Here is a 57358-nt window from a genome sequence, read left to right on the forward strand (position 1 = left end):
CGAACCTCTGGTGTGCCAGTTGTCCCGCCAGGGGCATGGCTGGTTGGCTACGTTCGGTAGGGATAACCGCTGAAAGCATCTAAGCGGGAAGCCTTCCTTGAGATGAGTTCTCCCTCCCACCTTTGGGTGGGGTAAGGCCCCCGGTTGATGATCGGGTTGATAGGCTGGAGATGGAAGCGCGGTAACGTGTGGAGTCGACCGGTACTAATAGGCCGAGTGGCTTGACCACACAATACGTTCAAAACATATCGCAGTTGCTGTGTGGTGTTCGCGTCCCTGTGTGGTTCTCGGAAAACAAACGGGAACCCGCGTGTTTGTTTGATAATTGAATTTCGAGCCTGGTCTCGAACGTTGGGTTTGCCCACCTTTTGTTGGGGTGGTGCGTTGAGCGTTCGGTGGTTTTGGCGAGGGGGAAACACCCGGTCCCATCCCGAACCCGGAAGTTAAGCCTCTCAGCGCCGATGGTACTGCACGGGAGACTGTGTGGGAGAGTAGGACGCCGCCGGACTCATATTGATGGGAGGGCCCCGCCGTTACCGGCGGGGCCCTTTCTCATTTCACCGGTTTTTTGTGCGGCTCAGATCTCGTCGCCCGACAGGACGGTGGTCGCGTCCACGATCCGGTACGCGTAGCCCTGTTCGGCGAGGAAGCGTTGCCGGTGGGCGGCGTAGTCCTGGTCCAGGGTGTCGCGGGCGACGACGGCGTAGAAGCGGGCCCCCTGGCCGGACGCCTTGGGCCGCAGCAGCCGTCCGAGACGCTGGGCCTCCTCCTGCCGGGAACCGTAGGCGCCGGACACCTGGACGGCGACCGTGGCCTCGGGAAGGTCGATGGAGAAGTTCGCGACCTTGGAGACCACCAGGACGTTCAGCTCACCGGAGCGGAACGCGTCGAAGAGCCGTTCGCGTTCGCGGATACGGGTCTCCCCCTTGATGACGGGGGCGTCCAGCAGCGCGCCGAGTTCGTCGAGCTGGTCGATGTACTGGCCGATGACGAGGGTCTGTTCGCCGCGGTGCCGGTCGACGAGGGCCTGCACGAGTTTGGTCTTGGTGTCGGTGGTGGCGCAGAAGCGGTAGCGCTCCTCGGGCTCGGCGGTCGCGTAGGCGAGGCGCTCGGAGTCGGTGAGGGTGACGCGGACCTCGACGCAGTCGGCCGGGGCGATCCAGCCCTGCGTCTCCATGTCCTTCCAGGGCGCGTCGTAGCGTTTGGGGCCGATGAGGGAGAAGACGTCCCCCTCGCGCCCGTCCTCGCGGACGAGGGTGGCGGTGAGGCCGAGGCGGCGGCGGGCCTGGAGGTCGGCGGTCATCCGGAAGATGGGGGCGGGCAGCAGGTGCACCTCGTCGTAGACGACCAGGCCCCAGTCGCGGGCGTCGAAGAGTTCGAGGTGGGCGTAGGCGCCCTTCCGGCGGGTGGTCATGATCTGGTAGGTGGCGATCGTGACCGGGCGGATCTCCTTCTTCGTGCCGGTGTACTCGCCGATCTCGTCCTCGGTGAGGGAGGTGCGGCGGAGGAGTTCCTGTTTCCACTGGTGGGCGGAGACGGTGTTGGTGACGAGGATCAGCGTGGTCGCCTCGGCGCGCGCCATGGCGGTGGCGCCGACGATGGTCTTGCCGGCGCCGCAGGGCAGGACGACGACGCCGGAGCCGCCGTGCCAGAACGCGTCGGCGGCGTCGCGCTGGTAGGAGCGCAGTTCCCAGCCGTCCTCGACGAGGGAGATCGGGTGTGCCTCGCCGTCGACGTATCCGGCGAGGTCCTCGGCGGGCCAGCCGAGCTTGAGCAGGGCCTGTTTGAGGGCGCCGCGCTCGCTCGGGTGGACGAGGACGGCGTCCGCGCCGATCCGGTCGCCGATCATGCCCTTGATCTTCTTGGCGCGCAGCACCTCCTCCAGGACGGCGTGGTCGGACGAGGACAGCACGAGCCCGGATGTCGGGTGCTTCTCCAGCCGCAGCCGCCCGTACCGCGCCATGGTGTCGGCGACGTCCACGAGAAGGGCGTGCGGGACGGGGTAGCGGGAGTAGCGCAGGAGGGTGTCGACGACCTGTTCGGCGTCGTGGCCCGCGGCGCGGGCGTTCCAGAGGGCGAGCGGTGTCACGCGGTAGGTGTGGACGTGCTCGGGTGCCCGTTCGAGTTCGGCGAACGGCGCGATCTCCTTGCGGCACGCGTCGGCCTGCTCGTGGTCGACCTCAAGCAGGAGGGTCTTGTCGGACTGGACGATGAGCGGACCGTCGGACACGTGGAAGCAGCCCCCCGTCAGGGATGGTGGTGGATTCCTTGCCCCGCCGCTGCACGCTACCCGAGGCGTGCGGGCGCGGCGGCCTCTTCCTCAACTGGCGCCGCCCGGGGAATCTTCCCGGACGGTCTGTCCGACCTGCGCGTTCGGGCCTCGGCCGGTGGGGTCAGACGCCGGTCGTGCCGCTGTAGTCGGGTTCGCTGTTGAGCTCCAGCAGGAGGTAGAGGATCGCGAAGACGATCCCGAGGACGATGGCCGCGACGAACATGATCCAGCTCCACATCGTCAGCTTGCGCGCCGACTCGGGGTCGGTCTGGACGCGTCCCATCGCGATCGCGGCGAGGACGACGCCGGGGATGGCGAGGATGTTGCAGCAGAGCGCGACCCCGATGATGTTGCAGATCAGCGCCGCGATGGTGGAGCCGTCCCTGGTCTGCCCGTAGGGCACGCCGGGGGGACCGTAGCCCTGCGGCCCGTAACCGTAGCCGTAGCCGGGCGGGGGCTGGCCGTAAGGGTCGCCGGACGGTCCGTAACCGCCGCCGTCCCAGCCGCCCGTCCCGCCGTAGGGGTCCTCCCAGCCAGGCGGCGGATTTCCTCCGTAGCCGCTCACAGGCGGCCTCCCCTCATTCTCCGTTCGGTGGCCGATGCCGAGTCGAGGGTGGCACGTTACCGGTCCGGTACGTCACTCCGTTTGACACTCGGGGTGATTCGCCGGTTCCGTCCGACCGAAGCCGGCCGAGCCCCGGGCCCCGGTGTCAGGTGGCGGGGTCGTCCAGTTCGGAGACGCCGGTGATGCGGTGCAGCGCGAACCGGTGCACGGCGGCGCGGGTGGCGTCGAAGCCGGTGAGGAAGCCGCCCTCGACGCGGACGGGTTCCACGATGCGGCTGGAGGCCTGGCCCTGCTGGTCGAGGTAGCCGATCCAGACGCGGCCGCCGCGTTCGACGGCGGCGCGGAGCCGCTCGATGGTCGCCATGGCGGGGGAGCGCGGCGGGTCGCCGGCGGGGGCGTCCGCGCGGAGCCTGGCCTGTTCGGCGCCGTGCCGGGACGCCTCGTCGCCCGCGCGCAGGGCCCGCACCGCCGCGGAGATCATCGTGTCGTCCGCCGTCTCGCCGGGGCGGACCCGGACGATCTCGGCGGTGGGCGGCGGGTCGGAGCGCTGCGCGTCCGGCCGGGTCACGATCACGCCGCCGCCCGGGGACTCGGCGACCGGCGCGAGGCCCATCGCGCGGAAGGCGTCGAGCAGTTCGGCGCGGTGCAGGCTCGACGCGAGGACGGTCGGCGCGAGCCGGTGCAGGCGCAGCGGGTCGGAGCGGCGGTCGGCGAGGATCTCGTCGAGCGTGGCGGGCGAGTCCGTCCGGACGTAGGAGGACAGGGACCCGACGCGCAGGTGCCCGTGGCGGCGCGCGACGTCGTCGATCAGGTAGGTCAGCGGCTGCGGCAGCGGCGTCGCGGAGTGGCGGGTGAGCAGGCCGGTGACGTCGGCGGCGGTGCGGCCCGCGTCCAGCGCCCGGCGGAGGGACTCGGCCGTGAAGCGGTACACGGTCGCGCCGCCGGTGGACTCCACGTCGGCGGCGAGCGCCAGTTCCCGGGCGAGCTCGGTGACCAGCGGGCCCGGCGCGATCGCGGTCAGGTCGGCCTGGATGACGATCTTGTCGACGGGCGCGGGGAGGTACTTCTCCAGGACGGGTTCGGGGTCGTCGCCGTTCAGCAGGTCGCGGGCGAAGGGGGCCAGCTCGCCGAACCCGGTGAGGCCGAGGACGGCGGCCTCGCGCAGCGTCCAGCCGAGGAGGCGATCCCGGGTGGGGCCGCCCCGGCGCGGACGCAGCCACGCCACCCGGACGCGCAGCGCGTCGGCGTCGACGACCACGCCACGGTCGGCGCCCGCGAGCACCTCCAGCGTCGTCCGGCGGACGGACGGGGCGCTGCCGCGCACCATCGCCTCGCTCAGCGCGTTGATCAGCCGGTCGCGGTCGTCGCGCTCCCCGGCGAGCCCGGCGGCGCGGTCGGACTTCAGCCAGCCGCGCGCGAGCTCGGTCCAGCGGCCGGGGGTGTCGCGCATCAGCCACAGGTCGTAGGCGGGGGTCGGCAGCCACTCGCCGTCCAGGTCGCCGCTGCGGGTGAGCAGGCCCGCCGCGTAGGCGACCTCGGCGAGCAGCGCGGCCTTCCACTCCGGGACGTCCAGCAGCGTCGCGGCCGCGCGCAGGTCGCGGACGGCGAGGCCGCCGCTGCGCAGGACGGGCGGCGGGTCGAGCCCCCAGCGCTCCAGCAGCTCCTCGGTGAGCCGGACGGCGTTGAACGCCTCGCCCGCTGCGGCCCGGACCACCATGTCCTCGCGGCGCGGGCCCGGCTGCGGCCCGCCGGGGGCCGGGCCCAGCGGCGGCGGTGTGGCGGACAGGTCCTGGAAGAGGCGTCCGCCGCGCAGGTGCAGGGCGATCTCGCGGGGGAGGGTGACCGTGCGGTCGTCCTCGGCGGCGAGCAGGCCGCGGGCGAGGAGCGCCTCGATCGGGGTGGTCGCGGTGCCGATCCGGACGGGGCGGCGCGCGTCGGCGACGCGTCCGACCGGCGGCCCCCACATGAGCTGCTCGAGCGCGGCGCGGGCGTCCGGACCGGCGTCCTCGATCAGCGCGCCGGGGTCCGCGAGCAGCTCGGCGAGGCGGCGCAGGAGCCGGTGGGAGTCGGCGAACCCGCGCGGCGCCGCACCCTCCAGGTCGGTGACCAGCGCGCCGAGCCGCTCTGCCGGGTAGCCCGCGAAGACCTCCTGGACGGGCGGCCCGAGTCCCGCCGGGTGGGGCAGGCCCTGCCGGACGCCCGGCGCGGTGGCCAGGGGGCCCTCGCCCCAGACCAGCCCGTGGCGGCGGAGCGTGCCGAGCGCCGCCTCGACCTCGTCGGGGGCGGCCTCCAGCGCGGCGGCCAGCGCGCCGGCCTCCACCGGCGCTGGCAGGACGAGCAGCGCCTCCAGCAGCGCGAGGTGGAAGCGGTCGAGCCGGTCCAGCGCCCGGGAGATCGCGGCGGGGGTGGCGGCGCGGGCGGCGAGCGCGGTCAGGTCGGCGGGGACGGGCGCCAGGAGTTCCGGGCGCGCGGACAGCAGCGCGCGAAGGTCGTCGTCCCCTCGCGCGCGCAGCCAGTCCGCGTAGGTCTCCATGCGTTCCCCAACCTTAGGTGCCGTACGGCCCCGGGTGTCGTGCGGCGTGGTCACGGGACGCCGATACCGGGCCCCATCAGCGTAGGAGCACGAACAGGGTGGGTGTCCCGTTCGTCCGTCCGAGGGGAGGAATGTGTCTTCAGGACGCTGGTGTGCGCGCCACGGTCACCAGCCCGAGCCCGAGCCGCGCCCAGCTCCGCACGAACCGCTTCTCGTCGACGCGCGCCGGCGGCTCGTACATCGACTCGGTCGCGAGCCAGTAGTTGACGACCGCGCCGCCGAGGACGGCCGCGACCGCGGGCCAGTCCTCGTCGGCGTCCGCGAGCTCCGGCTGCGCCGCCAGCCAGGCGGCGATGCCGTCGTAGAGGGGGTTGACGATGCCCTCGCGCATCTCCGCGACCAGGTTCGGGAACCGGTCGAGGTCGCGGAACAGCACCCGGATCAGGTCCTGCTCCTCGCGCATCTTCGCCAGCCCGGCCTGGCACGTCATCCGCAGCCGGGTCTCCAGCGGGCGGTCGGCGAACGCGGTCGCGTGCGCCAGCGCCTCGCCGACCTGGCGCCGCGTCCGCTCGATGTGCTCGCGGACGGCGGCGGTGAGCACCTCCTCCTTGGACCGGAAGTGCCGGTAGAGGCCGCCCGCGCCCGGGGAGAGCCCCGCGGCGGCCTCGATCTCGGCGACCGAGGTGGCCGCGTAACCCCGGTCGGCGAACAGCCGCAGCGACTCGACCACGATCCGCTCGCGGGTAGATGTCGTCATGGTGATGAATTCCTCCGCGAGAACAGTAGGGCATCGTCGACCTGCGGGTCCCTGGCCGCCGCCCGGCACGCCCGAATCCCTGATCTGTCTCGCTCCGGGCCAGGGGCGACTAGAGTTCTGTGCTCTGCGCCCCGTAGCCGAAGGGGCGTCGCCGGAAGGGTCGACGGATGTTCGTTTCTCCACGGAAGGCGGGCCCCGGGGTCTTCCTCCCCGAGGAGTTCGTGGTCCCCACGCTCGTCGCCGGGGCGCGCTTCCAGATCCGCCCGATCACGGTGTCGGACGTGGTCAAGGACTACGGTGCGGTGATCGGCAGCCTGGACCGGCTGGCCGGGCGGTTCGGCCCCGAGTGGGGATGGCCGGACGGCGAGTTCACCTTCGAGCAGGCGCTCATCGACGTCGCCTGGCTCCAGAAGGAGGGCCAGCTCAGGCGGTCCTTCAGCTACGTCGTGATCACGCCGGACGGGGAGCGCCAGCTCGGCCGCATCCACGTCGCCCCGTCCGACACCCCGGACGCCGACGCGGTGGTCGTGTTCTGGGTGCGCGCCGACGAGGAGAACTCCACGCTGGAGAAGGACCTGGACGTGTTCGTCCGCGAATGGGTCACGACGGCATGGCCCTTCGAGACCGTCCGTTTCCCGGGACGCGAGGGCGACTGACCTGCTGCGGCCGGGTGACGGTTTCCTGACCTCCGGGATGGGGTGCCCGTTCCGGCGGCTCCGCGGCGGGGTCAGCCGAGGCGGCGGACGACGGCGACGGCGACCCGGCCGGCGACCAGGTAGACCAGGCCCGCGAGCCCGTAGTTGACCGCGATCCCCACCTTGGCGTTCGACGGCTGGAAGACGTCCTTGAACTCCCAGGCCAGGGTGTGCGCGCGGGCCCCCACCCAGCGGACGATCTCGTTGCCGGTGTTGGCCTCGAACGCCACGAACACGATGTGGAAGGCGAGGACCGCCACGACGACCGTCGTGGCGAGCGCGACGGCGGTCGCGACGAGGTCCACGGCGCGCCGCCGGACGGCGGCCCCCCGAATCCTGAACCGCGGGCGCCGCGCGGACGGCTCGCGTTCGCCGGACGGGGTGCGTCGTCCCTCGGACCGCGCGGGCTCCTCGGAGGACGCGCGCGCGAGAGGCGGCCGGGGCTCGACGAACGTCGCGCGTCCTCCGCCCGACGACGACGTGGCGTGCCCGGACGTCTCGGCGCGGCCGGGCGTCTCGGCGTAGCTGGGCGTCTCGACGGGGTCGGCGGCCTCGTCGCGGCCGGCGAGCTCGACGAGGTCGGTGAGGTCGGGCGGCTCGGTGCGGCCGGCGGGCTCGGCGGGCTCGGTCGGGGCGGGCGGCTCGGCGGGGGCGGGCGATGGTTCGGGGGCGGGGCGTGGTTCGGTCATGGGGCTCTCCTGGACGGGGCCGGACGGGCCGCCCTTGGGTCTGCGGTGGGGCGTTCCAGCCCTCTGTTTTCCCTGGTCAGGCGGTTTGTGGGTGACGGGTCGGGTATATCGGCGATACGGGTGGCCGTCCTCGCCGATCGGGCAGGCCAGTTCCGGTCGGCGGGAGACAGGGCGGCACCTGCGTGAGAAGGTCCCCGCGCTCTCCTACTCGGATCCCGTCGCATCGCCACTACCGGGAGGGCGCGGGTTCTCGCGCCCCGGCGGCGTCCGGTGCGGGTGCCTGGCCTATCCACCATGACCGACCTTTACCCTGTGTGGCGTGCCGGACCTCTCCTCCTCGCGAATCCGCTCCACCTCCCAGAACGGCGGTGGCGTGCCCGCCGTCGGCTTCGACCTCGACCTGACGCTGGCCGACACCCGCGCCGGCATCAGCGCCGTGTACGCGGCGCTCGCCGCCGAGACCGGCGTCCCCATCGACACCGCGCAGGTCGTCCGGCGGATCGGGCCGCCGCTGGAGGTCGAACTCGCGTACTGGTTCCCGCCCGGCGACGTCCCCGCGATGGCGGCACGCTACCGGGCGATCTACGCCGATGTCGCGGTTCCGGCGACCGTGGTCATGCCGGGCGCGGTCGCGGCGCTGGAGGCGGTGCGGGCGCGCGGCGGGCGGATCATCGTCGTGTCCGGCAAGAACCAGGCCGACACCGAGCGGACCGTCCGGTACCTCGGTCTTGAGGTGGACGCCGTGGTCGGCGGCCTGTTCGGCGCGGACAAGGGCGTCGCGCTGCGCGAGCACGGCGCGCGCGCCTACATCGGCGACCACACCGGCGACGTGGACGCGGCGCGGGCCGCCTCGGCGGTGGCGGTGGCGGTCGCGACGGGTTCGTTCGACTCCGACGCTCTCGTCGCCTACGGGGCCGACGTCGTCCTGCCGGACCTGCGGCCCTTCCCCGGCTGGCTCGACGGGTTCCGGCTCGGCTGATCCACCGGCGGATATTCGTGTTCACCGGGTCGTGGCGAGGCACTAATCTTGGGGCCAATTCATGACGATTACTAGACGAGGTCTCCGGTGCCGACTGGCAAGGTCAAGTGGTACGACCCCGACAAGGGTTTCGGCTTCCTCACCCGCGACGACGGCGGTGAGGTCTTCGTGCACTCCTCGGCCCTGCCGGGCGGGGTGACGACGCTCAAGCCGGGCCAGCGCATCGAGTTCGGGGTGGTCGAGGGGCGGCGCGGGCAGCAGGCGCTGTCGGTGCGGGTCCTGGACACCCTGCCCTCGGTCGAGAAGACCATCGCCAAGCAGCGGCGCAAGAAACCCGACGAGATGGTGCTGATCACCGAGGACCTGATCAAGCTGCTGGACGGGATCTCCACCACCTACCGGCGGGGCAAGCACCCGGCCCCGGCGGAGGCGAAGAAGATCGCGACGGTGCTCCGGGCGGTCGCCGACGACCTGCACCCCTGATCCCTGCCCCCCCGGGGTCCGCGCTCAGGTGCGGACCTCCGGGGGGTGCGCGCCGTCCAGCGGCGGGTGCCCGGGGTGGCGTTCGCGGCGGCGGCCCTCGGCGCGGCGCGACACCAGCAGCGCGAACGCCAGCGCGAGCGCGGCGGCGACGACGGCCATCGCGACCCGGCCGTCCGCGATGATCGACATGCCGAGGCCGAGCATGCCGCCGATCACCCAGGCGAGCTGGTGCAGGGTCTCGGAGACCGCGAACGTGGACGAGCGCATCTCCTCGCCGATCTCCCGCTGCACCACCGCGTCCATCGACAGCTTGCCGAGGACCTGGCCGAGACCGGCCGCCAGCGCCACCGCGAGCGCCGCCCACAGGCCGAAGAACGCGGCGGAGACGGCCGTGACGACGGTGACGGCGGCGAGCGTCGCCGAGACGATCAGCCGGGGCGCGCGGGCCTTCATGTAGGCGCCGAGCGCCGTCCCGGCGAGGCCGCCCGCGCCCGCGAACGCCGCCAGCAGCCCCAGCGCGACGTTGTGGGAGATGGGGTCGAACCGCTCCTGGCGCAGCAGGAACGCCAGGTAGAGGATCAGGAAGCCAGAGAACGCGCGCAGGACGGAGTTCGCCAGCATCGCCTCGACGACGGCCGGGCCGAGGCGCGGGAACACCCGCCACTGCGGGCGCGGCGCGGCCGGCTCGCCGGTGTCGTGCTCGGGTGCGGCTTCGTCCTCAGGACGGCCGGCCGCCCGTTCCGCCGCCAGCTCGGTCTCGGGGGTGTCGACGTGGCCGGGCAGGCGCATCGTGAACACGACGCCGAGCATGAAGACCAGCGTCGCGATGCGCAGCGTCCAGTCGGCCCCGGCGAGCGCGGTGATCCCGGCGGCGACCGGCGCGGTGATGGTGGCGGCGATCAGTCCGGTGAACGAGGCGCGGGCGTTGGCGGTCACGAGCGTGATCTGGTCGGGCAGGACGCGGGGCGTCACCGCCGCCCGCAGCACCCCGAACGCCTTGGACAGCACCAGCACGCCGAACGCGGCGGGCAGGAACGTGACCTCGTCGCTGTGCAGGACGGCGCCCGCCATCGCCCAGCACAGCAGGCCGCGGATGACGAACGAGCTGGCGATCGCGTACCGGCGGACGTGCCGCGTCCGGTCGAGCGCGGGCCCGATCAGCGGCGCGACGAGCGCGAACGGCGCCATCGTCACCAGCAGGTACAGGGCGACCTGGCCGCGCGCCTGGTGGACGTCCAGCCCGAAGAACAGCGACCCGGCGAGCGCGACCGCGACCAGCGCGTCGCCCGCGGAGTTGAGCGCCGCCGCCTCGACCAGGCTGCCGAGGCCGCTGCGCCCGGCGCCGTGGGCGTGCGTGACGCGACGGGTCAGGCCGCCGGTCCGTGCCGCCGCCGAGCGCACGCCGCGCAGCGCCCGCGCCGCGCCGCCGGCACCGGCGCGCGCCGACCGCCCGATCGGGTGGGACCGGTCTCCCATTGCGGCTTGATCTCCCCAATGTGCTCGTCCGCAGGCACGGTGCCCGCGGTCCTCGTCGAGATGGGCCGTCGGAGTGGCTCAATTGAGGGTACGTTCCCTTCCTCGCGCCCGGCTCACCTCCGTCTGTACGGGCGCGGCGAACCGCGCAGCCGGTGCTTACGGATGCCGTTCGGGCCGGTCACGGACCGTGTCGTGCTCGGCCACGTCCCGGGATGCGCGAGAATTGGGGTGTGAGCCCACTGCGCCAGACCAGCCCCGCGCGATCCGCCGCCGCGCGCACCGCCGCCGGGCCCGCCCGCCGCGCCCGGACCCCCGCCGTCGACGCCGCGTGCGCCGAGGCCGTGGACCTCGCCCGCGAGGCCGCCGAGGAGACCGCCCATCCGGCGCCGGTCGGCGAGCATCTCGGCCTGCGGTCCGAGGGCGACCGCGTGGTCACGCACTCCTTCGAGTCGCTCGACCCGGCCTACCGGGGCTGGCGCTGGGCGGTCACCGTGACCCGCGCGTCCCGTGCCAAGGCCGTGACGGTGAGCGAGTGCGTCCTGGTGCCCGGCGACGACGCGCTGCTCGCGCCGCCGTGGGTGCCGTGGCTGGAGCGGCTGCGCCCGGGCGACCTCGGCCCCGGCGACCTGCTGCCGACCGCGCCGGACGACGTCCGGCTCGTCCCCGGGTACACCGAGGTCGACGAGTCGGTCGAGCGGGAGTCGGGCTGGGAGCTCGGCCTCGGCCGCGTGCGGGTGCTGTCGCGGGAGGGCCGCGACGAGGCCGCCGCGCGCTGGTACGACGGCGTCGCCGGGCCGCGCGCCTCGATCGCGGCGTCCGCGCCCGCGCAGTGCTCCACCTGCGGCTTCTTCGTGGCGCTGGCCGGAGGCCTGCGGCAGATGTTCGGCGTGTGCGCCAACGAGTACGCGCCCGACGACGGCCGCGTCGTCTCGGCCGACCACGGCTGCGGCGCCCACTCCGAGGCGGTGTCGATCCCGGCGGCGTCCGAGCACGGGCCGCCGATCATCGACGAGCTGGGCTACGACGTCGTCCCGGCGGGCGCCCCGGCGGCCGAGGAGGCCGAGATCCAGGACGAAGAGGCCCTCGGCCACAGCTGACCTGACGAAGCCCCGGGTTGTGTCCGTGCGGCCCCGCATCCCCGGCGGGCGGGCAACGCTCTCGCGTGTCGGCTGAGGCGGCTGTGAACAGGCCCTAGGATCTGGGCTTTCTGCGGGGGAGGGAGGGTCCGGTGGGCGACGGGCCGGATCTGTTCGGTGCGCGGGGGCTGCGGGAGCGGGTGCTGCGGGCCTGGGCGGAGTCGCCCGCGCGGTTTCGCGAGGACGCCAACACCGAGGAGGACCACGCCCTCGGCGGCTACCGCGACCGCGTCGTGGTGGAGCTGGCGCAGAACGCCGCCGACGCGGCCGTCCGCGCCGGTGTGCCCGGACGGTTGCGCCTGACGCTGCGGAACGGGGTGCTGGAGGCGGCGAACGCCGGGGCGCCGCTGGACGCGGCGGGGGTCGAGGCGTTGTCGACGCTCCGCGCGTCCGCCAAGCGGGACGAGGCGGGTGCGGTCGGCCGGTTCGGAGTCGGGTTCGCGGCGGTCGTCTCGGTCACGGCGAATCCCGTGATCGCGTCAGCCGGGGGCGGGGTGGAGTGGTCGGCGGAGCGCGCGCGGGAGCTGGTGGCCGGGGTCCCGTCGCTCGCGGACGAGCTCGGGCGGCGCTCAGGGCAGGTGCCGTTGTTGCGGTTGCCGTTCGCGCTCGACGCGCCTCCGGAGGTCCCCGAGGGGTTCGACACCGTCGTCCGGCTGCCGTTGCGCGCGGAGGCCGTGGACGGGGTGCGGCGGCAGCTGGAGCAGGTCGGTCCCGCGCTCATGCTGGCCCTGCCCGCGCTGGAGAGCGTGGAGGTCGATGCGGACGGGGACGTCCGGACGGTCGACGCCCAGCACGGCCCCCAGGGCACCGTCACCATCGACGGAGCCGTCTGGCGTACCGCCGAGGCGCACGGAACCGTCCCGGCGGAGCTTCTCGCCGACCGGCCCACAGAGGAACGTGCCCGCGCGGCGTGGCAGGTGCGATGGGCCCTGCCCGAGGGCGGTCTTCCCCAGGGGACGCCTGCGGTTGTGCATGCGCCGACGCCCAGTGACGAACGCCTTGACCTGCCCGCGCTCCTCATAGCGTCGTTTCCGCTAGCCCCCGACCGGCGCCATGTCGCGCCCGGCGCGCTCACCGACTTTCTCGTGGAGCGTGCCGCCGAAACCTATGTGCGGCTCATGGAGGGGCGTGCGGCGACGCCGCAACTGCTTGAGCTCGTCCCCACCCCGATCGGGGCGGGGGAACTGGACGGGCGGATCAGGCGGGCCGTCCTCGGGCGGCTGCCCGACGCGCCGCTCCTGCCGCACCGCGCGCGGGGCCGCGACACGGTCGCGCTGGACGCGCCGTCCCCGTTCGTGGACCTGCTCTCCGAGGACGGCGTGCTCGCCGGGCTGCTGCCGCCCGAGTGGCCCGCGCGGAGCCCGGCGCTGGCGGCGCTCGGCGTCCGGCGGGTCGAGCTGGCGGACGTAGTCGACGAGCTGGCCGCTGTGGACCGCGAACCGGCATGGTGGCACCGGGTGTACGAGGCGCTCGCCGGGGCCGCCACGGACGCTCTGGGGGCCCTCCCGGTGCCGCTGGCGAACGGCGGGGCGGCGCGGACCGTCCGCGGCCCGCGCGGGCTGCTGATCGCCGACGAGGTCGACCCGGCGGGCCTGGACGCGCTGGGACTGCGGTTCGTCCATCCCGAGGCCGTCCACCCGCTGCTGTCCAGGCTCGGCGCGGTCGAGGCCGGGCCGCGCGCCGTCCTGGCCGATCCGGCGGTGCGGGCCGCCGTGGAGGACTCGCTCGACGCCGAGGACCCGGACGCGGTCGCCGAGGCGGTGCTGGGGCTCGTCGCCGCCGCGCGCCTGGACCCGGGCGAGGAACCGTGGCTCTCCGCCCTCGCGCTCCCGGCCGACGACGGGGAACACGACCCTGCGGGAGAGCTTCTCCTGCCGGAAAGCCCACTGCGCGCCGTGATGGCCGACGACGCGCCCTTCGGCGTCGTGGACGGCGCGACCCTGGAGCGCTGGGGCGCCGAGACGCTCGCGGCGGTGGGCGTGCTGGACGGCTTCGCCCTGGCCCGCGAGGAGGACGTGAACCTGCCGGGCCTCGCCGACGAGGCCGAGACCCTGGACCTGGACGACGAGGACCGCTGGGCCGACGACGTGCTCGCCCGCATCGGCCCGCAGGACCTGCCGCCGGTCGTCCCGGAGTTCCAGGCGGTCCGCGATCTGGAACTGGTCGAGGACTGGCCCGCCGCCCTGAGTCTGCTGGCGCGGCCTCCCTGGCGGGCCGCGATCGTCGAACCCGCGCATGCGATGACGCATGACGGGCGCCGCGTCACCGTCCCGTCGTATACGGCGTGGTGGCTGAGCCGTCACCCCGTCCTGGACGGACGCAGGCCGGGCGAGTACCGCCTTCCAGGCGGAGGCGACGCGCTCGCAGGGCTGTACGACGTCGCGCCGGAGGGATTGGACGAGCGACTGCTCTTGGCCTTGGGCGTCCGCACGTCCCTGCTGGATCTGCTGCACGAACCCGGAGGCGCGCAGGAGCTTCTCGACCGGCTCTCCGACCCGGAACGCAGCGTCGGCCGCCTCCAGTTGGGCGCCCTCTGGACCGCCCTGGCCGACAGCGCCGAGAGCGCCGACATCAGCGTGGAACCGCCGAACCGCATCCGCGCCGTGGTCGGCGACGAGGTCGTGGTCGCGGACGCGTTGGACACGTTCGTGCTGGACCGGCCCGACGTCCTGCCGCTGCTGCTCGCCTCGCCCCTCGTCATCGCCGCGCACGGCCGCGACGCCAGGCTCGCCGACCTCCTGGACCTGCCCCTGGCGAGCACGGAGGTCGCGGGGGAGGTCGAGTCGGCGGGGGAGGAGCGGCCCGTCCCGCCGGAGGTCCTCGCCGTGCTGCCGGACGCGCCGCCCGTGTACGTCGCGCACGAACGCCTCGTCGTGGACGGTGTGGACGTCCCCTGGTGGACGGGTGACGGCGGCGTCCACGCGAGCGGTCTGGCCGGGCTCGCCCGCGCCCTTGCCTGGACGAGCGGAAGCTGGGAGGACCGCCTCCTGGCCGAGGCCGTCCTGCGCGACCCCGAGGCCCTCCCCGTCCTACTGGCCGAATCCGAGCTGGAGCCGTAGTTTATTGAAGTCCCGGCCCACGGCCGCTCGCCTGGCGGCTCGCGGCCGTGACCGTGCCTTTGCGGGCGCGGATCGCTTCGCGATCTTCGCGGTGGGGCCTCGCCTCCGGCTTCGGCCCCACCGCTCAGCTACGCGCTCGCGTGACGGCTGAGGCCACTTTGAAACACGCTTCAGCCCGCCGGCTTCGTTCCGCGTTCGGCGCCGCGCTCCTCTTGGCGGGCGCGTCCCGCCTGGAGGCGGGGGGTGTACCACATGCCGAAGGCGCCGATCGCGATCCCGGCGACGCACACCCACAGCCACCAGCGGTCGCCGGACGGCAGCCGGACGATCAGCAGCACGACCAGCGCCACCGCCCAGGCGGCGGTGCCCACGGCGGCGATGCGGACGTCGTTGGTCCGCATCGGTGGCGGGTCCGGGAGGCGCGGTCGGGTCATGGAGATCAGGTTACGCGGAGGACGAGGTCAGCCACGAGCGCGGGGGAGTCCCCCGGTGACCATGGTGATCAGCAGTTCGTAGCTCGCCTCCAGGTCGTCCGGCAGGCCGAAACCGCCCGCCGCCTCCAGGACGGCGAAACCGTGCACGGCCGAGCGCAGGCAGCGGGCCCCGTGGACGAGCGCGGGCCCCTCCAGGTCGTAACCGCGCAGGACGGCGAGGATGACGCCCAGGAGCCGCTCCCCGGCGGCGTCCACCTTGCCCTCGGGCGCGGCGGACTGCTCCATGGACGCGTACCGGCTCGGGTGCTCCACGACATAGGAGCGGTAGGCGCGCATCACGGCGCGTACCGCGTCGTCTCCGGAGCGCCCCAGGGCGGCCTCGCCGAGGCGTTCCGTAAGCTCTTCCATCACCCGGACCGTCATCAGAAGTCGCAACTCGGCCAGGTTGCGGACATGCTTGTAGAGGGAGGGCGTCGCGACCCCGGCCCTCCCCGCCACCGCGGCCAGCGTGAGGGCACCGGGGCCCTCGGCGTCCACGATGGCGATGGCGGCGTCCACGACCGCGTCCGGTGACAGACCTGCGCGCGGCATCCAACCTCCTTAATAGCGATAGCTTCTAAGCTAATAAACTTAGCCTTGAAGTGTCAAGGAGGGCGGCGGGGCGAGCATGGACCTTGGAGAGCGATGACGATGACCACGCCGACGACAGACGGGCGCGCGGCGTCCGTCCCCGGGCTGGCCGAGCAGCTGCGCATCTCGATCGCGCGGCTGTCCCGGCGGCTGCGCACGCTGCGCACCGCGCCGGGGGACCACGTCCCCGGCCCGCTGTCGCTCACCCAGTTCGCCACGCTCGCCGCCATCGAGCGGCACGGCTCGATGACCCCGCGCGAGCTGGCCGACCACGAGAAGGTCCAGCCGCCCTCGATGACCCGCGTCATCGCGTTCCTGGAGGAGCGCGGGCTCGTCGTGCGCAGCCCGCACCCGACCGACGGGCGCCAGGCCGTGCTGAGCGCGACCGAGGCGGGCGCGACCCTGCTGCGCGAGGAGCGGCGCCGCAAGGAGGCGTGGCTGTCGCGGCGGCTCGGCGAGCTGACCGAGGACGAGCGCGAGATCCTCCGCCAGGCCGCCCCGATCATCGACAAGCTCAGCAGATCCTGACATGTCATACATGTCTCTCTTGCCGGAATAGCCGTGCCGTGATTATCGTTAGCCTTGATAATGACTTTGGCTAACGATGATCCAGGGAGCAGCACCGGGGCCGCCGCGGGCGGCCCTCGGGGCGTCGCGCTCCGGAACCCTGCTCCCAGCGTGACGCCCGGAACGCTCCAAAAGATCGGCACCAAGCCCGTCCCCCCACAAGAACCCTCCCTCCCCGAGCAGCCGGCCGAACCCGCCGAACCCGAGCCGCCGGTGTCCGAGACCGGCGGCATGTTCCGGTCCCTCGGCAACCGCAACTACCGGCTGTTCAGCGCCGGGCAGGTCGTCTCCAACACCGGCACGTGGATGCAGCGCGTCGCGCAGGACTGGCTCGTCCTGGACCTCGCGCACGGCAGCGGCACCGCGCTCGGCATCACCACCGGCCTCCAGTTCCTGCCGATGCTGCTGTTCGGCCTGTGGGGCGGGGTGATCGCCGACCGCTACCCCAAGCGCCGCGTGCTGATGCTCACGCAGGTGGCGATGGGCGTGCTCGCGCTGATCCTCGGCGTCCTCGCGGTGACCGGGAGCGCGCAGGTCTGGCACGTGTACGTGCTGGCGTTCGGCCTCGGCGTCGCGACCGTCGTCGACAACCCGACCCGGCAGGCGTTCGTCGTCGAGATGGTCGGCCGGCGCGACCTGCCCAACGCGATCGCGCTCAACAGCGCCAGTTTCAACGGCGCGCGGCTGCTCGGCCCGGCGGTCGCCGGGGTGCTGATCGCGCTGCTCGGCACCGGGCCGGTGTTCCTGCTGAACGCGGCCTCGTTTGGCGCCGTCCTGTTCGGCCTCTACGCGATGCGCGAGGACGAGCTGCACCCCGCCGCCCCCGTGAAGCGCGCCAAGGGCCAGCTCCGCGAGGGCCTGCGCTACGTGCGCGGCCGCCGCGACCTGATGCTCGTGCTCGTGCTCATCGGGTTCATCGCCACGTTCGGCATGAACTTCCCGACGACGACGGCGCTGGTCGCCAAGCAGGTCTTCCACACCGGCGCGACCTCGTTCGGCCTCGCCTCCAGCATGCTCGCGCTCGGCGCGCTGACCGGCGCGCTGCTGGCCGCGCGGCGCGCGTCCCGGCCCCGGCTGCGGCTGCTGGTCGGCGCGGCGCTGATCTTCAGCGTGCTGGAGGTCGCGACCGGGCTGATGCCGACCTACTGGTCGTTCCTGGTGCTGCTCGTGCCGACCGGGATCGCGATGATGACGATCACCACGGCGGCGAACTCGACGATCCAGCTCAGCGTCGCGCCGGAGATGCGCGGCCGGGTGATGGGCCTGTACATGTTCGTGTTCCTCGGGACGAACCCGCTGGGCGCCCCCGCCGTCGGCTGGATGGCCGAGCAATGGGGGGCGCGCACGAGCATCGTCCTCGGCGGCATGGTCGGCGTCGTGACCGCGCTCGTCGTCGGGCTCTTCGCCGCTCCGCGCGGGACGATCCGCCCGGCGCTCGCGCGGGTGCGCCTGGCCCGGGCCAGGGAGGACGCGGCGCCCGGGCCCGCCGAGGCGGCCGAGGGGTGACGCCGCCCGTCCGCGTGACAACGGGGGCCGCCTGCTGAAAAGCTGGCCGGGTGGCTCACCGGACGCTCCCATGAGGCTCTTCGTGGCGCTCGTACCGCCACCGGACGTCCTCGACGAGCTGGAGGAGGCCGTCCGCCCGCTCCTGGGCGACATGCCCGAGCTGAGGTGGATCCGCCGCGAGCTGGTCCACGTGACGCTGGCCTTCCTCGGCGACGTCGACGACCGCACATTGGACCGCCTGCTGCCGAGACTGGAACGTGCCGCGGGACGCCACGAACGCCTGTCGCTGTCCCTCGCGGGCGCGGGCGCGTTCCCGGGGAGCGGCGCGCACGCCCGCGTCCTCTGGACGGGCCTCTACGGCGACCGGCGCAGGCTCGCCCGGCTCGCCGCGTCCGTCGCCGCCGCCGGACGCCGCGCCGGGTCGCCGCCCGACAAGCACCGGACGTTCCGCCCGCACGTCACGCTGGCCCGCTCGCGCCAGCCCGTGGACGTGCGGCCCCTGATCGAGTCGCTGTCGGCCTTCGCGTCCGGCCCGTGGACGGCCGACGCCGTCCACCTCATGCGCAGCCATCTCCCTGGCAAGCAGTACACCCAGGTCACCTACGAGTCCCTCAAGACCTGGTCCCTGCGCACTTAGAGTTCGGGCGGCGGCGGGGCCGGGCGGTCCTCGTCGGGCGGGCCCCAGGGGACGCCGTAGCGCTCGCAGGCGCGGCGCAGCTCGTCCAGGTCGGGCGGGAACGTCACCTGCCGCAGCACCCGCCCGGACGGGTTCCACACCACGAGCCGGGGCATCCGCTCGGCCGCCTCGTCGATGCCGACGCCGCCGATGCGGTCGCGGCCGAGGTCCCACTCGACCCGGCCGCGCCGGGTGACGACGGCCAGCCCGGCCGACGACACCCGCAGCTGCGACCGGTTCCGGTCGTAGAGCCAGTAGCCCGCGAGGCCGACCAGCAGCCCCACCGGCACCGACCAGCTCGCCGTCGCGCCGAACCCGCCGAGCTCCGGGCCGAGCCACGCGGCGCCGATCAGCGCGACCGCCTCGCACAGCAGGACGCTCATCCCGTACGTCCCGGCGCGGGACTTGCGGGTCGCGTCCAGCAGCGTCCCCGGCGCCGTCACCGGCCCGGGGGGCGCGGGGATCGCGACCGCGAACTCGTCGGTCGTCCGCTCGTCGGCGGGCAGCACGCCGCCCTCGCCGCCGGACGGCAGCGCCGCCGTCGCCCCGGCGACCTCGCTCTCCGGCGCCGGGACGGCGAACGGCGTCACCGCCGAGTGGAACGCCGCGCTCAGGTAGGCGTCGTACTCGGCGTCGTTGACCGGCAGGCCCGCCCGCCGCGCCGACTCCCGCAGGTCGGTCCGCGAGATCCGCAGCGCCGACAGCGGCGCCGCGAAGAACTCGTCGCCGTCGGAGTCGTAGAGCCGCACCCACGCGTGCCCGCCGATCGTCAGCAACTCGATGCCGCCGATGCGGTCCTCGGGCATCCGCAGGACGACGTCGCCCGCCGCGTCCGCCCAGCCGAGCCCGCCGCCCTCGACGACGAGCCGCCCGCCGGGCACCTGCGCGAAGATCTCCGGGAGCCCTTCGAGCCCGTACTCGGGACGGCGCGGCGGCCGCGCCCCCGGCGTGACGACCCGGTAGCCGTGGTCGTCGAGGGCGTGCGCGAGCTGGAAGCCGTCCAGGCCGTGGGCGGGCAGCCGCGCGAGCAGTTCGAGCCGGTGCCCGAACACCAGCGCGGCGAGGTCGGCGCGGCGCGGCTCGCCGGTCAGCGGGTCGAGCCGCAGCCCGGGGCCGACCACGACGGCCGCGACGGCCGCCGACGGCAGCTCCACGATCCCGCGGCGGCCCGCCCGGCCCCGCACGGCCAGCCGGTCGACGGTGATCGTCCAGCGGACCGGCGCGGCGCGCAGCAGCCGCCGCCGGGCGCCGAGGACGCCCGCGATCGCGGCCAGCGCCCAGCACGCGGCCGCGAGCCGCGCCCCGAACCCGGCCGCGCCCTCCACCGCGATCCGCGCGACCATGAACGCGCCCAGCAGCCCCGCCAGCGACCCGAGGACGGCGATCCGGCGCCTGCTCGGAGGCGGCGCCGCCGCGTCCAGCCGCAGCCCGGCGTCACCCGGCCCACCGGCGCCCGGAACCGCCGGACGCGGCGGCTCGTGCGCCGCGGCCAGCAGCGCGGCCTCCTGGTCCAGAAGGCGCTTCTCGGCGGCGTGGTCGCGCGGCAGCGGCCCGCCGGGCGGGACGTCGGCCGCGAGGCCGCCCGCGCGCAGCGCCTCGTCCAGCGCCGGGTCGAGCAGGTCGGAGGCCTCCCCGTCCAGGACGTGCATCGGGATACCGATCCGCCGGGCGGTCACGAACACCGTCAGCGGCTCCAGCCCCATCGTGGTCAGCCCGCCGACCGCCGTGCGGCCGAACCGGTGGAACACGGTCAGCACGCCGTCGCCGGTGGTGATCGCCAGCCCGTCGATCCGGGACCGCTCGTAGCTGAGCATGCTCAGCCCGCCGGGGCCGATCCGCTCCAGCCCGTCCGCCGACAGCCGCCAGTAGGGCCGGGGCCGGCGGCGCCGCGCCTCGGGCGCCGCGCCCAGCAGCCACGGGATCGCCGCGACGGCGCCGATCAGCGCCGCCCACAGCCACACCGGGCGGATCGGCAGCAGCGCGAGCGCCACCGCCAGCAGGGCGAACGGTCCGGCCGCGACGGGCCGCCACCGCCCGCCGGGACCCGCGAGGCCCACCAGCTCATGCTCCACAGTCCGCATCCTCACATGTGTCCCGGCGGGACCGTCCCCTCCTTCAGCGATCCGTTTCCGGCTCATCGGCCTTCGCGGTGTTTGCGCAACAGGCCGTAGCAGACGGCTCCGGCGATGGCGAGCGCGAGCATGAGCCCCACCCGGACGTCGCGGGGGCTCTTGTGGCCCTCGTCGGCGTTGGCGTCCCCGGACCCGCCCTTGTCCCCGGCCTTGCCGCTCGGGGACGCCGACGGGTTCGCCTTGTCCGGCACCGGCACCTGGAACACTGGCTGGTTCTTCCCCTCCGAACCGGCGAGGAACGACCGCCCGTCGGGTGTGTAGGTGATCGACTCGCCCTGCCCCTGGAACGGGATCGACACCGACCCGAGCGACTTGCCGGGCCTGCCGCCGGAGTCCACGGTGTACATCCGCGCGCCGAAGTAGGTGCGGATGACGCAGGTGCGGCCGTCGGGGGAGAACGCGCCGTCGGTCGCCATCGCGGGCGCGCCCCCGACCTTGCGCATGACGTTGAAGCCGCCGGTGCGCAGCCGCTCCGGCCCCTCGTACAGCTTGCCGGAGAACAGCTTGCTCGCGATGTAGACCCGGTTCGTCCTCGGGTTGATCATCATGGTCTCGGCGTTGCGGGGGCCGTCGGCGTACTTGATCCGGAACCGGGTCGCCTGGATGATCTGCGTCCGCAGCTGCGCGGGCTCGGGAATCCGGTAGATCGTCACGTACGGCCACGCGCCGCCGAGGTTGTCGCCGATGTCGGCCACGTAGATCGCGGGACGACCCTGGTCGTCCTTGCCGAGCGCCATGGCCTCCCAGTCGCGGGCGCCCGCCCCCGCCAGCGTCAGGACGGCGCGGACCCGCCCGTCCGGGCCGAGCGCGTAGACCCGCGGGACGCCGCCGGAGTCGTTGTGGGTGTAGACGACGCCCGGATGCCGGGCGCTGGCCGCGAGCCCGCTGGACTCGGTGATCCGCGGGTCGGCGATGGTGAAGGCGGTCTTCGGACGCCCCGCGGCCGAGGCGGCGGCGGCCGAGGCCGGTTGCGGGAGGGCCGTGACGCCGCCCAGAAGGCCGATCGCGGCCACGGCGCGGGTCGCGCGGACCGCGCGGGTCCGCCGGGTCGGACGCACTGCCATGTCCCGCCCTTCCCCCGGTTCCGCGCCCACCATGATCATATGTGCCCCGCCCCGCCGGGGAACGCCCGCGAGCGGCGCGGGGTCACCTCAGCAACGCGCCGACGACCACGGCCAGGACGAGCGCGGTCAGGACGGTGGGGAGCAGCCATTGGGGCGCGCGGTTCACGGCATCGAGCTTATTCGGCCCGCCGCGCGCCCGAACCGCACGCCCCCCGACGGGTGCCCGCTAGAGGCGCTCGACCACGTAGTCGACGCAGGCGGTCAGCGCCTCGACGTCGGCCGGGTCGATCGCCGGGAACATGCCGATGCGCAGCTGGTTGCGGCCGAGCTTGCGGTACGGCTCGGTGTCGACGATGCCGTTGGCGCGCAGCACCTTCGCGACGGCCGCCGCGTCCACCGCGTCGGAGAAGTCGATCGTGCCGACGACCCGCGAGCGCTGCGCCGGGTCGGCGACGAACGGCGAGGTGTAGGACGTCTTCTCGGCCCAGGTGTAGAGGCGCTGGGACGACTCGGCCGTGCGGGCCGTCGTCCAGTCGAGGCCGCCCTGCCCGTTCATCCACTCGATCTGGTCGGCGAGCAGCAGCAGCGTCGCGACGGCCGGGGTGTTGTAGGTCTGGTCCTTGGCGGAGTTGTCCACGACCGTCTTCAGGTTGAAGAACTCCGGGACGTACCGGTCGGACGAGGCGATCTCGTTGATCCGCTCCAGCGCGGCGGGCGAGGCGAGCGCGACCCACAGGCCGCCGTCGGCGGCGAAGCACTTCTGCGGCGCGAAGTAGTAGACGTCGGTCTCGGTGACGTCCACGGGCAGGCCGCCCGCGCCGGACGTCGCGTCCACCAGCACGAGCCCGTCGCGGGCGGTGGTGCCCGCCGGGCGCCGGATCGGCATCGCGACGCCGGTCGAGGTCTCGTTGTGGGTGAGCGCGTAGACGTCCACGTCCTCCTCGGCGGACGCCTCCGGGTGCGTGCCGGGCTCGCTGGAGATGACGGTCGGCGTCCCGAGCCACGGCGCGCCCGTGGTGACCTTCGCGAACTTGCTGGAGAACTCACCAAAGGTGAGGTGCTGCGACCGCTGCCGGACGAGCCCGAACGCGGCCGCGTCCCAGAACGCGGTGGTGCCGCCGTTGCTGAGCAGGACCTCGTACCCCTCGGGGAGGGAGAAGAGCTGGGCCAGGCCCTCGCGGACGCGGCCGACCACGGACTTCACCGGCTTCTGCCGGTGCGAGGTGCCCATGTAGGTCGAGCCGGACTCGGCGAGCGCGGCGAGCTGCTCGGGCCGGACCTTGGACGGTCCGCAGCCGAAGCGCCCGTCGGCGGGCTTGATGTCGGCGGGAATGGCAATGGCTGGATTCGCGCTGTCGGTCACTCGCAGCAGGCTACTTGACCTGCCCTGAAGATCGCGGGCCGGGTCACATGCCGAGACGCCCCGCCCCCGGCACGGCACCGGTCCCGTCCCCGGTGCCCATGATGAGGAAGTGGCCGATTTTCCCCGTCCAGGGTGGCGATCTTGGAAACTTTCGATCCATTTCCGACTGTGCTGCGTCGAACGTCCCAGAGGGTCAGGAAGGTGCGGCCCCGAAGTGACAGAGGAGAGCCCGGGAGACAACGAGCGAAGGCGAGGCGTGACCCATGGCGGGCGACGCGGTCCTGAGCGAGGACCGACTGCGCGGAGTACTCGACCTGTTCGAACGACTTCGGGAGCGGCCGCCACGGCGGCACGGCGACCGGCTGAGGCCCCTGCTCCTGCTCCTCGGGCCCAAGACCAGCACCAAGCCCGTGGCCGCGTTATTCAAGAAGCGGTGCAAGGACGAGCGCGCTCCCTTCTCGCACATCGCCGAGGAGGATCCGCCCGCCGACGTGCCCGGCGTCCTGCGCAAGGCGAAGCGGGAGCTGTCGAGCAGCCACCGGACGGGCGAGCCGCCGCTGCGCTTCCCGCTGCTGGACATGGCGCTGTGGCTGAACGACCTGCGCGACATCCGGCTCGCCGGGGACGAGCAGGAGCCGCCGCCCGGTGCCTCGGCCGCCGAACGCGAGAACTACCAGCTCGTCCGCGAGGTCGGTCACCCGCCGATCGTTGACGACGAGAACGAGCGCCGGCGCGAGCTGAACCGGGTCATCCGCCGCCGCGGCAGCAACCTCCTGCACGATCTGGAGGCGGGGCCGCGCGGCAGGGCGGCCACGTTCCTGGGGTTCCTGGAGCAGATCGCGCCGATCGGCCTCCTGATCGTGGCGCTGGCCAGCGTCGGCACCGCCGCGACCCTCGATCTGGCCTACGCCGCCCTGACGGCGGTCGTCGGGCTGGGGTTCGTGACCGTCCAGATCTTCGCGCGGACGCGCGGCTGGTACGGGGTGCTCCGTTTCGGGTGGTTCCTGCGCCAGCCCTATCTCGCCCGGGGGTTCACCGGCACCGGCTTCCTCGCCTTCGCCCTCGGGGTGTTCGACCGGCGTTCGGGCGAGGCCGCCGACCACCAGGAAGAGCTCGAACTGCTGCTGATCGCCGCGTTCCTGGAGGATCTGCGCCGCAACTACCACCGGGACGTGCGCCGCGCCGCGTGGGCGCGGATCCGCTACCCGGTGCTGGCCTTCGAGCACCTCCCGCCGGAGCACGCCGGCGTCCGGTTCCTGGAACTGCTGGAGCGGGTCCGTCGCGGGGACCCGGACCGGCGCGTCCGGCCCGCCGCCGACCCGCTGGTCGTGACCGCCGGGGTGGACCCGGCCGATCCCGCCGACCCGTCCGATCCGTCCAGGGGATCGCTCGTCGACCGGATCGCTGCCGCGTTCCGCGCCGACCCGCGCGGCGGCGACCCCGCGAGCGCCCGCACCGCGTGCGAGCTGTGGGACGCCTACCGCGAGGGCGAGGCCCGCGTCGACGCGCTCGGCGCCCGCCGGGTGCTGCGCGTGGACGTCACCCGCGACCCGGGCAGGGAGCTGCCCCCGGTGCGCGCGGGGCGCCGCCGTTCCTGGTTCGCCCATCCCGCGCTGCCGTGGATCGCGATGGTCGCGATCGCGGCGTCGTCGGTCACCGTGGTCAGCGTGGTCGCCGTCCGGTACTGCTCGGCGTTCCAGATCAGGCGCACCTCGTCCGGCGAGTGCATCGGCATCACCGACGGCGGGTTCAAGTTCGGGGAGGTCAGCGAGGGCGAGAACAACGACAACCGGCTCTCGCCCGTGCTCGCGCGGCTGGAGCGGCAGAACCGCGCGGTCGCGCGGTCGGGCAAGCCGCACGCGACGATCGTCTACCTCGGCCCGGTCACCGCCGATCCCGCGATCAAGAACCGGCAGCTCGACCTGCTCGCCGGGGCGCAGGGCGAGCTGCTCGGCCTCACGATGGCGCAGGCCGAGTTCAACAACGCCAGCCCCTACCTGCGGCTGCGCGTGCTCGTCGCGAACGCGGGCGCGCGGTTCCAGCACGCCCGGCAGGTCGCCGAGCAGATCCGCGAGCTGGCGCTGGAGGACCGCTCGATCGTCGCCGTCGTCGGGTTCGAGCAGAGCAGGGTGGAGACGCAGGACGCGATCAAGGTGCTGTCGAAGGCGACGCTGCCGATGGTCGGCACCGCCAACAGCTACAACGAGACCGGACGGCTCGACCGCGGCGCGGGCTTCTCCCCGTACTACTTCCGGCTGGCCCCGCCCAACACCCGCCTCGCCGAGCACGCCGCCTACTGGGCCCGCACCGGACGCGTCGGCGGAAGGCCCGCCAAGACGGTGGACGTCATCTCCAGCGCCGACCCCCACGACCTCTACAGCAAGGACCTCGCCGACTCCTTCACCCGCGCGTTCACCCGGGCGCCCGGCGGCGGGAAGGTGCTCGCCCGACGGTACGAGAACCCGGGCGACCTCGACCGGACCGTCCACGAGCTGTGCGGGCACGCGCCCGACCTCTTCTACTACGCGGGCCGCTCGGACGAGTTCCGGTCGTTCGCCAACGTCCTCCAGCACACCTGCCCCAGCGGGCAGGTCGTCCTGGCCGACGACGAGATCGCCAAGTACGTCGCCGACAACGCGCCCGAGCTGGGAGGCATCGCCACATTCCGGCTCTACTACATGCCGCTCGCCGCCCACGAGGCGTGGACGGACACCTGGGTCGGCGACCGCCGGAACGTGTTCTTCAACAGCTACCCGGGCGCCGTCCAGTCGATGTTCGGCGCGACCCCCTCCCGCGACCGGACGCCGTCGGAGGTGCGGGCAGCCGTCAGCTACGACGCCGCCTCGATGATCGCCTACGTGGCCAACCAGGTCTTCACCGAGCAGGCCGCCGTGCCCACGGCGGGCGGCGTCTTCGCGGCGCTGGACGACCCCGGCCAGGGCCCGCTGTGGCAGGGCGCGAGCGGCGTCCTCCAGTTCACCGGGCGCGCCCAGGGCCACCAGGTGACCGGCAAGCCCGTCCTGCTCGCGACCGTCCGCCCGCCCGGGCGGGTCGAGGTCACGGAGGTGTGCGGGCGGCTGGTCCCGTCCGGCCAGCGGAGCGGCCACTGCCCGCCCGGCGGCGCAGCGCCCCCGCCCGCGTCCCCGTCGTAAAAGCAAGGCGCCGCCGGACGGTCGAGCCGTCCGGCGGCGCCTGAGAACGAGAGCGGGGTAGGGGGTTACGCCTTGCTGCGCAGGGAGCCCGCTCCAGCTACTTCGTCGATGGAGCGGGAGCCGGGGCCGGTGTAGCGGGCGCTCGGCCGGACGAGGCGTCCGGTGCGCTTCTGCTCCAGGATGTGCGCGGCCCACCCGGCGGTGCGGCCGCAGGTGAACATGGCGGGCATCATCGCGGTCGGGACCTCGGCGAAGTCGAGGATCACCGCCGCCCAGAACTCGACGTTGGTCTCGATCGGACGGTCCGGACGGCGCTCGCGCAGCTCGGCGAGCGCGGCGTCCTCCAGCGCCTTGGCGGCCTCGAAGCGCGGCGCGTTCAGCTCCCTGGCGGTGCGGCGCAGCACGCGGGCGCGCGGGTCCTCGGCGCGGTAGACGCGGTGGCCGAAGCCCATCAGCCGCTCGCCGGAGTCGAGGATGTCGGTGACGACCTTGCGGGCGTCGCCGATCTGCTCGACCCGCTCGATCATCGGCAGCACGCGGGCGGGGGCGCCGCCGTGCAGGGGGCCCGACATGGCGCCGATCGCGCCGGAGACGCTGGCCGCGACGTCCGCGCCGGTGGAGGCGATGACCCGGGCGGTGAAGGTGGAGGCGTTCATGCCGTGCTCGGCGGCCGAGACCCAGTACGCGTCGATGGCCTGGACGTGCCTCGGATCAGGCTCACCGCGCCAGCGGACCATGAACCGCTCGGTGATCGTCGCGGCCGCGTCGATCCGCTCCTGCGGGACCATCGGGACGCCGATGCCGCGCGCCGACTGCGCGACGAACGACAGCGCGGTCGCCGACACGCGGGCGAGGTCGGCGCGCGCCTGCTCGTCGGAGATGTCGAGGAGGGGGCGCATCCCGTAGGCGGGAGCGAGGGTCGGGAGGGCGCTCTGCACGTCGACGCGGACGTCGCCGGAGGTGACCGGGAGGACGTGGGGGTCGGCCGGGGCGAGGCCCGGGTCGAAGCTGTCGTCCACGAGGAGGCCCCACGCGTCACCGAAGGAGACCCGGCCGACGAGCTCCTCGATGTCGACGCCCCGGTACCGGAGGGCGCCGCCCTCCTTGTCCGGTTCGGCGATCTCGGTCTCGAAGGCCACGACCCCCTCAAGGCCGGGTTTGAAGTCGGACATGTCGTCCTGCCTTTCGTCCCCATGAGTGATAAGGCGGTGCCGTGCCATTGAACCGTGTTCCGCTTACCGAGCAGTACCCAGGTCCGTGTGAGATGCACAATGTCGAGGTGACAGGCTCAGAAGCTGTGAGTTCCCCGACGCCCGACCCCGCGCGGCTCCGCAGGTCCTACGAGGGCGGTGAGCTGGCGGAGGACGCGCTGCCCCCCGATCCGCTGACGCTGTTCGCCGCGTGGTTCGCCGACGTGCACGCCTCCGGCCTGGCCGAACCGAACGCGATGGTGCTGGCCACGGCGTCCGCCGACGGCGTCCCGAGCGCCCGGACCGTCCTGCTGAAGGGGTACGGGCCGCAGGGTTTCCGGTTCTTCACCAACCTCACGTCCGACAAGGGCCGCGAGCTCGCCGAGAACCCCCGCGCGGCGCTGGTGTTCCCGTGGCATGCGATGTATCGGCAGGTGCGCGTCTCCGGGGTCGTCCTGGAATTGTCGCGGGACGAATCGGCCGCCTATTTCCGGACGCGCCCTTATGGCTCGCGGATCGGGGCGTGGGCGAGTGAGCACCAGTCGGGTGTGATCCCCGGCCGGGACGTGCTGGAGCGCCGCTACGCGGAGCTGGCCGAGCGCTGGCCCGAGGCGGCGGGGGAGGAGGACGACGTCCCGCTGCCCGGCTTCTGGGGCGGCTACCGCGTCGTCCCCGAGACGATCGAGTTCTGGCAGGGCCGCCGCGACCGGCTGCACGACCGCATCCGCTACCAGCATCCGGCGGCGGGCAAGAACGGTAAGAGCAGGACGGACCCGGGCGTCTCCGGCGAATGGGAGATTGTCAGACTGTCCCCGTGACATCGGAACAGCAGCCACCCCCCACCGACACTCCTGACAGCGACCCTCCCGAAGACGACCCCCCCGAGGACGACGTTCCCCAGGACGCCCTGCCTCAGGACGACATCCCCCAGGACGACGTCCCTCACGACGTCGTCCGGGACGACGTTCCCGGGGTCGACGCCGCTCAGGATGGGGACCGTTCCACCGGGCCGCGCGCCGGACTGCTCCGCCGCGTGGCGATCGACACCCGCCCGCTGAAGCACGACGCTTACCGGCGGCTGTGGCTCGGGCAGGGCGTGTCGTTCATCGGGTTCCAGGTCACCGCCGTCGCCGTGCCCGTCCAGGTGTACGACATGACGGGGTCCTCGTTCTGGGTCGGGATGATCGGGCTGGTCAACCTCGTCCCGCTGATCGTGTTCGGGCTGTGGGGCGGCGCGGTGGCCGACCACATGGACCGGCGCCGGCTGCTGCTCCTGTCGTCCCTGGTCACGTGGGCGTCCACGTTCGTCCTGCTCGCCCAGGCGCTGCTCGGGGCGGAGAACCTCGCACTGATTATGGCGGTGGTGGCGCTCCAGGCGGTCGGGTTCGCGATCTCCTCGCCGACCCGCAGCGCGATCATCCCCCGGCTGGTGGACGAGTCGCTCGTCCCGGCCGCGAACACCCTGAACTTCACCGCCGCCACGGTCGGCGGGCTGACCGGGCCGCTGTTCGCCGGGGTGGTCCTCGCGCACGGCGGCTACGGGCTCGCCTACGGCCTCGACGCCGCCCTGTTCACCGTCGGCCTGTACGCGGCGGTGCGGCTGCCCGCGATCCCGCCGCTCGGGGACATCGCCGGGGCGCCCGGCCTGCGCTCGGTGCTGGACGGGCTGCGCTACCTGACGACCCAGCCGGTGCTGATGATGTCGTTCGTGGTCGACATCATCGCCATGGGCGTCGCGATGCCGCGCGCGCTGTTCCCTGAACTGGCCGAGACCCGCTTCGGTGGCGGCGACGCCGTCGGATGGCTGTTCGCCTCGATCGCGATCGGCGCGGTGATCGGCGGGCTGATCTCCGGCTGGATCGGACGGGTGCACCGGCAGGGCGTCGCGCTCGTGGTGTCGATCGTCGTGTGGGGGCTCGCGGTCGCCGCCGCCGGGCTCGCCCACCAGCTGTGGCTGGCCGTCGCGCTGCTCGCCGTCGGCGGCGGCGCCGACCTCGTCTCGGCCGTGTTCCGCCAGACGATGCTGCTGACCTACGCGCCGGACGAGATGCGCGGCCGCCTCCAGGGCGTGTTCACCGTCGTCGTCGCGGGCGGGCCGAGGCTCGGCGACATGCGGGCGGGCGCGACCGCCAGCGTCGCGGGGGCCACCGCGTCGTGGGTGGGCGGGGGTCTGGCCTGCGCCGTCCTGGTGGTCGTGGCCGGGTTCGCGGTCCCCGCTCTGCTCCGCTACGACACCCGCACCACTTGACCAAGCTTCACGGTCACCCCAGTGCGCGGGCGGCGATCTCCAGGTCCTCGACCAGGCCCCGGTAGGCCGCGTCGCGGTCGTCCGCGCGCAGCACGGCGGACGGGTGGACCGTCGCCAGCAGCCGGGCGCCCGGCCCCTCCGGCGGCGCGTCCTCCAGCTCCTTCGCGGCGGCGGGCGTGCCGATCGTCTCCAGGTCGGGGAAGGCGAGCAGGCGGCCGCGCTGCCTGGTGACGCGGAACGACGACCCGAGCAGCGCCCTGCCCGCCGTCGCGCCGAGGACGACGACCACGTCCGGCTCCAGAATCCGCAGCTCCGCCAGCAGCCACGGACGGCACGCGCGCATCTCACCCGCGTTCGGCGGCTCGTGGATCCGCCGCTTGCCGCCGCCCTCCTGCCGCTTGAACTTGAAGTGCTTCACGGCGTTGGTGACGTAGACGTCGCCGCGCTCGATCCCCGCCTCCGCCAGCGCCCGGTCCAGCAGGCGGCCCGCCGGGCCGACGAACGGCGCGCCCTCGCGGTCCTCCCGGTCGCCCGGCTGCTCGCCGACGAGGACTGCCCGCGCGTTCGGGGAGCCCTCCCCGAACACCGTCTGGGTGGCGTTCCGGTAGAGATCGCAGCCTTCGCACCCGTCCGCGGCGCTCCGGAGGGCGTCGAGATCGAGACGGATCTTCGGGTCGTCCGGTAGGAAGGGCTCGGCGGTTTGGGAAGATTTCGTGTTCATCTTGCGTTTCCCCCTACCCGCGATACGGCGGATATCCATCGACCCCGCAGGCGAGGGGCCTGAGCAAGTAGACTTCTGCCACAAGACTGGAGGGAGCTGTGACCTCACACGGCCTGATCGATACCACGGAGATGTACCTCCGGACGGTTTTCGAGCTCGAAGAGGAGGGCATCATCCCCCTTCGCGCGCGCATCGCCGAGCGGCTCTCGCAGAGCGGCCCGACGGTGAGCCAGACGGTCGCGCGCATGGAGCGCGACGGGCTCCTGCGGGTCGAGGGGGACCGGCACCTTGAGCTGACCGACAACGGGCGGGGCCTCGCGACCCGGGTGATGCGCAAGCACCGCCTCGCCGAGTGCCTGCTGGTGAACGTGATCGGGCTGCCCTGGGAGGACGTCCATATCGAGGCGTGCCGGTGGGAGCACGTCATGTCCGAGGAGGTCGAGCGCAGGCTGGTCGCGCTGCTCGACCACCCGACCACCTGCCCGCACGGCAACCCGATCCCCGGCATGGACGAGCTGGCCGGGCCCGGCGACGGCCACCGCGACGGGAACGCCGACGGGAAGGCCGACGGAGCGTCCGGGGGCGTTCCGCTCGCGGTGATGACCGCGGTGGCTAGCCCGGCGGGGACCGGCGCGGTGATCAGGCGGATCAGCGAGCAGGTGCAGAGCGACAGCGACCTGATGCTTAAACTCAAGCAGATAGGGATACAACCGGGACGAGAGGTGACTCTTCGGGCGACCGATGACGGGGTGCGGGTGACCTGTGACGACGAGGCCGACAGTCCGGACACCGAACTGCCGCGCGACATCGCCGAGCACGTGTTCGTCAGCAGGCGCTGACCCTCGGCGCGTGCGTCCCCCCGACTCGGCTCAGCCGGTCTATACCGAAGATCTCCTTCCGATCGCGCCTTTCGGGCGTATCCCGGCGGCGGGTTCGTCGTTCAATACGACGGAAGAGGTACGCGCGGCATCGGCGCCGCGACGTCCGGCGTTCGCCGCGCCGGACGCCGGCGGGGGGCCGCGGGGACGTGAGGCGGGCACCGGCGGGGCCGTGTCTGGGACCGGGATGGGGAGATGAATCGTTGGGGGGACGCCTCTTTCGAGGCGCATCTGCCACCCGAGACCGTCCTCAACCAGATGGAGATGGCGGTCATCGTCTGCGACCGCTTCAGCAACGTCATCTACGGGAACGCGTTCGCGCGGCAGCTGTTCGGCTTCGGCGGGGACGAGGTCATCGGCCACTCCATCCTGTCGCTCGGCATCGCCGAGGAGGACCACGAGCAGGCCACCGAACTGGCCAGGCACGTCCTCAAGGGCGGGGTCTGGGAGGGCACGTTCTGCAACCTGCGCGGTGACGGCACGACCGTGTACACGCGGGCGCACGCCGTCCCGCTGCGGCATCCCTCCGGCGCGGTCGACGGGGTCGTGATCTTCGCGCGCGAGGCGCTCCGCTCCAACCAGCGCGACCAGGAGCGCTACGGGCTGATGGAGCGCATCGGCGAGCGGCTCGCCGGGTCGCTGGAGCTGGAGAGCACGCTGCGCAGCGTCGCCGACACGCTCGTCCCGCAGTTCGCCGACCACTGCTTCATCGACCTGTTCAGCGGCGACCGGCTGATGCGGCGGGTGTCGCGGCACGCGGGCGGCTGGGAGCCGCCGCCCGGCACCTGGGCCGAGGTCGGCGAGCCCGTCTTCTACCCGCCCGGCCACTTCAGCGCCAAGGCGATGACGCGCCGCGACGCCGTCCTGGTCGAGGACATGATCCAGTACCGCTACACGGCGCCGAGCGAGCCGTCCCGGCGGCTCGCCGAGGCGATGGGCATCACCTCGGCGATCTCCGCGCCGCTGCTGGTGCGCGGCGAGCTGCTCGGCGTGATGAGCCTGGCGCTGTCGAACCTGTCCAAGCGGCCCGACCCGCACTACGACGCCTTCGACCGCGACCTGCTCGGCGCGATCGCCAGCCGGGTCGCGCTCGCCGTCGACAACGCGCTGCTGTTCGAGGAGGAGCGCGAGACCGCGCTCGCCTTCCAGAAGCACCTGCTGCCCGGCGACCGGCCGCCCCGGCTGGACGGCCTCCAGATCGCCTGGCGGTACGAGCCCGCCCGGCCGCTGGAGTCGCACGGGCACGGCATCCAGACCCAGGTCGGCGGCGACTGGTACGACGTGATCCCGCTGTCGGCGGGCCGCGTCGGCCTCGTCATCGGCGACGTGGAGGGCCGCGGCGCCCGCGCCGCCGCCGTGATGGGCCAGCTGCGCGCCGCGCTGCGCGCCTTCGCCCAGGACGACAAGCCGCCCGCCGACATCCTGCGCAAGCTGGACGAGTGGGTCCGCACGATGACCCGGCCCGAGCGGATGCGCTCCGGCTGGAACAGCGACGACCTCGTCCGGCCGCCGCTGGTGTCGTGCACCTACTTCGTCTACGACGCGTGGTCGCGGGTGCTGGAGTTCGCCAACGCCGGGCACGACCCGCCGCTGCTGATCGTGGACGGCCAGGTCGGGGAGCTGGCGTTCGAGAGCGAGGGCGCCATGCTCGGCGTCCGCGCGCCGGGCATGGGCGGCGAGATCCTCTACAACGAGGAGACCTCGGAGCTGAAGCCGGGTTCGACGCTCGTGCTGTACACCGACGGGCTCATCGACCGGCGGCCGAAGGGCGACGGCGACGACGGCGAGTACTACACCCGCGAGGAGTCCCGCGAGCTGGTCCGCTCGGCCGTCGCGGAGGTGGCGCGCGGCGGCGTCGAGGCCATCGCCAACGCCGCCTACGAGGCCGTGCCGGGCGACATCGACGACGACGTCGCGATCGTGGTGATCCGCACGGCGGCCGACGAGCTGGCCGTGCAGGAGCGCACGTTCTCCGCCGAGCCGATCATGGTGTCGGAGGCGCGCCGGATGGCCGCCGACGCGTTCGCGTCCTGGGGCATGCTGGACGAACAGGCCGAGCTGGCCTGCCTGCTGGTGTCGGAGGTCGTCACCAACGTCGTCCTGCACGCCACCGCGACGCCGCAGCCGCGCCGCGAGATGGTCGTGCCGGTGCCCGCCGGTCAGCCCGGCCGCGGGGGCGAGCCGCTAGGAGCGCCGCCGGCCGTCCAGTTCAACACCGAGCAGTTCAACTCCGAGCAGTTCAACGCCGACCAGTTCGACGAGCGGTTCGGCCGGTTCGGGGGCGAGCAGTTCGGGCCCGGCGCGTTCGACGAGGACGACTGGGACCTCGGCGCCGACCTCGGCCGCCGCGAGCCGCCCACCAAGGAGTTCCGGCTGCGGCTGCGGCGCGGCGCCGACGCGATCTGGGTCGAGGTGTTCGACTCCGACATGCGGCTGCCGCGCATCCGCAGCGCGGGCGAGACCGACGAGGGCGGGCGCGGCCTGTACCTGGTCGACCAGCTCGCGACCCGCTGGGGCGCGCGGCCCACCGCGAGCGGCAAGGCCGTCTGGTTCGAGCTGCCGCTCACCCCGTAGCGATGCGCGCCTGGGCGGTGCCGTCCCCGGCCCCGATCGCGTCGGGGCCGCTGCGCCGCGCCGACCGCGACGTGCCCGCGCCCGGCCAGGGCGAGCTGCTGGTGCGTGTGCTCGCGTGCGGCGTGTGCCGGACCGACCTGCACGTCGCGGAGGGCGACCTGCCCGTCCACCTGCCGGGGGTGACCCCGGGCCACGAGATCGTCGGGACGGTCGTCGCCGCCGGTCCCGGCGCAGCGCACGGGGTGGGCGACCGCGTCGGGGTGGCGTGGCTCCGGGGGACGTGCGGCGCCTGCCGCTTCTGCCGTCGCGGCGCCGAGAACCTCTGCCCCGACTCCGTCTACACCGGCTGGGACGCGCACGGCGGCTACGCGGAGTTCGCGCTCGCGGTCGACGCCTACGCCTACCGGCTGCCGGAGGGGCTGGACGACGTCCGCGCCGCGCCGCTGCTGTGCGCGGGCATCATCGGCTACCGCGCGCTGCGCCGCGCCGCGCTGCCGCCCGGCGGCACGCTCGGCATCTGGGGCTTCGGCGGGTCCGCGCACCTCGCCGCGCAGATCGCCCTCGCCGAGGGCGCCGACGTGCACGTGTTCACCCGCAGCCCGGCCGCCCGGGAGCTGGCCCGCGACCTCGGCGCGTCGTTCGCGGGCGACTCCCTCGACACCGGCCCGGCCCCGCTGGACGCGGCGATCGTCTTCGCCCCCGTGGGGACGCTCGTGCCCGCCGCGCTGGAGCGGCTGGACCGGGGCGGCACGCTCGCGATCGCCGGGATCCACCTGAGCGACGTCCCGTCCCTGGACTACCAGCGGCACCTGTTCCAGGAGCGGCAGGTGCGGTCGGTGACGTCCAACACCCGGGCGGACGGCGAGGAGTTCCTCGCGCTCGCGTCCCGGCTCGACGTGGCCGTCACGACCCACGCCTACCCGCTGGACGAGGCCGACCGCGCGCTCGCCGACCTCGCCGCCGACCGGTTCACCGGAGCCGCCGTGCTCGTCCCCTGATCAGGAGGGGATCGGTTCGGCCGCCACGTGCGCCCAGGACTGGGTGAACCACAGCTCGCCGCCGATGATCCTCGGCTTGGCGCCGGTGCGCGGGCCGCCGTCGACCTCGTCGGTGAGGGCCGCGCGGATGCGGTCGGCGGCGGCGCCGTCGCGCGCGCCGTCCAGCCAGGGCTCGACGGGACGCTCGACGGTGAACACGTCCAGCCGGCGGATGCTGCCGCCCGCCGAGGTGATCATCTCGGTCAGCCGGGCGATGGACGGGGTGCCCGGGTGGTCGGGGTCGCGCAGCCGCTCGATGCGGTCGCGGTCGGGCCCGGCCAGGTTGCCCCGGACGAGGTCGGCGATCACCAGCCGCCCGGCCGGGGCGCACACGCGCAGCAGCTCGCGCAGGACGTCCTGCGGGTCGCCCAGGTTGTAGAGCGAGAACCGGGCCGTCACGAGCGAGAACGCGTTGTCGCGGTAGGGCAGCGCGGCGGCGTCGGCGCGGACCCGCGCGCCGTCGGGGCCCCCGGCGGCTCTGGGACGTTCCACCGGCGCGGGGGCGGGCGGCGGGTCGCCGTCGGCGATGCGGACCGGTCCAGTCCCGAACGTGACCGTGGCCATCCGGTTGCCCCGCCCTTCGGAGGGGGCGGGCAGCGCCTCCACGGCGGTCACGTGCCGGACGCGGGGGCGCAGCGCCGCCGGCATCGGCCCGTGCCCGCGCGCGACGTCCAGGCAGACGTCGCCGGGCGCGGGCTCGACGAACTCCAGCAGCCGGCGCAGGTGCGGGGCGATCGTGCCGCCGGACTCCTGGATCGCGGTGGCCGGATGCGGCACGGGTGCTCTCCCTCGGCTCGGGCCGGCTGCGTCGGACGGGGTGTGTCGGGACCGCCCGGCGGTCCGCGGGACGCGGACGCCGGGAGCGGGCGGCGGACGGAGGTACAGCCGGTTTCGCCAGTTATGACTCCCGTTGGGCCCCGGAAGTTCGCCGCGTTCCGTCGCCAGATGCGCACCTGACCCGCGCCGCCGCGCGGAACGGCCCGCTCAGCCGCGGGGGAACACCCTGCTCAGCCGCCCATGTCATGCCCGTACCAGGCTCCGACGGACAGCAGGAACACCGTGATCACCGCGACGCGGGTCGGCATGGGCACGCGGATCTTCACCGCGACCCAGCGCACGCAGAACGTGGCGAGCAGGGCTATGACGCCGAGGCTGAGGATGCCTTCCATGGCCACCTTCGTTCCGGAGAGGACAGCCGCCTCCTAGAACCATAGACGGGTGAGCCGTGGGTTACCCGGCCCCCGGGAGGCGCGCCCCTGCCGATAATCTCGCGGTGTGGCAGACACGAAGGAAACGCAGGACCGTGACCGCATCGAGCGCCTCATGGTGAACCTGGCGGCCGCGCGGGTGTCCCTCGGGGTCGCGGCGCTGGCGGCGCCGGGCCTGACCGCGAAGGTCCTCGGGCTCGGCGGGAGCGACCCGGGCCGCGACTACCTGGCCCGCATGTTCGGCGCGCGGGAGGTCGCGCTCGGCGCGGGCTACCTGCTCAGCGACCGCTCCGGGCGGCGGATGTGGACGCGGGTCGGCTGCGCGGTCGACACCGTCGACATCATGAGCGGGCTGCGCACCCGTCCGGGCCTGCCGCTGTGGTCGACCGCCGCCGGGACCGGGATCGCGGCCGTCGCCGCCACGCTCGGCGCCGCCAAGATCACGAAGGACCTGCTCGGCTGACCGCCCCGCCTGAGGGGCGGTGATCTCCGGCACGGCGTGGGTAGGGGTGTCCCCGCGGCGGAGGAGGTCGCTCATGACGGCGGGGACCGTGGCACGGGACGAGCGGGAGATGCCGCACGGCCGGGACCTGTTCGTCGTGCTCGGCGCGCTCATGCTGGCGCTGCTGCTCGCCGCGCTGGACCAGACGATCGTCTCGACCGCGCTGCCCACGATCGTCAGCGATCTCGGCGGCCTCAACCACCTGTCCTGGGTCGTCACCGCGTACCTGCTGGCCTCGACGGCGTCCACGCCGCTGTGGGGCAAGCTCGGCGACCAGTACGGGCGCAAGCGGCTGTTCCAGACGTCCATCGTGATCTTCCTGGCCGGGTCGGCGCTGTGCGGGCTCGCGCAGGACATGACGGAGCTGATCGGGTTCCGGGCGCTCCAGGGCCTCGGCGGCGGCGGGCTGATGGTGCTCGTCGTCGCGATCGTCGGGGACGTGGTGCCGCCCCGCGAGCGGGGCCGCTACCAGGGGATGTTCGGCGCCGTATTCGGCGTCGCGAGCGTGTGCGGGCCGCTGCTCGGCGGCTGGTTCGTCGACAACCTGTCCTGGCGCTGGGTGTTCTACATCAACCTGCCGATCGGCGTCGTCGCGCTGCTGGCGATCGCGGCGGTGCTGCACGCGGGCGGGGAGCGGCAGCGGCACCGCATCGACTACCTCGGCACGCTGCTGATCGTCGGCTGGTCGGTCGGGCTGGTGCTGATGACGACCTGGGGCGGCACCCGCTACGGCTGGACGTCCGCGCCGATCATCGCGCTCGGCGCCGCGTCGGTCGTGCTGATCGGGGTGTGGCTGCTGGTCGAGCGGCGCGCGGCCGAGCCGGTGATGCCGCCGCGGCTGCTCGGCGAGCCGGTGTTCGCGCTGGGGTCGGCGATCAGCTTCGCGGTGGGGTTCGCGATGTTCGGCGCGCTGACGTTCCTGCCGATCTTCCTCCAGGTCGTGCACGGGGTGTCGCCGACGCTGTCGGGCGTCCACCTGCTGCCGATGATGCTCGGCATGCTGTGCGCCTCGATCGGGTCCGGGCAGCTGATCAGCAAGTTCGGCCGCTACAAGGCGTTCCCGGTCGCGGGGACGCCGATCATCGCCCTGGCGCTCTACCTGCTCTCCCGGCTGGACGAGGACTCCTCGACGCTGTCGATGAGCCTGCGGTTCGCGCTGCTCGGGTTCGGGCTCGGGCTGGTGCTCCAGGTGCTCGTGATCGCCGTCCAGAACGCGGTGTCGTACGAGGACCTCGGGTCCGCGACGTCGGGGGTGACGTTCTTCCGGCAGATCGGCGGCTCGTTCGGCGTCGCGGTGTTCGGGTCGGTGTTCAGCAACCGGCTGGCGGGCCACATCGAGGACCTCGCGAAGGACCGGATGCTCCCGCCGGGCTTCGACCCCGCCGCCGTCCAGGGGAATCCCAAGCTGCTGGACCGCTACCCCGCCCAGGTGAAGGACGGCGTGCTGCACGCCTACGCGCAGTCCATCGACACGGTGTTCTTGTGGGCCGTGCCGGTCGCGGCTGCCGCGTTCGTCCTGACCCTGTTCCTGCGCGAGGTGCCGCTGCGGGCGACGTCGCAGACCCGCGACTACGGCGAGGGGTTCGGGGCGGCGCCGACCGTCCGCACGTCCCGGCACGAGATCGAGCGCGCGCTGAGCGAGCTGATGCGCGGCGACGCGCGGGCGCTGGAGCTCTACAACCGGCTCGGGACGCTGTCGGGCGTGGACCTGCCTGCCGGGAGCATGTGGGCGCTGTGCCGCATCGCCAAGGACGGCACGGTCGCCGGGCCCGACCTCGCCGAGCGCGCCGGGGTGACGGTCGAGCACGGCCGCCCCTACGTCGACCGGATCGTGGCGGACGGCTACGTCGAGCGGCGCGACGGCGTCCTCGCGATCACCCCGGCGGGGCAGGCCGTCGCCGAGCGCCTGTTCGCCGCGCGCCGCGACGGGCTGGCCCGGCTGCTGGACGGCTGGTCGCCCGAGGAGCACCCAGAGCTCGCCGACGTACTGACCGAGCTCTCGCGGGCGTGCCTCGGCGACGACGCCGACGGCCGCGAGATCCACGCCGGTCCGACCGCCGCGCCGCCGACCTGAGGCGACCGGCGCGAGGTAACCTCGTAGCGACTGACCGAATCTCACTCGGTTTCGGGGACGAACCCGATCCCGCTTTGGAGGCGCAGTGGCCGAGGCGTACATCGTCGGCGCGGTCCGGACCCCCGTCGGCACGAGGAAGGGCGCGCTGAAGGACGTCCACCCGGCCGACCTCGGGGCCCACGTGCTCAAGGAGCTCGTCGACCGCACCGGCGCCGACCCGTCCGCGGTCGAGGACGTGATCATGGGCTGTGTCATGCAGGTCGGCCCGCAGACCCTCGACATCGCGCGGACGGCGTGGCTGTCGGCGGGCCTGCCCGAGAGCGTGCCCGGCGTCACCATCGACCGGCAGTGCGGGTCCTCGCAGCAGGCGATCCACTTCGCCGCGCAGGGCGTGCTGTCGGGCACGCAGGACCTCGTCGTCGCGGCCGGCGTCGAGCAGATGGCGAAGGTGCCGATGGGCGCGAGCATCGTCCAGGGGCTCGACTTCCCCTACGGCGAGGGCTGGGCCGAGCGCTACGGCATGCAGGAGATCTCGCAGTTCCGCGGCGCCGAGATGATGGCCGAGAAGTGGGGCCTCGGCCGTGCGGACCTGGAGGAGTTCGCGCTGGAGAGCCACCGGCGCGCCAGCCGGGCCATCGAGGCGGGCTACTTCGACCGGGAGATCGCGCCGATCGCGGGGCTGACCAAGGACGAGGGAGCCCGTCCCGACACCAGCCTGGAGAAGATGGCGGCGCTGGGGCCGCTGCGCGAGGGCGGCGCGATCACCGCGGCGGTGGCCTCGCAGATCTCGATCGGCGCGTCCGCGCTGATGATCGCCTCCGAGGACGCGGTGCGGCGGCACAACCTGACGCCCCGGGCGCGCGTGCACACGCTCGCGGTGTGCGGGTCCGACCCCGTCTACATGCTGACCGGCCCGATCCCGGCGACCGAGCGGGCCCTCGACCGCGCCGGGCTGAAGATCGGCGACATCGACGTGTTCGAGGTCAACGAGGCGTTCGCGCCCGTCCCGCTCGCGTGGGCCGCCGACACCGGCGCCCCGCTCGCGCGGACCAACCCCAACGGCGGCGCGATCGCGCTCGGCCACCCGCTCGGCGCGACCGGCGGCGTGCTGATGACCAAGCTGCTCCACGAGCTGGAGCGCACCGGCGGCCGCTACGGCCTCCAGACGATGTGCGAGGGCGGCGGCCAGGCGAACGCGACGATCATCGAAAGGCTGTAGAGGACGGGGGAGCGGCCGGGCCCTGGTCCGGGCCCGGCGGCGAGGACCTCCCCTCCCGGGTCCTCGCCACCGGACCGTCGGACCACACGGGAACTTCAGTGGCTGGCCTTCCAGGTCGCGGTCCGCGGAAGCAGACGGTGCTTCTCCGCCGGGAGAGGCGTCCCGCGACCCGTCCGACCACGGACCAGTCTCCTGCCCGGACGGCCCTCGCGCATCGGGACCCAACCTGAATCGGTATACCTAGAACGTCCATCGGATGGTTTCTGTCCCGGAACGTTGCGTTTTGGTCCCCAGGTCGTTGTTCCGGCAAGGCAAAAGGGCGGACCACCCGAAGCGGTCCGCCCTGTGCGTGAGGCCTGTGCGTGAGGCCGGCGCGGGAGCTAGCGCGGGACGCGCGCCACGCAGAAGACCGTCTGCCCGAACGGCGGGCGGACGAGCCGCTCGATGCCGCGCGTCAGCGGCACGACGGTCCGGTCGTAGATCTTGACGAGCCGCGGGTCGGGGTAGCCCGCGCCGCCGCGGCGGACCGCGAACCACCAGGCGATGCCGCCGAGGAAGTTGATCGGCTTGAGCACCTCGGGGACGAGGCCGGCGGCGCGGACCGTGGCCTCCAGCGTCTGCGGGGTGTAGCGGGTCACGTGCCCGACCTTGCGGTCGAAGTCGCCGTAGAGCTGCATGTAGCCGGGGACCCAGATGACGATCCGGCCGCCGGGCAGCGTGACGGCCGCGAGGTCGCGCAGCGCCTGGGCGTCGTCCTTGATGTGCTCCAGGACGTTCATCATCACGACCGTGTCGACCTTCTGGCGGATCTTCACGTCCGCCGGGAGCTCCAGGTCGATGACCTCGACGTCGTCGTCGCCGTCGTAGCGCTTGCGCAGCTCGCCGACGCAGTAGGGGTCGTTGTCGCTGACGACCAGGTAGTCGAGCCGTCCCGCGAACTGCTCGGAGAAGTGGCCGAGACCCGACCCGATCTCCAGCAGGGAGCGTCCGACGTGCGGCGCGACCGTCTCGTACTCGTACTTGCGGTAGTTGCGGGCCTCGTCCCCGCCGAGGTGGTTCTCCAGTGCACCCTCCCCCGCGGCGGGCTGGACGACGTCGTCGCCGCGTGCGCGCGTGGAGGTCCCGGGCTTCGGCTTGCTGCCGAGGAGGTTGAGGAGGGTAGCTGCGATGGACTTGTTCTGAGCTGGTGGCTGCATTACTTCCCGCTCGCTTGGCTGCGTTGGGTGTTTCGCTTCTTGTATCGCCGGATCGAGGGACCAGATCCCCGCGGCTGGTCCGATCTCGGGCGCAAGGTCGGCCACTCTACCAATCCGTACGGGCTGCCGACGCCGAGTGTTCGTCCTCGTCCGCCACCGGCGACCGGGGTGCGCTCGCGCCGTCCCGCACCGCGCCGGTGAGATGCCAGGCGAGGTCACCGTAGCGCACCGCATGGAGATGGTCACGGACCGAACTCTCCAGCGCGTCAGGGCGCCGCGTCCGCGCGACCCCGAACGCGCCGACGACCGCGCCGAGCACCGCCGCGCGGACGGCGTCCACGGTCACCGCCGGGCCGAGATCGGCCAGGGTCAGCCGCCCGCCCGCGTCCCCCGGCGGGCCGGGCCGGACCTGGACGGCGACATGGGCCAGGCAGGCGGTCCTGGTGAGCAGCCGCGCCGCCTGGACGACGCGTCCCGCCCGGAGCGGGCCGCCCGGCACGCCGAGGCCCTCGACGGCCGCGCACACCAGGTCCTCCAGCGGGACGCGCCGCCCCGGCCGCTGCACGAGCGTGAACGCGAGCGTCCCCGGGCCGAAGCACACCGCGCCGCCGCCGGTGGCGCGCCGCACCACCTCGACGCCGTCGCGGGCGCACGCGGCGAGGTCGACGGCCCGCGCGACGTCCTGGAACCGCCCGACCATGACGCTGGGGGAGCACTGCCACACCCGCAGGACGGGCGGCCCGCCGAACGAGGAGTGGGCGGCCGGCCGGGACCGGCCCGAGACGAACCGTCCGGCGACCGGGCGGCCGGACGGGGAGCGCCGGACGAGCGTCCGCGGCCCGTGCCGGACGGCGGAGCGGTACGCGGCGGCGCGGGCGAGGGCCTCGTCGAGGGCGAGGTTGCGTGCGGGATCGCGCGTGTCGTCGAGGATGACGCTGAGCATCGCGCCGCCGCTCCTTCCCCTGAGACCCGGCACCGCCTGAATCCGGGCACCGCCCGAATCCGGGCACCGCCTGACACCCGGAAAGCGCAGCGCACCGCCCGATCCGGGAACGGGCGGTGCGCTGGGCTCGGCCACCGGAGGAAAGCTATCCCCTTTGCGCGCGGATTGCATGCGGATAGTTTCCAATTGGCGACGAGGAGTTACTGAATTGTGCGGTGAACGTCCTCCACGGTGCTCGGGCCCGGGTCGGACGGCGCGATCCACGGCCCCGGAATGGACGGGTCGAGAACGCCCTCCTCCACCCACGCGAAGTCCCCGGCGAGGACGGCGCGCGCCAGCTTCACGTCCATCGTGTCGGTGTTGCGCCACAGCCCGTCGAACAGCTCCTCGACGCGGATGCGCGACTGGCGGCAGAACGCGTCCGCGAGCAGCGTCGCCGACGGCCCCGGCGTGCGCCCGGACGCGGTGCCGCCGAGCGGCCCGTCGGCGGAGGTGTCGGCCCGCGCGCGGACGCACACGGCGCTCATCGCGTACAGCTCGGCGCCGATGTCGACCATCCGGCCGAGGAAGCCCTGCCGGTACTCCAGGCCGCCCTGCCAGCGTCCCGCCGCGTAGAAGATCGACCTCGCGAGCTTGCGGGACGCGCGCTCGACGTAGCGCAGGTGCCGGGCCAGCGGGCCGAACCCGCCGTAGGCATTCGGGCGCTGCCCGGCGCCGGTGACGAGCGTCGGCAGCCAGCGCGCGTAGAACCCGCCCGCGCGGGCCGCGGCCCGCGCCTTCCGCCCGGCGGACGCGCCCGGGTCGATGATGTCGCCCGCCACCGACAGGTGCGCGTCCACCGCCTCGCGGGCGATCAGCAGGTGCATGATCTCGCTGGAGCCCTCGAAGATCCGGTTGATCCGCAGGTCGCGCAGCACCTGCTCGGCGGGCACGCCCCGCTCGCCCCGGGCGGCGAGGGACTCGGCGGTCTCGTAGCCGCGCCCGCCGCGCAGCTGCACCAGCTCGTCGGCGACCCGGCAGGCCATCTCCGAGGACCACAGCTTCGCCAGCGCCGCCTCGATCCGGATGTCGGCGCGCCCGTCGTCGGCGAGCAGCGCGGACAGGTCGAGCACGGCCTCCAGCGCGTACGCGGTCGCCGCGATGAACGCGACCTTCCGCGACACCGCCTCGTGCTCGCCGACCGGACGCCCCCACTGGACGCGCTCGCTCGACCACTCCCGCGCGATCCGCGCGGCCCACTTGGCCGCCGCCGCGCAGCCCGCGGGCAGCGACAGCCGTCCGGTGTTGAGCGTGGTGAGCGCGATCCGCAGCCCGGCGCCCTCCGCGCCGATCAGGTTCTCCGCCGGGACGCGGACGTCGTGGAACCGCGTGACGCCGTTCTCGATCCCGCGCAGCCCCATGAACGCGTTGCGGTGCTCGACCGTGATCCCCTCGGAGGCCATGTCGACGATGAACGCGGAGATGCCGCCCGGGTGCCCGCTGGACTTCGGGACCCGCGCCATCACGACGACGAGGTCGGCGACGACGCCGTTGGTCGTCCACAGCTTCACGCCGTTGAGCACGTAGGAGCCGTCGCCGTCCGGGACGGCGGTGGCGCGCAGCCGCGCCGGGTCCGAGCCGACGTCGGGCTCGGTGAGCAGGAACGCGCTGATCTGGTTCACGCAGCGCGGCAGCCACGCGTCCTGCTGCTCGTCGGTGCCGAACAGCCGCACCGGCTGCGGGACGCCGATGGACTGGTGCGCCGACAGCAGCGCCCCGAGCGCCGGGCTGACCGAGCCGACGACCATCAGCGCGCGGCCGTAGTGGTACTGCCCGAGCCCGAGCCCGCCGTAGCGCTCGGGGATCTTCATGCCGAGCGCGCCGAGCGCGCGCAGGCCGCGGACCACCTCGTCGGGTATCCGCGACTCCCGCTCGATCCGCGCCGGGTCGATCTCCGTCGCGCAGAACGCGGTGAGCCGCGCGAGGAACTCCTCGCCGCGGCGCCGCGCCTCGTCCGTCGGGCGCGGATGCGGATGGATGAGGTCGAGACGGAAATCGCCCAGGAAGAGCTGCTTTCCGAAACTGGGGAGGTGCCACCGCGTCTCGCGGGCCTCCTCGGCGACCTGCCGCGCGGTCCGCGCGTCCACGTGCCGGGGCGCGTGCTGGTCGGACGCGTGCCCGGGTGAGTGCCGGTCCGGCGCGTGCTGGTGGGGCGCGTGCTGGTGAGGCACGGGCTGGTCGGGCGTGCGCTCGTCCGGCGCCTGCTCGTCCGGCGCCTGTTCGTCCGGCGCCTGCTCGTTCGGCTCGTGTTCGTCTGGGGCGTGTTCTCCGGGGGCGTGGCTCGGCTGGCTCATGCCGGCTCCTTCGCGAAAGCGTCGTCCCTCCGTGTTCCCTTCCACCCGAAGTTACTCCCCGGTCGCGCCAGGTCACGGCCCCGCCGCCGGACGGGCGTGTCTGTGAGATTCTCCGCGTCCGCCTGCCCGGTACCGGCGAACCCCTTGACCCGCCCGCGCCGGAGGGGGTTCGCTGTCCGTGATGGAAGAGACACGCAGACCCACTCTTATCGCCTCTGTTCAGCGTGCTCTGCGTCTCATGGAGGCGGTCGCGTCGCATCCGAGCGGCGCCCCCGCCAAGCAGCTGGCCCGCGAGACCCGCCTCCCCCTCGCCACGACCTACCACCTGCTGCGCACGCTCGCCCACGAGGGCTACGCGACCCGGCTGTCGGACGGCGTGTGGGTGCTCGGCGACCGCGTCCAGTCCCTGCACGGCAGGACCCGGATGCAGCAGCTCCTCACCGCCGTCCGGCCCTCGCTCGCGGGGCTGCGCGACGAGCTGGGCGTCGCCGCCTACTTCGGCATGCACATGGACGGCGAGATCCGGCTGGTCGACATCGCCGACGGCCCGCGCGCCCCGCGCGTCGACCTGTGGGTCGGCTTCGACGACGCCGCGCACGCCACCGCGATCGGCAAGTGCGTGCTGGCCCAGCTCGACGAAGGCCCGCGCCGCGACTACCTCGCCCGGCACCCGCTGGTCGACCTCACCCCGCACACGATCACCGAGCCGCGCCGGCTGCTGCGCGGGCTCACCGGCCCGGCCGGCCTGTCGGTCGACCGCGAGGAGTACGCCCTCGGCACCTCCTGCGCCGCCGTCGCGGTCGCCGACGGGCACGGCATGATCGGCGCGCTCGCGGTCTCCTGCCGCCCGCGCCGGCTCCCGAGGATCGAGTCGTCCGCCCACCACCTCCGCGTGACCGCCGCCAAGATCCAACGCACCCTGACCCTCGCCACCTGACCGTGCGCTGAACAGGAGACCGCGCTGAGGAAGCGCCGCGCAGCGACCTCACCTGACCGTGCGCTGAACAGGAGACCGCGCTGAGGAAGCGCCGCGCAGCGACCTCAGCCGTCACGCGGGCGCGTAGCTGAGCGGTGGGGGCGACGCCGGAGGCGAGCCCCCACCGGGAAGATCGCGAAGCGATTCCGCGCCCGCCAAAGGCGCGGTCAAGGGGGCGAGCCGCCAGGCGAGGCCCCTTGGGCCGGGACTTCTGTCAACACAGCGAACAGTCGCTGCCGGTGGGCGGTGGCGGCGGCCTCGCCGCGGTTGGCGACGCCCAGCTTGCCGAGGATGTTGGAGACGTGGACGCTGGCCGTCTTCACGGAGATGAACAGCGCCTCGGCGATGTCGCGGTTGCTGCGGCCCTCCGACACCAGGCGCAGCACCTCGTACTCGCGGGGCGTCAGGCCGAGGGGGGCGGCGGCGTCGGCGCCCGCGCGGCGCGGGGCGCGGACGCGGCGGCGCAGGTCGTCGATCCGGGCGCTGAGCGGGGCCGCGCCGAGTCCGGCGGCGAGCCCCGCGGCCGTCTGGAGCCGCTCGGCGGCGGCCCCGTGGTCGGCGGCTCTGTGGTCGGCGGCACCGTGGTCGGCGGCCTCGTGGTCGCCGCCCGCCAGCGCGGCCTCGGCGGCGGCCGTCAGCGCCTCGGCCCGGTGGTAGGGGTTGCCGAGCTCCTGCCACGCGGCGGCGGCCGCGTCCCACGCGGCCAGGTCGAGGACGCCGCGCCCGCGGGCCGCCTCGGCCTCGAACGTGAGGCGCATGGCGCGCAGCAGGGGACCGCCGGCGTGCAGCGTGGCGGTGCGTTCGACGAACGCCTCCAGGGCGGCGGACGCGGCGCCGCCGAGCTCGGCGCAGGCCCGCGCGCCGAGGCTGAGCACCGGCCACGCGTAGCGGGCGTCGTCGGGCAGCCCGGCCTGGTCGACGACCTGGCGCGCCACGTCGATCACGGCGTCGTACCGGCCCTCGGCGAGCGCCACGCGCGCCTCCAGCCGGAGCGTGGCGAAGTAGTCCTGCGTCTTCAGCCACTTCATCTTGAGGTTCATGACCTCGCGGGCGCCCGCGAGGCGGCTGCGCGCGGTGTCGAGGTCGCCGCGCGCGAGCGCGACCTCCCCGTGCAGGACGAGCAGCGAGGTCCGGATCGTGATGGCCGGGTCCTGCTCGATCGCGTGCCCGAGGACGGCGAGCGCCTCGTCCCAGCGGCCGAGCGAGACCAGCGGCTCGGCCTGGTTGATGCACAGGAACGTGCCCTGGGTGCGGCTGACCCCGTACTCGCGGGCCTGCTCCTTGCCGCGCCTGGCGACGGCCTCGGCCTCCTCGTGCCGGCCCGCGCCCTCCAGGTAGTGCGACTTGATCACCGCGTAGCGCAGCGCGACCCGGTGGTTGCCGCTGCGCAGCGCCGCCTCCTCGACCTCGGCGATCTGGATCGGGTCGTTGCTGTAGTCGATGTCGGCGCAGAACAGCGTCATGAGCGCCTCGGCCTCGACGACCGGGTCGTTCATCTCGCGGGCGATCGCGAGGGACTCCTCGGCCGCCGCGCGGGCCTGGCCGATGTCGGTGGTGAGCCGGACGTAGGTCGCGAGCGTGGACAGCACCCGGGCGCGCAGCGCGGTCGGCGGCGCGCCCTCCAGCGCGGTCACGGCGGTGCGCAGGTCCTCGACGAAGCCGGGGCGCGCGAGCTGGTAGCGCATGCGGGCGCGCAGCTCCAGCATGGACGCGGCGCGGACGCCGATGCCCTCGCCCTCCTCGATCTCGCGGAGCGCGGCGGTGGCGAGCTTGACGCCGCGGTCGTACTCGCCGGCCTGGTCGGCGGCGGAGGTGGCGTCCTCCAGGACCTTGACGTGATCGGCGCCGATCCGCGTCGCCGCGTCGGGGACGCGGTCCCACAGTTCGAGGACGCGCGAGAGCATCGTGAGGCACTCGGCGTAGGCGAGGGCCTTGCGGGCGTCGGCGGCGGCGCGCCAGGAGGCGACCAGCGCCCAGGTGGCGTCGTGCGCGGCGAGCCAGTGGTGGCTCAGCTCGACCCAGAGCCGCCCGGACGGGACGAGCCCCGGGTCGTTCTCCAGCGCCTGCGCGTACCGGGTGTGCAGCCGCGTGTACTCGCCGGGCAGCAGGTCGTCGTGGACGGCCTCGCGGATCAGGGCGTGCCGGAAGGCGTAGCCGTCGCCGTCGACGACGAGCACGTTCGCGGCCACGGCGGGGCGCAGCACGCGGGTCAGCGCCGTGTCGTCGAGCCCGGACACGGCGGCCAGCAGCGCGTGCTCGATGCGGGTGCCGCCGCCGCTGGCGTCGCGCAGGACGTCCTGCGTCTCCTCGGGGAGCCGCTGGACGCCCGCGAGCAGCAGGTCGCGCAGGGACTCGGGCAGCTCGCAGGCGAGCGTCCCGTCGTCGTCCAGCAGCGCCTCGACGAACAGCGGGTTGCCCTCGCTGCGCGCCGCGATCCGCTCGACGAGGCCGGGCGTGGGCGCCTGCCCGAGGGCGGCGGTGACGAGGGCGGCGACGTCGGTGCGGGAGAGCCGGGCGAGGTCGAGGCGGCGGACGCGGTCGGTGCGCTCCAGCGCGCCGAGCAGCGGCCGGAGCGGATGCGTGCGGTGCAGCTCGTCGGTGCGGTAGGTCACCACGATCAGCAACGGCACCGCGCCCATGTTGCGGACGAGGAAGGCGAGCAGGTCGCGGGTGGAGCGGTCGGCCCAGTGCGCGTCCTCGATCACGAGGACGACCGGGCCGCGCTCGGCCAGCCGCTCCAGCAGGACGAGGACGACCTCGAACAGCCGGGCCCGCTCCTCGCCGGAGGCGGCGTCGCTCTCGGGCTCGCCGAACTCGGGCAGCAGCCGGGCGAGGCCGCCGGTGTCGCCGCGCGGGACGAGCCCGGCGACGCCGTCGATGCCGATGTCGCGGACCAGGCCGCGCAGGACGGTGGTGAAGGGCGCGAAGGGCAGGCCGTCGGAGCCGAGCTCCAGGCAGCCGCCGACCAGCAGCCGGGCCCGGGGCCCGCCGGTGCCGGGGGGCTCGTTCAGCCGCGCGGCGAACTCGCGGATCAGCCGGGTCTTGCCCAGGCCGGCCTCGCCGCCGAGCAGGACGGCGCCCGGGGCGGCGGCGAGGGCGCCCTCCAGCTCGGCCAGCTCGGCCGACCTGCCGACCAGCGCCGGACCCATCGCACGTACGTTCACGTCACAAGCATGCCAAACGGATCCGACATTCCCACCCGGGTTTCACTCCGTGAGACGTTCCCGGCGTCGCCACGGGACCACCAGCGCCGTGGTCAGGCACGCGGCGACCAGGAGAATCCCGAAACCGGCGGTCAGCGCCGTGGTGTAGCCGTGCACGGTGGCGGCCTTAGGCGTGTGTCCGGCTGAGGCCAGGTACGACGCGGTCGCGGTGGCCGCGATCGTGTTGAGCAGGGCGGTGCCGAGCGCGGCGCCGAGCTGCTGGGAGGCGTTGTAGGCGGCCGACGCGGCGCCGATGTCGTGCCATTGCATGCCCGCCGTGGCGAGGCTCGCGGTGGGCGGCATGACGCAGCCGAGCCCGAGCCCGGTGAGCACCAGCGCCGGGACCAGGTACGCCGGCAGGACGTGGCCGCTGTGCTCGGTCAGCCGGGTCAGGATCAGCATCCCGGCCGCGGCGGCGACCAGGCCCGGCACGATCAGCAGGCCGGGGGCGACGCGGCCGAGCAGCCGTCCGGCGATGAGCGTCGAGCCGGCCAGCGCGGCCGCGGCGTTGATGATCAGCGCGAGGCCCGCCTGGACCGGCGAGTACCCGAGGACGCCCTGCGTGTAGTAGCTCATGAACAGGTAGAACCCGAACATCGCCAGGAACATCAGCGTGATCGACACGAACGCCGCCGCGCGGGCGCGGTGCAGCAGGATCCGCATCGGCAGCAGCGGGTGGGACGCGCGGACCTCGACGGCCGCGAACGCCGCCAGCAGCGCGGCACCGCAGCCCAGCAGCGTGACGACCTTCGCCGAGCCCCAGCCGTGCGGCTCGGCCTCGTTGAAGGCGTAGACCACCGCCGCGAAGCCGGCGGCACTGAGGAGGGCGCCGGGGACGTCCAGCCGTCCTTCGCGGATCGGCCGGTCGCGGGGCACGAACACGGTCCCGAGGACGGCCAGCAGCGCCATCGGGACGTTGATGAACAGGCACCACCGCCAGTCGGCGTACTCGGTCAGCAGCCCGCCCGCGATCAGCCCGACCGCCGACCCGGCCGCGCCGACGGCGGCGAACACGCCGAACGCCCGGCCGCGCTCGCCCGGCTCGGTGAACGTCGTCGTCAGCAGCGACAGCCCGGCGGGCGCGAGCGCGGCGGCGAACACCCCCTGCGCCGCGCGGGCGCCGAACAGCAGGCCCGGCCCGGTGGCGGCCCCGCCGAGCGCGGACGCGGCGGCGAAGCCGATCAGGCCCGCGACGAACGTCCGCCGGTGGCCGAGCGCGCCGCTGACCCTGCCGCCGATCAGCAGCAGCCCGCCGAAGGCCAGCGCGTAGGCGGTGACGGCCCACTGCCGGCTCGCGTCGGACATGCCGAGCGACTCCTGCGCCGAGGGCAGGGCGATGTTCACGATCGTCCCGTCCAGGACGACGAGGAGCTGGGCCGCGCTCACCGCCGCCAGCGTCCACCATCGCCGTCCGGTCACGGGCTCCGCCGTGCCGGTGCCGACCGTCTCGGTCTCCACGACCATCTCCTCGTCTAACGTTGTTTGATATCACCTAACGCTGTTAGGGACACCGAACACGGTACTACACTCGGCGTGCCGGTCCGGGCCGTCCGAAAGGGAGAAAGAGCGCGATGAGCGAGCCGAAGGACGAGGTGCGGAGCGTCTGGCTGCGCCCGCGCCGCACGCGGAAGGGCGAGCCGCCGCTGACGCTCGCCCGCATCGTCGAGGCGGCCGTCGCGCTGCTGGACGAGGAGGGCATCGACCGGCTCACCATGCGCCGCCTCGCCGAGCGGCTCGCGGTCGTCGCGCCCTCGCTGTACTGGCACGTCGACACCAAGGACGACGTGGTCGACCTGGCTGTGGACGCGGTCTTCGGTGAGGTGCCGCCCGGAGCGGCACCCGGGACGGCGCCCGGCGGAGGCTGGCGGGAGGACGTCGTGTCCGTGCTGACCGCCTGGCGGGCCGCGCTGCTGCGGCACCCGTGGGCCGCCGCCGTCCCGGCACGGCAGCGGCCCACGATCGGCCCCAACTTCCTCGCCTGGATGGAGATCCTCCAGGCGACGCTGGTCCGCGCCGGGTTCGCCGGGAAGGGGCTGTCGGCGGCGACCTGGGCGCTCTACAACCACGTGATGGGCTCCGCGTCGTCCGAGACGACCCTGCGGATCACCGACGCGGAGCGCGAGCTCGGCCAGCGGCAGCTCCGCGCCGACGGCCGGTACCCGACGCTCGCCGCCAACGGCTACCTCTACGACGACGACTGGGACGGCAGCTTCAGCACCGGCCTCGACTACCTCCTGGACGGCCTCCAGGCCCAGCTGGTCGACGCTCAGGGGAGCAGCAGCCCCCAGTAGAGCGCCCACGGCAGGAAGACGGCCCCGGCGCCGAGCAGCAGCCCGAGCCGCACCCGCTCACCGCGCGCGACGGCGCCCGCCCGTCGCCACGCCACGGCCGTGGCGACGCCTCCCGCGACGGCGGCCAGCGCCAGGCCCTGGAGCGCGAGCCAGGGGAGCGGCCTGCCCGCGAGGACGGGCCCCGGGTCCGGTGCCCGTCCGGCGGCCATCAGGTAGAAGAGGTACACGAGCAGGCCCAGCGCGGACGCGAGCCCCGCCCCGGCGAGCAGCCGCGCGCCCCGGCTCACGGGACGCGCCTTCCGTCCGCGCAGCCGCCGCACCAGCGCCACGGCCGGATACGCGGTGAACGCCACGAGGAACAGCGAGAACGCTGCGAGCTGCATCCAGCCCGACTCCCACCACGCCGAGGGGTGCTGCTCGACGCTGCGGTACTGCTGCTTGGGCGGCGCGGGAGCATCCGCGTTGGGGAGGTGTCCGCTCGTCACGTCCTTGACCCACGAGCCGACGAGGTCAGCGTAGCCGGGGGCGAGCGCCTCGCCGTGGATGCCGCCGCCGTCGGGGCTCTCGTGGGCCGAGTGGTCGGCGCCCTGGAAGAAGCGGAACGTGTAGTGGGGGTTGCCGCCCTCCCGCAGCGCCCGCGCGAACAGCGGCGGGTTGTCGCCGGGCGGGGTCTGCCGGTCGCCGGTGCCCCAGATCCCGAGCAGCGGCTGCCGGACCCGCCGCAGGACGCCCCGCGCGTCGAAGTACGCCTCCGCGAACAGGCCCGCCTCGGCGCCGAGCCGCGCGAAGTTCCGCTTGCCGCGCTCAACCAGCGATCCCGAGACGCCCACCCGGCGCAGCGAGGACGCCTCGTTCCACAGCTGCTGGCGGATCGGCGGCATCGCGTTGCCGCCCACCACGATCACGAAGGCCGCGTCCGCCGACCGGGACGCGGCGAGCGGCGCGACCCAGCCGCCCTCGCTCAGCCCCCACAGCCCCACCTTCGCCGGATCGACACCGGGACGGGACCGCAGCGCGCGGACGGCGCCCAGCGCGTCGTCCGCGAGCTCGGAGTAGGACCGCCGGAAGTCGGAGTACCCGACGCTCCGCTTGTCGTAGATCAGGACGGCGAGCCCCCGCCGCGCGAACTCCGTCGCCTCGGTCAGCAGGTGATCGCGCGGCACGCCCGCCCCGGAGCCGGTGACGAGCACGACCCCCGGACGCGGCGCACCGCGCGTCCCGCCCCGTGTCAGGACGGTGCCGTGCAACGTCAACCCGCCGTATCCCGTGAAGCTCACGTCGGCGGCGGTGAGCCCCGCCGGCGCGGGCAGGCCCCTGTCGGCCCGCGCCGGCGGCCCCCCGAGCACCCCCAGCACCACCAGCAACGCGAGCGCGATCGCTCCTTGAAATGCCTTCATGACCCCCGAAGCTATATTGCAGAGAAGTGTCTGCAAAGAGTTCTCTGCAAAGATGGCTCTGCGGTACTAGGCTGCTCCCCATGAAGGACGAGCCGGAGGGGCAGGCCACGAGGGACGAGCCCGACATCCTCGACCCCGGGCGGATCAAGGCGCTGAGCCATCCGCTGCGCCGCCGGATGCTGCACCGGCTGCGCGCGGAGGGCCCCGCGACGTCCACCACGATCGGCGAGGCGCTCGGCGCGAACACCGGCACGGCCAGCTACCACCTGCGGCAGCTGGAGAAGCACGGCTTCATCGAGGAGATCCCCGAGCGGTCCGCCGGCCGGGAGCGCTGGTGGCGGGCGAGCCCGGGCGCGCGCGACGTCCGGCTGCCCGCGCCGGAGACGCTGGCGCCGGAGGACCGCCCCGTCCTCGCCGAGCTGATGCGCGCCCGGCACGCCGAGGACCTGGAGCTGTTCGCCCGGCTGCCGGACGCCTTCGAGCGCGACGCGGCGTGGGCGCGGCTCTCGCGGGGCCACGCCCACATGACCGAGGAGGGGCTGAGGGAGTTCTTCGAGGCCTACATCCGCCTGCTGCACGAGCACGCGCTGAGCGCTGAGGACGCGCCCCCCGAGGCGCGTCCCGTGCACATCCGCCTCTTCACCGTCCCGGCCGAGGAGCCGGATCAGGAGAGGCGGCGCCGCACCCAGTAGAAGCAGAACCCCGTGAGACCCGCGCTGAGGAGGGCGAACAGGCCGGTCTCCGCCCACTGGAGCGTCCAGAACCGGTTCGCGGGGTGGTAGGTCACGTGCTGCCGGTAGCCGAGCCGGGCGATCTCGGCGTAGCACTTCTCGGCCGGGCCGCGGCCGGACTCGTCGGCGACGCGCTTCCCGTCGGGGCGCTCCCCGCCGGTCTCGGCCGCCCTCGGCGGCGGGGGCGCGCAGGCGCCCGAGGCGAGGCTGACGGGCAGACTCTTCACCTTCCGCCCGGACGGGTCGACCGTGTAGTCGGACAGCACCCAGGCGCCCGGGTCGTCCACCCGGGCCGACACGGTCAGGGACGTGTCGCTCAGCGAGATCCCCCGCATGTTCTCGGAGGTGATCGTGACCGTCCGCTCCTCCGGCGTCATCAGGTGCGGCCTGACCATGTTCGGGACGGCGAACTGGAGCCCGGCGAAGACGGCGAGGGTGATCGCCATCGCGGGCAGCGTCCGGCGGACCAGGACCCCGGCGGTGACGCCGAGCACGAACGCGAACGCCGCGTAGCCGATCGGGGCGATGCCGCGCGCGTCGAACATCAGCGGCGCGAGCCGAGGGAACCGGTCGGTGGCGGCCTTGTCCAGCGGGTCCGACCACCAGGTCGCCGCGGCCACCGCGAGCCCGGCGGCGGCCATCGACGCCAGCCCGACGACGCCGAGCTTGACGGCCAGCCAGCGGGTCCGGGAGACGCTCTGGTTCCAGGCGAGCCGGTGCGTGCCCGCCTCGATCTCCCGGGTGATGAGCGGCGCCCCCCAGAAGGCCCCGACGAGCGCGGGCAGGCCGACCACGACGGCGACCAGGGTGGTGAACCAGGTCTGGTGCTCGTTGAAGAAATCGAGCCTGAAGCGCTCGCAGCCGTCACCGCCGCCGCAGGCCCGGATGCCGTTGGTGTAGTCGTCGGCCAGGTCCACATGGGTGAACGCCAGGAGTGCGGCGACGGCGGCGAGCGCGCCGAGCGCCACCAGGGCCTGGAGCCGGAACTGCCGCAGCGTGAGCCAGATCATCGGAGCGCCTCCAGGGCCGGGCGGTCCGCGGCCTTCGGGGTCATGTAGGCGAGCACGAGGTCTTCCAGGCCGACCTCGCCGACCGTCCAGGCGGGGTCGTGGATCGGGCCGTCCGCCCGCACGACGAACGTGCTCTGCCGGTCGGTGTGGCTGGCCGAGACGACGTGCTGGTCGGACGGGAGCCGCGCCTCGTCGCGGCGCGGGCCGGTGAGCCGGTGGTGGGCGGCGAGCAGCTCGTCGACGTCGCCCGCCACCCGGACGCGGGAGTCCACGACCACGACCAGGTAGTCGCAGACGCGTTCCAGGTCCGACATCAGGTGCGAGGACAGCACGACGCTGATCGAGTGCTCCGCGACCGCCTCCATCAGCGAGGCGAGGAACTCGCGCCGGGCGAGCGGGTCGAGGGCGGCGACCGGCTCGTCCAGGATCAGCAGCTCGGGACGTTTGGCGATGCCGAGCGTGAGCGCGAGCTGCGCCCGCTGGCCGCCCGACAGCCTTCCGGCCCGCCGCGCGGGGTCGAGGCCGAGGCGCTCGATCCGGTCGCGGGCGAGCGCCGCGTCCCAGCCCGGGTTGAGGCGGGCGCCGAGCTTCAGGTGGTCGGCGACGCTCAGGCCCGCGTAGGTGGGCGTGTCCTGCGCGACGAAGCCGACCTTGGCGAGCTGCGCGGGCCCGCTCGCGGGACGTCCGCCGAGCACCTCGATCGTGCCCGCCGACGGCGCGAGCTGCCCGACCGCCATGTTCAGCAGCGTCGTCTTGCCGGCGCCGTTCGGGCCGACGAGGCCGACGACGCGTCCGGCGGGGATGTCGAGGTCGCAGTCGCGCAGCGCCCAGCGCCGCCCGTACCTCCTGCCGAGGCCCTCGGCCCTCAGGACGGCGGTCATGCTATGTCCTCCTGAGCGGCGGCCCGAAAGGTCGTCATGAACAGCGCCTCGATGCTCTCGTCGTCCAGCCCGGCGAGCCGCGCCTTGGCGAGCCAGCGGCGCAGGTCCTGCCGCAGCGGCCCGTGCGCGGCGAGCGATGCGCCCGCCAGCGTCCGCGTCACGAACGTCCCGACCCCCGGACGCGCCGCGACGAGCCCCTCGTGCTCCAGCTCCCGGTACGCCTTCAGCACCGTGTTGGGGTTGATCGCGAGCTGCGCCACCACGTCCTTGACGGTCGGGAGCTGGTCGCCCTCGCGCAGCAGGTCCAGCTTCAGCGCGTGCCGGACCTGCCGGACGAGCTGCATGTACGGGGAGACCCCCGAGCCGGCGTCCAGATGGAACTCGATCACCAGCACCTCCATTTAATTAGGATGCTAGTACTTTAGATCTCTAGAGTGATCGCGTGTCAAGCGAAACGGCGACTTTGTGCCGGTGGCGGACTTCGGCGATGCTGGGGAGGTGTCAACGGAGACTCTGAACGGCGCGGCCGAGCTGCGCGCGTTCCTGCGCGGCCTGCCCGGCGTCGACGAGGTCGGCGCGGCGGAGCGGGCCGCCCGGCTCGCGACGCGGTCGATCAAGACCTCGGCGAAGGCGGAAGCGATCGATCTGGCCATTTCGATGGTCGACCTGACCACGCTGGAGGGCGCCGACACGGCGGGGAAGGTCAGGGCGCTGTGTGCTAAGGCCGCTCACCCCGACCCGGCGGACGCCTCGGTGCCGCGCGTCGCGGCCGTGTGCGTCTATCCCGACATGGTGGACGTCGCGGTCCGCGCCCTCGACGGCACGGGCATCGGCGTCGCGAGCGTGGCGACGGCGTTCCCGTCCGGCCGGGCGCCGCTCGCGGCCAAGCTCGCCGACACCCGCGCGGCGGTCGAGGCGGGCGCCGCCGAGATCGACATGGTCATCGACCGGGGCGCGTTCCTGTCGGGCGACCTCGGCAAGGTCTTCGACGAGATCGCCGCGGTCAAGGACGCCTGCGGCGCCGCGCACCTGAAGGTGATCCTGGAGACCGGCGAGCTGGCGACGCTCGACAACGTCCGCCGCGCGTCCTGGCTGGCGATGCGCGCGGGCGCCGACTTCATCAAGACCTCGACCGGCAAGGTCGCCCCCGCGGCCACGCTCCCGGTCACGCTCGTCATGCTGGAGGCCGTCCGCGACCACCGTGCCGCGACCGGCCGCCAGGTCGGCGTGAAACCGGCGGGCGGCATCAGGACGACCAAGGACGCCATCAAGTACCTGGTGCTGGTCAACGAAACCGCCGGGCCCGACTGGCTCTCGCCGGACTGGTTCCGGCTCGGCGCCTCCAGCGTCCTCAACGACCTGCTGATGCAGCGCCGCAAGCTCGCCACCGGCGCCTACCCCGGCCCCGACTACTTCACGCTGGACTGATCATGGTTTTCGAGTACGCGCCCGCGCCCGAGTCGGCCGCGATCGTCGACGTCCGGCCGTCCTACGGGCTGTTCGTCGGCGGGGAGTTCGTCGACGGGCACGGCGAGCCGTTCAAGTCCGTCAACCCCGCCGACGAGACCGTGCTGGCCGAGATCGCCCGCGCCGACGAGGGCGACATCGACCACGGCGTCGCCGCCGCGCGCACCGCGTTCGAGAAGGTGTGGGGGCCGATGCCCGGCGCCGAGCGCGCCAAGTACCTGTACCGGATCGCGCGGATCGTGCAGGAGCGGTCGCGGGAGCTGGCCGTGCTGGAGTCGATCGACAACGGCAAGCCGATCCGGGAGTCGCGCGACGTGGACGTGCCGCTCGTCGCGGCGCACTTCTTCTACTACGCCGGGTGGGCCGACAAGCTCGGCCACGCCGGGTTCGGGCCCGACCCGCGCCCGCTCGGCGTCGCGGGGCAGATCATCCCGTGGAACTTCCCGCTGCTGATGCTGGCCTGGAAGATCGCCCCCGCGCTGGCCTGCGGCAACACGGTCGTGCTCAAGCCCGCCGAGACGACGCCGCTCACCGCCCTGCTGTTCGCCGAGATCTGCCAGCAGGCCGATCTGCCGCCCGGCGTCGTGAACATCGTCACCGGCGCGGGCGACACGGGCCGCGCGCTCGCCGAGCACCCGGGGGTCGACAAGGTCGCCTTCACCGGGTCCACCGAGGTCGGACGGCAGATCGCCCGGTCGGCGGCGGGTACCGCCAAGCGGCTCACGCTGGAGCTGGGCGGGAAGGCCGCCAACATCGTGTTCGACGACGCGGCGCTCGACCAGGCCGTCGAGGGCGTCGTGAACGGGATCTTCTTCAACCAGGGGCACGTGTGCTGCGCCGGGTCGCGGCTGCTTGTCCAGGAGTCGGTCGCGGACGAGCTGCTGGAGCGGCTCAGGGCCCGCATGGCCACGCTGCGCGTCGGCGACCCGCTCGACAAGAACACCGACGTCGGCGCGATCAACTCCGCCGCGCAGCTCGCCCGGATCAGGGAGCTGGCCGACGCGGGGGAGGCCGAGGGCGCGGAGCGCTGGTCGCCGCCCTGCGAGCTGCCCCCGCAGGGGTTCTGGTTCGCGCCGACGGTGTTCACCGGCGTCGCGCAGTCGCACCGGAT

46 protein-coding genes and 2 rRNA genes (1 of these 48 cut by a window edge) are annotated in these 57358 nt (G+C 73.8%); 24 read left to right on the forward strand and 24 right to left on the reverse strand.

All coding sequences use genetic code 11. The annotated features are described in order from the left end of the window. Positions 1 to 229, forward strand: a 23S ribosomal RNA gene (locus K2F47_RS00005); the annotation flags it as partial. A gap of 162 nt (positions 230 to 391) precedes the next feature. Next, positions 392 to 508, forward strand: a 5S ribosomal RNA gene (gene rrf, locus K2F47_RS00010). A 69-nt stretch (positions 509 to 577) separates the two neighbouring features. Here the strand turns inward: rrf and K2F47_RS00015 are convergent. The 4 genes from K2F47_RS00015 to K2F47_RS00030 all read right to left on the reverse strand — a co-directional run bounded on the left by K2F47_RS00015 (position 578) and on the right by K2F47_RS00030 (position 6127). Then, positions 578 to 2230, reverse strand: a complete 1653-nt coding sequence (locus K2F47_RS00015) for a DNA repair helicase XPB (protein WP_242900564.1) — start codon at positions 2228 to 2230, stop codon at positions 578 to 580. 163 nt (positions 2231 to 2393) lie between these two features. Further along, positions 2394 to 2837 (reverse strand): DUF4190 domain-containing protein, encoded by a 444-nt coding sequence (locus tag K2F47_RS00020; protein WP_242900565.1) that lies wholly within the window; start codon positions 2835 to 2837, stop codon positions 2394 to 2396. A gap of 145 nt (positions 2838 to 2982) precedes the next feature. Next, complete coding sequence (locus K2F47_RS00025) at positions 2983 to 5370, reverse strand: helicase-associated domain-containing protein (protein WP_242900566.1); 2388 nt, start codon at positions 5368 to 5370, stop codon at positions 2983 to 2985. A 139-nt stretch (positions 5371 to 5509) separates the two neighbouring features. Next, entirely contained in the window at positions 5510 to 6127 is a 618-nt protein-coding gene (locus K2F47_RS00030) for a TetR/AcrR family transcriptional regulator (RefSeq protein ID WP_242900567.1), read from the reverse strand. A 167-nt stretch (positions 6128 to 6294) separates the two neighbouring features. Here K2F47_RS00030 and K2F47_RS00035 point away from each other — a divergent pair, with 167 nt between their 5' ends. Next, entirely contained in the window at positions 6295 to 6783 is a 489-nt protein-coding gene (locus K2F47_RS00035) for a GNAT family N-acetyltransferase (protein ID WP_242900568.1), read from the forward strand. Positions 6784 to 6854: 71 nt separating this feature from the next. Here the strand turns inward: K2F47_RS00035 and K2F47_RS00040 are convergent, their stop codons facing one another. Further along, the gene (locus K2F47_RS00040) at positions 6855 to 7511 is read right to left on the reverse strand and encodes a hypothetical protein (RefSeq protein ID WP_242900569.1); all 657 of its coding nucleotides are present in this window, start codon (positions 7509 to 7511) and stop codon (positions 6855 to 6857) included. 319 nt (positions 7512 to 7830) lie between these two features. Between K2F47_RS00040 and K2F47_RS00045 the strand changes: the two genes are divergently transcribed. After that, on the forward strand, positions 7831 to 8490 hold the full coding sequence (locus K2F47_RS00045; RefSeq protein ID WP_242900570.1) for an HAD family hydrolase: 660 nt from the start codon (positions 7831 to 7833) through the stop codon (positions 8488 to 8490). 87 nt (positions 8491 to 8577) lie between these two features. Next, positions 8578 to 8973: a cold-shock protein gene (locus K2F47_RS00050; protein ID WP_214620263.1), complete on the forward strand. Its 396-nt coding sequence runs from the start codon at positions 8578 to 8580 to the stop codon at positions 8971 to 8973. A gap of 24 nt (positions 8974 to 8997) precedes the next feature. Here the strand turns inward: K2F47_RS00050 and K2F47_RS00055 are convergent, their stop codons facing one another. Continuing rightward, the gene (locus K2F47_RS00055) at positions 8998 to 10449 is read right to left on the reverse strand and encodes an MFS transporter (protein ID WP_242900571.1); all 1452 of its coding nucleotides are present in this window, start codon (positions 10447 to 10449) and stop codon (positions 8998 to 9000) included. A gap of 341 nt (positions 10450 to 10790) precedes the next feature. Between K2F47_RS00055 and K2F47_RS00060 the strand changes: the two genes are divergently transcribed. Next, positions 10791 to 11546: a DUF3027 domain-containing protein gene (locus K2F47_RS00060; protein ID WP_242902513.1), complete on the forward strand. Its 756-nt coding sequence runs from the start codon at positions 10791 to 10793 to the stop codon at positions 11544 to 11546. A gap of 131 nt (positions 11547 to 11677) precedes the next feature. Next, positions 11678 to 14644, forward strand: a complete 2967-nt coding sequence (locus tag K2F47_RS00065; RefSeq protein ID WP_242900572.1) for a sacsin N-terminal ATP-binding-like domain-containing protein — start codon at positions 11678 to 11680, stop codon at positions 14642 to 14644. A 170-nt stretch (positions 14645 to 14814) separates the two neighbouring features. Here the strand turns inward: K2F47_RS00065 and K2F47_RS00070 are convergent, their stop codons facing one another. Beyond that, on the reverse strand, positions 14815 to 15078 hold the full coding sequence (locus K2F47_RS00070) for a DUF2530 domain-containing protein (protein WP_242900573.1): 264 nt from the start codon (positions 15076 to 15078) through the stop codon (positions 14815 to 14817). A gap of 27 nt (positions 15079 to 15105) precedes the next feature. Next, entirely contained in the window at positions 15106 to 15669 is a 564-nt protein-coding gene (locus K2F47_RS00075; protein ID WP_242900574.1) for a TetR/AcrR family transcriptional regulator, read from the reverse strand. A gap of 99 nt (positions 15670 to 15768) precedes the next feature. On the opposite strand from K2F47_RS00075, the gene K2F47_RS00080 reads away from it, so the two are divergent. The 3 genes from K2F47_RS00080 to thpR all read left to right on the forward strand — a co-directional run bounded on the left by K2F47_RS00080 (position 15769) and on the right by thpR (position 18418). Beyond that, positions 15769 to 16236 carry a MarR family winged helix-turn-helix transcriptional regulator gene (locus K2F47_RS00080; RefSeq protein WP_242900575.1) on the forward strand — a complete coding sequence of 156 codons (468 nt, stop codon included), beginning with the start codon at positions 15769 to 15771 and terminating at the stop codon, positions 16234 to 16236. A gap of 270 nt (positions 16237 to 16506) precedes the next feature. Then, positions 16507 to 17781, forward strand: coding sequence for an MFS transporter (locus tag K2F47_RS00085; RefSeq protein WP_242902514.1), 1275 nt, complete (start codon positions 16507 to 16509; stop codon positions 17779 to 17781). A 70-nt stretch (positions 17782 to 17851) separates the two neighbouring features. Beyond that, positions 17852 to 18418 (forward strand): RNA 2',3'-cyclic phosphodiesterase, encoded by a 567-nt coding sequence (gene thpR, locus K2F47_RS00090; protein ID WP_242900576.1) that lies wholly within the window; start codon positions 17852 to 17854, stop codon positions 18416 to 18418. Here thpR and K2F47_RS00095 read toward each other — a convergent pair. The 3 genes from K2F47_RS00095 to serC form a co-directional block, all read right to left on the reverse strand. Then, entirely contained in the window at positions 18415 to 20529 is a 2115-nt protein-coding gene (locus K2F47_RS00095; protein WP_242900577.1) for a hypothetical protein, read from the reverse strand. The two genes, thpR and K2F47_RS00095, sit on opposite strands and share 4 nt — an antisense overlap. Before the next feature lie 62 nt (positions 20530 to 20591). Beyond that, the gene (locus K2F47_RS00100; RefSeq protein ID WP_242900578.1) at positions 20592 to 21653 is read right to left on the reverse strand and encodes a hypothetical protein; all 1062 of its coding nucleotides are present in this window, start codon (positions 21651 to 21653) and stop codon (positions 20592 to 20594) included. A gap of 226 nt (positions 21654 to 21879) precedes the next feature. Beyond that, on the reverse strand, positions 21880 to 23025 hold the full coding sequence (gene serC, locus K2F47_RS00105) for a phosphoserine transaminase (RefSeq protein ID WP_372490828.1): 1146 nt from the start codon (positions 23023 to 23025) through the stop codon (positions 21880 to 21882). A 254-nt stretch (positions 23026 to 23279) separates the two neighbouring features. On the opposite strand from serC, the gene K2F47_RS00110 reads away from it, so the two are divergent. Then, positions 23280 to 26168 carry an ABC transporter substrate-binding protein gene (locus K2F47_RS00110; protein ID WP_242900580.1) on the forward strand — a complete coding sequence of 963 codons (2889 nt, stop codon included), beginning with the start codon at positions 23280 to 23282 and terminating at the stop codon, positions 26166 to 26168. A 65-nt stretch (positions 26169 to 26233) separates the two neighbouring features. Here the strand turns inward: K2F47_RS00110 and K2F47_RS00115 are convergent, their stop codons facing one another. Continuing rightward, entirely contained in the window at positions 26234 to 27340 is a 1107-nt protein-coding gene (locus K2F47_RS00115) for a citrate synthase 2 (protein ID WP_242900581.1), read from the reverse strand. A 92-nt stretch (positions 27341 to 27432) separates the two neighbouring features. On the opposite strand from K2F47_RS00115, the gene pdxH reads away from it, so the two are divergent. Next, positions 27433 to 28176, forward strand: coding sequence for a pyridoxamine 5'-phosphate oxidase (gene pdxH, locus K2F47_RS00120; protein ID WP_272496387.1), 744 nt, complete (start codon positions 27433 to 27435; stop codon positions 28174 to 28176). Then, positions 28173 to 29606, forward strand: a complete 1434-nt coding sequence (locus K2F47_RS00125) for an MFS transporter (RefSeq protein WP_242900583.1) — start codon at positions 28173 to 28175, stop codon at positions 29604 to 29606. Before pdxH ends, K2F47_RS00125 begins: the two co-directional genes overlap by 4 nt. 13 nt (positions 29607 to 29619) lie before the next feature. Here K2F47_RS00125 and K2F47_RS00130 read toward each other — a convergent pair whose 3' ends face one another. Further along, on the reverse strand, positions 29620 to 30327 hold the full coding sequence (locus K2F47_RS00130; RefSeq protein ID WP_242900584.1) for a UdgX family uracil-DNA binding protein: 708 nt from the start codon (positions 30325 to 30327) through the stop codon (positions 29620 to 29622). Between the two features lie 98 nt (positions 30328 to 30425). On the opposite strand from K2F47_RS00130, the gene K2F47_RS00135 reads away from it, so the two are divergent. The 3 genes from K2F47_RS00135 to K2F47_RS00145 all read left to right on the forward strand — a co-directional run bounded on the left by K2F47_RS00135 (position 30426) and on the right by K2F47_RS00145 (position 34777). After that, positions 30426 to 31166, forward strand: a complete 741-nt coding sequence (locus K2F47_RS00135) for an iron-dependent transcriptional repressor DtxR (RefSeq protein ID WP_308198345.1) — start codon at positions 30426 to 30428, stop codon at positions 31164 to 31166. A gap of 234 nt (positions 31167 to 31400) precedes the next feature. After that, the gene (locus tag K2F47_RS00140; protein WP_242900585.1) at positions 31401 to 33779 is read left to right on the forward strand and encodes a SpoIIE family protein phosphatase; all 2379 of its coding nucleotides are present in this window, start codon (positions 31401 to 31403) and stop codon (positions 33777 to 33779) included. A gap of 2 nt (positions 33780 to 33781) precedes the next feature. Beyond that, on the forward strand, positions 33782 to 34777 hold the full coding sequence (locus tag K2F47_RS00145; protein WP_242900586.1) for a zinc-dependent alcohol dehydrogenase family protein: 996 nt from the start codon (positions 33782 to 33784) through the stop codon (positions 34775 to 34777). Here K2F47_RS00145 and K2F47_RS00150 read toward each other — a convergent pair whose 3' ends face one another. Both K2F47_RS00150 and K2F47_RS00155 read right to left on the reverse strand, forming a co-directional pair. Continuing rightward, positions 34778 to 35593, reverse strand: a complete 816-nt coding sequence (locus K2F47_RS00150) for a class I SAM-dependent methyltransferase (protein ID WP_242900587.1) — start codon at positions 35591 to 35593, stop codon at positions 34778 to 34780. 230 nt (positions 35594 to 35823) lie between these two features. Beyond that, on the reverse strand, positions 35824 to 35985 hold the full coding sequence (locus K2F47_RS00155; RefSeq protein ID WP_173390917.1) for a hypothetical protein: 162 nt from the start codon (positions 35983 to 35985) through the stop codon (positions 35824 to 35826). A gap of 106 nt (positions 35986 to 36091) precedes the next feature. Here K2F47_RS00155 and K2F47_RS00160 point away from each other — a divergent pair, with 106 nt between their 5' ends. The 3 genes from K2F47_RS00160 to K2F47_RS00170 all read left to right on the forward strand — a co-directional run bounded on the left by K2F47_RS00160 (position 36092) and on the right by K2F47_RS00170 (position 39819). After that, positions 36092 to 36487, forward strand: coding sequence for a hypothetical protein (locus K2F47_RS00160; RefSeq protein WP_242900588.1), 396 nt, complete (start codon positions 36092 to 36094; stop codon positions 36485 to 36487). Between the two features lie 73 nt (positions 36488 to 36560). Beyond that, a complete protein-coding gene (locus K2F47_RS00165) occupies positions 36561 to 38600 on the forward strand; it encodes an MFS transporter (protein ID WP_242900589.1) in 2040 nt (679 codons plus the stop codon). Positions 38601 to 38685: 85 nt separating this feature from the next. Then, positions 38686 to 39819 (forward strand): acetyl-CoA C-acetyltransferase, encoded by a 1134-nt coding sequence (locus tag K2F47_RS00170; RefSeq protein WP_242900590.1) that lies wholly within the window; start codon positions 38686 to 38688, stop codon positions 39817 to 39819. A gap of 380 nt (positions 39820 to 40199) precedes the next feature. On the opposite strand, the gene K2F47_RS00175 is transcribed toward K2F47_RS00170, so the two are convergent. From K2F47_RS00175 to K2F47_RS00185, 3 genes are all read right to left on the reverse strand, one after another. Beyond that, a complete protein-coding gene (locus K2F47_RS00175; protein ID WP_242900591.1) occupies positions 40200 to 41015 on the reverse strand; it encodes a class I SAM-dependent methyltransferase in 816 nt (271 codons plus the stop codon). Between the two features lie 106 nt (positions 41016 to 41121). Further along, a complete protein-coding gene (locus tag K2F47_RS00180) occupies positions 41122 to 41958 on the reverse strand; it encodes a lipoate--protein ligase family protein (RefSeq protein WP_242900592.1) in 837 nt (278 codons plus the stop codon). 200 nt (positions 41959 to 42158) lie between these two features. Then, positions 42159 to 44291, reverse strand: a complete 2133-nt coding sequence (locus K2F47_RS00185; protein WP_242900593.1) for an acyl-CoA dehydrogenase family protein — start codon at positions 44289 to 44291, stop codon at positions 42159 to 42161. 181 nt (positions 44292 to 44472) lie between these two features. On the opposite strand from K2F47_RS00185, the gene K2F47_RS00190 reads away from it, so the two are divergent. Next, a complete protein-coding gene (locus K2F47_RS00190) occupies positions 44473 to 45228 on the forward strand; it encodes an IclR family transcriptional regulator (protein WP_272496388.1) in 756 nt (251 codons plus the stop codon). Positions 45229 to 45434: 206 nt separating this feature from the next. Here the strand turns inward: K2F47_RS00190 and K2F47_RS40325 are convergent, their stop codons facing one another. Then, positions 45435 to 48431 (reverse strand): helix-turn-helix transcriptional regulator, encoded by a 2997-nt coding sequence (locus tag K2F47_RS40325; protein ID WP_308198346.1) that lies wholly within the window; start codon positions 48429 to 48431, stop codon positions 45435 to 45437. A gap of 42 nt (positions 48432 to 48473) precedes the next feature. Beyond that, positions 48474 to 49928: an MFS transporter gene (locus tag K2F47_RS00205; protein ID WP_242900595.1), complete on the reverse strand. Its 1455-nt coding sequence runs from the start codon at positions 49926 to 49928 to the stop codon at positions 48474 to 48476. Between the two features lie 113 nt (positions 49929 to 50041). Between K2F47_RS00205 and K2F47_RS00210 the strand changes: the two genes are divergently transcribed. After that, positions 50042 to 50761 carry a TetR/AcrR family transcriptional regulator C-terminal domain-containing protein gene (locus K2F47_RS00210; RefSeq protein WP_242900596.1) on the forward strand — a complete coding sequence of 240 codons (720 nt, stop codon included), beginning with the start codon at positions 50042 to 50044 and terminating at the stop codon, positions 50759 to 50761. Here the strand turns inward: K2F47_RS00210 and K2F47_RS00215 are convergent. Then, positions 50737 to 52158 (reverse strand): alpha/beta hydrolase, encoded by a 1422-nt coding sequence (locus K2F47_RS00215; RefSeq protein ID WP_242900597.1) that lies wholly within the window; start codon positions 52156 to 52158, stop codon positions 50737 to 50739. The two genes, K2F47_RS00210 and K2F47_RS00215, sit on opposite strands and share 25 nt — an antisense overlap. Before the next feature lie 80 nt (positions 52159 to 52238). Here K2F47_RS00215 and K2F47_RS00220 point away from each other — a divergent pair, with 80 nt between their 5' ends. After that, the gene (locus tag K2F47_RS00220; protein ID WP_242900598.1) at positions 52239 to 52850 is read left to right on the forward strand and encodes a winged helix-turn-helix domain-containing protein; all 612 of its coding nucleotides are present in this window, start codon (positions 52239 to 52241) and stop codon (positions 52848 to 52850) included. On the opposite strand, the gene K2F47_RS00225 is transcribed toward K2F47_RS00220, so the two are convergent. From K2F47_RS00225 to K2F47_RS00235, 3 genes are read right to left on the reverse strand one after another with little or no spacing between them, the layout of a single operon-like run. Continuing rightward, positions 52823 to 53899: an ABC-2 membrane transporter-related protein gene (locus tag K2F47_RS00225; RefSeq protein WP_242900599.1), complete on the reverse strand. Its 1077-nt coding sequence runs from the start codon at positions 53897 to 53899 to the stop codon at positions 52823 to 52825. The genes K2F47_RS00220 and K2F47_RS00225 overlap by 28 nt on opposite strands. Beyond that, the gene (locus K2F47_RS00230) at positions 53896 to 54780 is read right to left on the reverse strand and encodes an ABC transporter ATP-binding protein (RefSeq protein ID WP_242900600.1); all 885 of its coding nucleotides are present in this window, start codon (positions 54778 to 54780) and stop codon (positions 53896 to 53898) included. Before K2F47_RS00230 ends, K2F47_RS00225 begins: the two co-directional genes overlap by 4 nt. After that, positions 54777 to 55181 (reverse strand): GntR family transcriptional regulator, encoded by a 405-nt coding sequence (locus K2F47_RS00235; RefSeq protein WP_242900601.1) that lies wholly within the window; start codon positions 55179 to 55181, stop codon positions 54777 to 54779. Before K2F47_RS00235 ends, K2F47_RS00230 begins: the two co-directional genes overlap by 4 nt. A 97-nt stretch (positions 55182 to 55278) precedes the next feature. On the opposite strand from K2F47_RS00235, the gene deoC reads away from it, so the two are divergent. Beyond that, on the forward strand, positions 55279 to 56208 hold the full coding sequence (deoC, locus tag K2F47_RS00240) for a deoxyribose-phosphate aldolase (RefSeq protein ID WP_242900602.1): 930 nt from the start codon (positions 55279 to 55281) through the stop codon (positions 56206 to 56208). A gap of 2 nt (positions 56209 to 56210) precedes the next feature. After that, positions 56211 to 57358, forward strand: partial view of an aldehyde dehydrogenase family protein gene (locus K2F47_RS00245; RefSeq protein WP_242900603.1) — the 5' portion only. Its footprint extends 283 nt past the window's final position; the window shows 1148 of its 1431 coding nt (coding positions 1–1148); it begins with the start codon at positions 56211 to 56213; the stop codon falls past the right edge of the window.

It is taken from the genome of Actinomadura terrae (assembly GCF_022751215.1).
GTDB classification, from domain to species: Bacteria; Actinomycetota; Actinomycetes; order Streptosporangiales; family Streptosporangiaceae; genus Spirillospora; species Spirillospora terrae.

Coding starts and splice junctions, on each gene's coding strand:
- K2F47_RS00025 (WP_242900566.1), bottom strand. CDS start 5,370: ATGGAGACCTACGCGGACTGGCTGCGCGCGCGAGGGGACGACGACCTT.
- K2F47_RS00030 (WP_242900567.1), bottom strand. CDS start 6,127: ATGACGACATCTACCCGCGAGCGGATCGTGGTCGAGTCGCTGCGGCTG.
- K2F47_RS00035 (WP_242900568.1), top strand. CDS start 6,295: ATGTTCGTTTCTCCACGGAAGGCGGGCCCCGGGGTCTTCCTCCCCGAG.
- K2F47_RS00040 (WP_242900569.1), bottom strand. CDS start 7,511: ATGACCGAACCACGCCCCGCCCCCGAACCATCGCCCGCCCCCGCCGAG.
- K2F47_RS00055 (WP_242900571.1), bottom strand. CDS start 10,449: ATGGGAGACCGGTCCCACCCGATCGGGCGGTCGGCGCGCGCCGGTGCC.
- K2F47_RS00070 (WP_242900573.1), bottom strand. CDS start 15,078: ATGACCCGACCGCGCCTCCCGGACCCGCCACCGATGCGGACCAACGAC.
- K2F47_RS00075 (WP_242900574.1), bottom strand. CDS start 15,669: ATGCCGCGCGCAGGTCTGTCACCGGACGCGGTCGTGGACGCCGCCATC.
- K2F47_RS00080 (WP_242900575.1), top strand. CDS start 15,769: ATGACCACGCCGACGACAGACGGGCGCGCGGCGTCCGTCCCCGGGCTG.
- K2F47_RS00085 (WP_242902514.1), top strand. CDS start 16,507: ATGTTCCGGTCCCTCGGCAACCGCAACTACCGGCTGTTCAGCGCCGGG.
- thpR (WP_242900576.1), top strand. CDS start 17,852: ATGAGGCTCTTCGTGGCGCTCGTACCGCCACCGGACGTCCTCGACGAG.
- K2F47_RS00100 (WP_242900578.1), bottom strand. CDS start 21,653: ATGGCAGTGCGTCCGACCCGGCGGACCCGCGCGGTCCGCGCGACCCGC.
- K2F47_RS00110 (WP_242900580.1), top strand. CDS start 23,280: ATGGCGGGCGACGCGGTCCTGAGCGAGGACCGACTGCGCGGAGTACTC.
- K2F47_RS00115 (WP_242900581.1), bottom strand. CDS start 27,340: ATGTCCGACTTCAAACCCGGCCTTGAGGGGGTCGTGGCCTTCGAGACC.
- pdxH (WP_272496387.1), top strand. CDS start 27,433: ATGCACAATGTCGAGGTGACAGGCTCAGAAGCTGTGAGTTCCCCGACG.
- K2F47_RS00130 (WP_242900584.1), bottom strand. CDS start 30,327: ATGAACACGAAATCTTCCCAAACCGCCGAGCCCTTCCTACCGGACGAC.
- K2F47_RS00140 (WP_242900585.1), top strand. CDS start 31,401: ATGAATCGTTGGGGGGACGCCTCTTTCGAGGCGCATCTGCCACCCGAG.
- K2F47_RS00145 (WP_242900586.1), top strand. CDS start 33,782: ATGCGCGCCTGGGCGGTGCCGTCCCCGGCCCCGATCGCGTCGGGGCCG.
- K2F47_RS00155 (WP_173390917.1), bottom strand. CDS start 35,985: ATGGAAGGCATCCTCAGCCTCGGCGTCATAGCCCTGCTCGCCACGTTC.
- K2F47_RS00165 (WP_242900589.1), top strand. CDS start 36,561: ATGACGGCGGGGACCGTGGCACGGGACGAGCGGGAGATGCCGCACGGC.
- K2F47_RS00175 (WP_242900591.1), bottom strand. CDS start 41,015: ATGCAGCCACCAGCTCAGAACAAGTCCATCGCAGCTACCCTCCTCAAC.
- K2F47_RS00180 (WP_242900592.1), bottom strand. CDS start 41,958: ATGCTCAGCGTCATCCTCGACGACACGCGCGATCCCGCACGCAACCTC.
- K2F47_RS00185 (WP_242900593.1), bottom strand. CDS start 44,291: ATGAGCCAGCCGAGCCACGCCCCCGGAGAACACGCCCCAGACGAACAC.
- K2F47_RS00190 (WP_272496388.1), top strand. CDS start 44,473: ATGGAAGAGACACGCAGACCCACTCTTATCGCCTCTGTTCAGCGTGCT.
- K2F47_RS00210 (WP_242900596.1), top strand. CDS start 50,042: ATGAGCGAGCCGAAGGACGAGGTGCGGAGCGTCTGGCTGCGCCCGCGC.
- K2F47_RS00215 (WP_242900597.1), bottom strand. CDS start 52,158: ATGAAGGCATTTCAAGGAGCGATCGCGCTCGCGTTGCTGGTGGTGCTG.
- K2F47_RS00220 (WP_242900598.1), top strand. CDS start 52,239: ATGAAGGACGAGCCGGAGGGGCAGGCCACGAGGGACGAGCCCGACATC.
- K2F47_RS00225 (WP_242900599.1), bottom strand. CDS start 53,899: ATGATCTGGCTCACGCTGCGGCAGTTCCGGCTCCAGGCCCTGGTGGCG.
- K2F47_RS00230 (WP_242900600.1), bottom strand. CDS start 54,780: ATGACCGCCGTCCTGAGGGCCGAGGGCCTCGGCAGGAGGTACGGGCGG.
- K2F47_RS00235 (WP_242900601.1), bottom strand. CDS start 55,181: ATGGAGGTGCTGGTGATCGAGTTCCATCTGGACGCCGGCTCGGGGGTC.